Raw genomic sequence first — 55124 nt, 5'->3', positions numbered from 1 at the left:
GCTGGCGACGATCGAGAGCACGCCCTCCTTCACCTTGAACGGATCGAGCCCGAGCGGAGCCGCGGCGCGGCCGGCATAGCGCGGATCGACGTAGATCTGCTGCTCGCCATTGGCGCTGGTCTTGCGCTTGAAGTCCGAGCCGTCGCCGCCCCAATAGCGCGCTTCAGGCCACGCCGCGCCGCCGGCGTAGTGCGACACCCAGCGCCCGCTCGACAGCGGATGCTCGTCAAAATCCTCGTTAAAAGTCCGCCGCAACGGCAGAAACATCAGCGAAGTGGGATTGACCGTCTCCAGCTTGCGGCACTCGACCATGGAAGGATCGGTCGTCACCTGCAGCGACATCGTGCCGGGCGCGCCACCGAGATCGTCCTGCGCGGCAACAGACGCAAGCACGGCAGACAGACCGATCGCAGCCAGAGCGCCCTTCGTCCAACGGTCGATCATCACCGCACATCGAACATGCCAGGAAATCACCGCAGCGTAGCGCCTCCGCATTCCGGCAGGCAAGCAGAGCTGCGCCATGCCATCGGGCGATTTTGAATGCCGCCTCTGTCGCGGCAGCCGCAAGCCGCGGAATAGCGCCTCCAGGCGCACCGCAACATGCGGGCCATCGCGGAGTTGGGAACCCGAAGCGCGGGGTGCCCGTTCACAGTGGAGGCCCCGACGCGTCGAGTGCACCGCCTGCGCCGTATCCGGGCCCGCCACAGCACAAGGGAGGCACACCATGCCCACAGCCGAGAAGGATCACGTCTACAAGATCCTGGAACTGGTCGGATCGTCCGAAACTTCGATCGAGGATGCGATCAAGAACGCGATCAGCCGCGCCGCCAAGACCGTCCGCGAGATGAAATGGTTCGAGGTGGTGCAGACGCGCGGCCACATCGAGAACAACGCCGTGCGCCACTACCAGGTGACGCTGCGCGTCGGCTTCACACTGGACGGGTGAGGCAGGGACGCCAGGCGGAGCCGGCGCTTGGGGTCAGCGTGGTTAACGTCATCCGACGATAACCCGTCGAAACAGTGAGGCCCGGTTCCGGCCAAATACGGGTTCGCACAATCAGCGCAAAAGACGCAACAGGCCGTTAAGGCCAAAGTGAGAGGTTTGCGCCGAAACGGAGCAAGCCTGATGAATACGGGCCGCGAACTCGGCAAGACGCGTCTTCCGCTGTGGGCGGCGAGCTTCGTCATGCTGGCTTGCTTCGCCATCCTCGGCCTCAGCGGCTGGCGCGAATGGGAAACGCGCAACGCCGAGCTCAGAAACGCCGAAGTCGATGTCGCCAATCTCGCGCACTCGCTGGTGCAGCATGCGGACGACACGTTCGAGCTCGTCGACACGATCCTGGTCGGGCTGGTCCATCGGCTCGAGATCGATGGAACGGGTCCGGACACGATCGCAAAGCTCCAGGCCTATCTGCCGACCCGCAAGTCTTCGGACCGCATCCGCGGCATCTTCGTCTATGACGCGACCGGCCAGTGGCTTGCCACGACCGAGCATGTCGACTTCTCCAGGCTCAACAACGGCGACCGCGAATATTTCCAGCACCATCGGAACTCGACGGAGCCGGGCACGCTGATCGGCCTCCCCGTCAAGAGCCGCGCCGGCGGCCAATGGATCATCACCGCGTCCCGCCGGATCAACGATCCCGACGGCGGCTTCGCCGGCGTCGCCCTGCTCACGATCGACGTCGGCTACTTCGTCAAGTTCTACGAGCGCTTCGATGTCGGCCCGAATGGCTCGGCGTCGCTGCTCAACAATACCGGCATCATGCTGGCACGCAGCCGCGACGAGAGCGGCGCCTTCGTCGGCCGCGACTTGTCCAACACGCCGCTGTTCAGGGATTGGGACAGCCGTCCGGCCGCGGCCGTCTACTATTTCAAATCACCGCTCGATGCCGTGCAGCGGCTCAGCTACTACCAGCGCAGCAGCCGCTATCCCCTGATGGTGCTCGCCAGCAAGTCGCAGGACGACGTGCTGGCTCCCTGGCGACGCGCGGCGGCCATGCGCATGACCTTCGTCTTCGGCCTCGTCCTGCTGATCGCCGTGATCGGCTACTACCTGGTCCGTCAGCTCTCGCAGCGACAGCGCATGGCGCACGCCCTGGTCGCCAAGGAAGCTCATTTCCGCCTGTTGGCCGAGCAATCCAGCGACATGGTGACCCGGATCGGATTGGACAACCGGCTGCTCTACGCTTCGCCGTCATGCGCGCGCATCATCGGCTGGTCTCCCGACGAACTGCTGGGCACGTCGGCGGTAGCAGGCATTCACGCCGAGGACATGGAGCGGGTCGAGCAGGCCATTGCTGCGCTGAAGAACGGCGAAGCCGAGGAGGCGAGGTTCGTTTATCGCCAGCGCCATCGCGACAAGGGCGAGATCTGGGCCGAGGCAGCCTTGCACGTGACGCGAGCCTCCGACAGCGGTGAGATCGACGGCGTCGTCGCGGTCGTGCGCGACATGACCGAGCAGAAGGATCTCCAGGACAGGCTCGCCTCGCTTGCAACGACCGATGGCCTCACCGGGCTCGCCAACCGGCGCGCCTTCGACGAGCGCCTCGCGGACGAATGGGCGCGTGCCCGGCGCGATGGCGCGCAGCTCTCGCTGCTGCTGATCGACGTCGATCATTTCAAGGCGTTCAACGACCATTACGGACATCTGGCCGGCGACGGCTGCTTGCGCGCGCTGGGGCGGATCCTGTCCGCTCATGCCCGGCGGCCGGCCGACGTTGCAGCGCGCTACGGCGGCGAGGAGTTCGCCGTGCTGTTGCCGAACACCGACGCGGACGGCTGCGCCAGGGTCGGCGAGGAAATTCGCGGCGCCTTGCGCGAGCTAGCCATGCTGCATGCGCAGAATCCGCCCTCACGGCTCGTCACGGTGAGCGTGGGCGCCGCGACCGGGTTTCCCTCCCAGACGACGACCGACTCCAGCGCGCTGGTGGCAGCGGCCGACCGCGCGCTCTATGCCGCCAAGGACAGCGGCCGCGACCGCCTGGTGATATCGGGACAGGTCGTGCCCTGGCCCGCGAAGAGTGCGTGACGCAACCGCCAGCCTACCAGGCTCATCGCCATGAGGTCGCTACGCTCGACACTGACACCGCAGTGTTGGGCGTTTGCCCCAGGGATTTGTCGCCCACGTTCCAGCGGGATAAGACTGTGATCACGGCCGGATGTTCGGCTGGTCTGCGAGTGTTGCTGTGCCTAACGGAATCAAGCTCGTCCTCTTCGACATGGACAATGTCCTCTGCGACTACGACAGGGAAAAGCGTGTCGCATGTCTGGCGGAGCTTGCGGGGACGACCAGCGAGTTCGTCCACAAGGCGATCTGGGAGAGCGGCTTCGAGCTGCTCGGCGATTCGGGCGCCCTCGATGCCGCGGACTATTTGCGGGGCTTTGGCGAACGCATCGGCTATTCGCTGTCGCGCGACGAGTGGGTGGAGGCACGGCGCCGTTCGATGCGGGCCGATCAGGCGATGCTGGAGATTGCCGGCCGTCTGCGCAAGACCGTCGACATTGCCGTCCTGACCAACAACACCACGCTGGTCACCGACCATATCGACACGCTGCTACCGGACTTGCGACCGCTGTTCGGCGCCAAAATCTACACCTCGGCCCAGTTCAAGACGGCGAAACCGGACCCGCGCTGCTATCGCCTCTGCCTGTCGGAGCTGCGCGCGGCACCGGAGACCGTCCTGTTCGTCGACGATCTCGCGGAAAACGTCGCCGGCGCGCGCGAGGCAGGACTGTTCGCGCATCACCACAATTCGGTGGAGGCTTTCAGGCTGGCCCTTTCAGAGCATGGCCTGCCTCACGACGAATGAACCGCGCTCCGCCTGACTCGGTCTCAGGCGAGATGACAGGCGACAAAGTGTCCGCCCGCCCCCTCCTTCAGCTCCGGCGCACTCTCCGAGCAGCGCGGCTGGGCGATCGGGCAGCGGGTGTGGAAATGGCAGCCGGATGGCGGCTTCATCGGGCTCGGCACGTCGCCCTTGAGGCGGATGCGCTCACGCTTGAGTTTCGGATCGGGCACCGGCACCGCCGACAACAGCGCCCTGGTGTAGGGATGCTGCGGGTTGCGGTAGAGGTCGTTGGCTTTCGCCAGCTCGACGATGCGGCCGAGATACATCACCGCGACCCGGTCGGAGATGTGCTCGACCACCGAGAGGTCGTGCGCGACGAAGAGATAAGTGAGATTCAGCTCGGCCTGGAGATCTTCCAGCAGGTTGATGACCTGGGCCTGGATCGACACGTCGAGCGCCGAGACCGGCTCGTCGCAGACGATCAGCTTCGGCTCGACCGCGAGCGCGCGCGCGATCACGATGCGCTGGCGCTGGCCGCCGGAGAATTCGTGCGGGTAGCGGCGCATGTGCTCGGCCTTGAGGCCGACCTTCACGAGCAGGCTGGCGACGCGCTCCTCTCGTTCCTTGGCCGACGACCCGAGGTTATGGATGATCAGGGCCTCGCCGAGGATGGCCCCGACCGTCATGCGCGGATTGAGCGAGGCGAACGGATCCTGGAACACGAGCTGCATGTTCCGCCGCATCGCACGCAGATCGTTTCCACTGAGCTTGCGAACATCCTGGCCGTCGAAGGTGACCTCGCCGTCGGTCGGTTCGATCAAACGCAGCACGCAGCGCCCCGTCGTCGACTTGCCACAGCCGGATTCGCCGACGAGACCGAGTGTCTCGCCGCGATTGACCGAGAACGACACGCCGTCGACCGCATAGACGCTGCCGACCTGGCGCGACAGCAGGCCGCCGAGCACGGGGAAATGTTTCTTCAGGCCGCTGACGCGGAGCAAGGGCTCGCTCATGATGCGACTCCCAACTGCGTATCTCCCAGATGACAGGCCATGCGATGACCGGGTGCGATCTCGCGCAACAGCGGCTCCTTCTCGGTGCAGATGCCCATGGCAAACTTGCAGCGCGGCGCAAAACGACAGCCGACCGGCGGATTGATCAGGATCGGCACCGAGCCGCCGATCGCCTCGAGCCGCACCTTGTGCTCGCTGTCGAGGTCGATGCGCGGGATCGAGCGGATCAGGCCCTGCGTATAGGGATGACCGGGAGCCCCGAACAGGTCGTCGACCAGCGCCTCTTCCACCACCTTGCCGGCATACATCACAACCACGCGCTGCGCGGTCTCTGCGACGACGCCCATGGCGTGGGTGATCAGCATCACCGCCATGCCGAAGCGCTCCTTCATGTCCTGGAGGAGGTCGAGGATCTGCGCCTGGATGGTGACGTCGAGCGCGGTGGTGGGCTCGTCGGCGATGATCAGCTTCGGCTTGCAGGCGAGCGCCATCGCGATCATCACGCGCTGACGCATGCCGCCGGAGAACTGGTGCGGATAATTGTGCACGCGGCCTTCGGCGTTGGGGATCTGCACCAGCTTCAGCATCTCGATGGTGCGCTCGAGCGCCTGCTTCCTGGTGACGTTCTCGTGACGCCGCAGGCTCTCGGCGATCTGTTCGCCGATGGTGAGCACCGGGTTGAGCGAGGTCATCGGCTCCTGGAAGATGAAGCCGATCTCCTTGGCGCGGATCTCGTCGAGCTGATTGCTCGTCAGCGGCACGAGATCGCGGCCCTCGAAGATGATCTGACCGGCCGCGATGCGGCCGGGCGGCATCGCGATCAGCTTGAGAATCGACATCGCGGTCACGGTCTTGCCGCAGCCGGATTCGCCGACGACGCAGAGCGTCTCGCCTCTGTTGATGGAGATATCGACCCCATCGACGGCCTGCAAAATGCCGTCGTCGGTGGAGAAATGGGTTTTCAGCCCTTTGATTTCGAGCAGCGGCGCCATCAGATCACCCGTCGCGCATCGAGCGCGTCACGCAAGCCGTCGCCGATGAAGTTGATGGCGACCACCGCGATGAAGATCGCGCCGCCCGGAAACAGCGCCCAGTGCGGGCCGATATCGAGAAAATCCTTGGCGTCGAACAGCAGCCGGCCCCAGGTCGGCGTATCCGGCGGGAAGCCGAGGCCGAGAAAGGACAGCGTGGACTCGGCGATGATCGCGGCAGCAACGTCGATGGTGCCGGCGATGATCACCGGACCGAGCGCATTGGGCAGGATGTGCCGCACAACCTGACGCACCGGGCTTGCGCCGAGCGCGCGGGCGGCCTCGACGAACTCCTTCTCGCGGATCGACAGGAACTGCGCGCGCACGAGACGGGCGACGGGCATCCAGCGCAAGCCCCCGATAACGAGCACGATCAGAATGAAGATGCCGCCTTCCGGGCCAAACGCCTGCTTCAGCCCATCGCGGAACAGATAGATCAGCAACAGCAGCAGCGGCAGTTGCGGCAGCGACAAAAAGAGGTCGGTGAGCCACATCAGGCCGTGGCCGAGCGCGCCCCGTGACATGCCGGCGAGCGCGCCGATCAGCGTGCCGATGAAGACGGAGACCAGCATCGCTGCCAGCCCGACCGCGAGCGAGATACGGCCGCCATAGATCATGCGAGCCAGAATGTCCTGGCCGAGATCGTCGGTACCGAAGGGATGGGAGAGCGACGGCCCCTGCATGCCTGCGACGATGTCGATCTCGTTTATCTTCACGCGCCACACGAAGGGGCCCAGCACCACGGCCAGCACCAGGATGAGCAGCAGGAATGCGCTGACCACGGCGAGCTTGTGGCGGCTGTAGCGCCGCCACGTCTCGCGCCAGGGCGAGTAGGTGCGCCGCTCAGCGGAGGGAGATGCGAGGGTCAAGCCAGCCATACAGGACATCCGCGATGAGATTGAACAGCACGACCAGGCACGCAAACACGAAGGTCACGGCCATCACGACCGGCGTGTCGTTGGACAGGATCGAAGAGATCAGCAGTGAGCCGATACCGGGGATACGGAAGATCTGCTCCGTGACGATGGCGCCGCCGAACACGGCCGGCATCTGCAACGCGATCAGCGTCACGACCGGGATCATGGCGTTGCGCATCACGTGCTTGATGATGACCTTGGCCTGGCCGAGCCCCTTGGCGCGCGCCGTGGTGACGTAGTCGAGCCGGATCACGTCCAGCATCGCCGAGCGCACGAAGCGCGTCATCGAGGCCGCCTGGAACAGGCCGAGCACCGCCACCGGCATGATCGCCTGCCGGATCATCTCGAGCACCCAGCGGATGCCGGTGCCTTTGATGTCGGTGGTATAGACGAAGGGCAGCCAGTCCAGTGTCACCGAGAAGATCAGGATGAACAGGAGGCCGGTGAAGAAGGTCGGCAGCGAGAAGCCGATGAAGGCGAGCGTGTTCGCGATCTGGTCGAACAGCGAATAGGGCTTTGTGGCGGCATAAACGCCGACCGGAATCGCGATCAGCAGCGCCAGGATCTGCGCCGAGCCGATCACGTAGAGTGTCGCCGGCAGGCGCTGGAGGATCAGCGTGTCGACGTTCATGCGGCTGACGAAGGAGAAACCCCAGTCGCCGTGCACCATGGCGTTAAGCCAGTGCAGGTAACGGAGATAGATCGGATCGTCGAGGCCGAACTTGGCCCGAAGTGCGGCCTGCACTTCGGGTGGGACGTTCGGATTGGTCGCCAGTTCCGAGAAGGGATCGCCCGGCGCGAGCGCCAGCACGAAGAACAGGACAGCCGAGATCCCGAGCAAGCTCGGAATCGCGATCATCAGGCGACGCAGGATATACTGACTCATAGGGAAAGATCCCGTCTAGGATTGGGGGATCATTCCTCGCGGTACCAGTCGAACAGATTGTCGGTTTCGTTGGCCCAGCCCGAGATCACCGGACGCAGCGTGTTCGCGGACGCTTCCACCTTCAGGCGATGCATCGCCGGGATGAAGACGGTCTCCTCCCACAGCAGGTCGTTGCACTTGACGTACAGGGCGGCGCGCTTGATCGGATCCATTTCCTTGTCCGCCGCATTGATCGCGGCGTCATAGTCCTTGTTGACCCAGCGCGGGAAGTTGGTGCCCTGCCACTTGTTCTCCTTGGTCGCGACGTTGCTCGAGAGGTAGCGACGCATGTGCTGCGACGGATCCGGCTGGCTCAGCGGGATCTGGAACATCTCGATGTCGGCGTAGAACTTGGGGTAAGTGTCGGGATTGGCGACGTCGGAGGAGAAGAACACCGAGGCGACGACCGACTTCAGCTCGACGTCGATGCCGGCCTTCTGGCAGGCCTGCTTGACGATCGCCTGCGTCTTCTGGCGCGGACCATTGATCGAGGTCTGGTACAGCAGCTTCAGCTTCTTGCCGTCCTTCTCGCGGATGCCGTCGGCGCCGGGCTTCCAGCCGGCGTCGTCAAGCAGCTTCGAGGCCTTCTCGATGCTGAATTCCCAGGTGGTGTTCTTGGAGACGAACTTCTCCGGGCCGTTGAGGAAGTTGGCGGTGGTGCGGCCGGCGCGGCCGTAGATCGCCTTCTTGATGGACTCGCGGTCGACCAGCATCGACAGCGCCTTGCGCACCGCGGGATCGGAGAACAGCGGATGCTTGGTCTTCATCGAAGAGCGCTCGCCGTCGACCTCGACGTTCGGATCGGTGAAGTTCAGCGCGATGAACTCGGTGTCGCCGCCCACGGCGTAAATGGTCTTGCCCTTGCCGCCCTTCTCCAGGCGCAGCAGCACGTCGTCCTCGACCTGGATGTTCCATCCGAAATCATATTCGCCGGTCTGGATCACCGCGCGCGCCGCCGAGACGGCATCGCCGCCACCCTTCATCTCGATCGTATCGAAATAGGGACGGTTCGCCATGTGATAGTCGGGATTGATCACGCCGCGGATGAGATCGCCGGGCTTGAACTCGACGAACTTGTAGGGACCGGTGCCCACGGGGGCGAGATTGGTCGGGGCTTCGCGGGATTTCGAGCCGATAAAATCGGCGAACAGATGCTTCGGCAGGATCTGGCCGGCGCCGGCGCCGACGAACGCATCGGCCCAGAACGGTGTCGGCTGCGCGAAGGTGATCTTGACCGTGAGATCGTCGATCTTCTCGACCTTCAGGTCGCGATAAGTCGCGATAGTCACGGTCGCTGTGGCCGGATCCTTGACGTATTCCCAGGTAAAGACGACGTCGTCAGCCGAGAACGGCTTGCCGTCGTGCCATTTCACGCCGGGCTTCAATTTCCACGTCACCGAGGTGCCGTCGGCGGCGAGCAGGCCGTTCTGGACCGAGGGGATTTCGGCCGCCAGAACCAGCTTCATGTTGCCGTCCGGATCCCAGCAGGCGAGCGGTTCATAGAACAGACGCGAGCCGTCCTGGTCCTTGGTGCCGGTGGCGAAATGCGGATTGAGCAAGGTCGGGCCCTGCCACCAGAGCAGCTTCAACGCACCGCCACCACCGCGCTTGGTCGGCTTGTAGGTCTGAGCACCTTCCGCCATGGCGACGCCGCCAAGCGCGAGAATCTGGTTGGCCAGGGGAGCGGTGAGGCCGACGGCAGCCAGGCGCTGGATGAAGGCACGGCGATTCATCCGCCCGTCCTTCACGTCGCCGATCATCGAACGCAGTTCTTTATCCAGCATGGTTGTCCCCCGTCTGGTTCCCGTATGGATGCAGGCGGCCGCCAGGCGGCCGCCGAGTTTTGTTCGGCAGTAGATGGCACACTGAATAGGCCGCCCGTCAACTGCGACCGTGTGTATGCAAACGGTGTTCTGGCTGTCCGTTGGGCAAAACGACGTTCCGCAGCCCAAGCGTTCGGCAATCCGGCGTCAAAACGTGCCGAAATCCAAGTTGCACTGCGGAAAATTTGTTCGCCGGATCAGACGAAGTATCGAGACGGAATTCTATGCCACGGACATATTCAGCGGCGGCGCGACGTGGTCCGGCAGCGGACAGACATAAGGTGTCTTGGCGGTCCGCTTCTTCAGGTCCGCTTTCGCAGCCTCAATCAACGCCGGTTCCGTGAGCGCCTTGATGCCGAGCCCGGCCATCGCCTTGGCCGCCTGCACCATCGCCTTGTGGGCGTGTCCGCTCTTGCCCTGCGCCACCACCTGCCAGGTGTGGAAGGGTGTGCCGATTGCAACCGTCGGTGCGTGAACCTGCACGGTCGGCACCACCCAGCTTACGTCACCAACGTCGGTCGAGCCAACCAGCGGGTTGCGCTTGGCATCGAGCGGGACCAGGAAGTCGGCCAGCGGCCGATCGGTCGGCTCCATGCCGATCGCGTAATAGATGGACGAAATGTCCTTCTCGGTCAGGGTCGCGCGGATTTGGCTTGCGAAGCTCTTGTCGGCCTCGTCGAAATGCGGCGGTCCGAGCTCTTCCATGACCCGGTGCAGCGCCTGCTCCAGCGGTGTATTCGGCAGGATGTTGGAGACCGCGGAGATGATCTTCATCTCGACCTTGGTCTCGGTCATCAGCGCCGCGCCGTCTGCGATCTTGCTTACGCGTCCGACCAGCTCATTCATGCCGGGGAGATCACGCGCACGGATCGAATAGCGCACGCGCGCATGCGCCTGCACGACGTTGGGCGCGATGCCGCCGGTATCAAGCAGCGCATAATGCACGCGGGCATCGCTCGGCATGTGCTCGCGCATGTAGTTCACGCCGACATTCATCAGTTCCACCGCGTCGAGCGCGGAGCGGCCGAGATGCGGCGAGGCCGCCGCATGCGAGGTGCGGCCGGTGAAGATGAAGTCGGCGCGCGTGTTCGCGAGCGACGGCGTCACCGCCACTTCCCAAAAACTGTGCGGATGCCAGGTGATGGCGATGTCGGTATCTTCGAATGCGCCGGAGCGTACCATGAAGGCCTTTGCCGCGCCGCCTTCTTCAGCGGGGCAGCCGTAATAACGCACGCGGCCGGGCACCTTGTTCTCGGCAAGCCAGTCCTTCATCGCGGTCGCGGCGAGCAGCGCGGCAGAGCCAAGCAGATTGTGGCCGCAGCCATGGCCATGGCCACCGGTCTCGACCGGACGATGCTCGGCGACGCCCGCCTCCTGGCTGAGGCCCGGCAGCGCGTCATATTCGCCCATGAAGGCGATGACCGGACCGCCCTCGCCCCATTCGCCCATCAGCGCGGTCGGAATGCCGGCGACATTCTCGGTGATGCGGAAACCCTGGTGGCGCAGCTCGGCGAGATGCTCGGCGGCGGACCGCGCCTCGGTGTAGCACACCTCCGGCATGCCCCAGACCTTGTCGCTGAGGTCGATGAAACGCGCCTTGATCGTGTCGACGCCACGCCAGATGTCGCTGCGGTTATCCATTGCTTCGGTCCGTGATCCCTTGGTCAAACGAAGCGGCAATGGTTAGCAGCTTCATTGCAGCCCGCCTAGCACCTCGCCGGACAGCAGCCATGCGGCGGATGCCGGATTAAGCAGCCGCCTGCCTGCTGTGCACGTACCGGCCCTGCACCTTTCCTTGCGCCTTTCAAAGATTTCGCATGGCGCTCGCAGGAATAGTTGGGGAACGAGGCTTTCAAGACGGCCTTCTCCGGCCTAAATTATCAGTGCTTCGCGCGTCGTTCCGCTAGTCACGGCAGGGCGATGCACTCAGCCAGGAGAACTCCATGCCCGCCCTGACCGAATGGAGAGTGCCGCCGGCCAATCAGCCGCGTGCGAGCGATTACGGTTTCGATCTCGACCGCGCGCTCGCATCCGTCGTCGGCCTGCACGCCATCATCCCGCCGGACGCGTTCAGTGCCGAGACATTGGGCACCGAACGCGCCGGCAACGGCGTCGTGATCGACGATGGGCTGGTGCTGACCATCGGCTATCTCATCACCGAGGCGGAATCGGTGTGGCTGCACCTTGCCGATGGGCGCGTCGTCGAAGGACATGCCCTCGGCTTCGATTCCGTCACCGGCTTCGGCCTCGTGCAGGCACTGGGTGAGCTCGACGTCGAACCCTTGCCGCTCGGCAAGTCGGCGGACACCCGGCTCGGCGACCGCGTCGTGGTCGGCGGCGCCGGCGGCCGCACCCGCTCGGTCGCAAGCCAGATCGTGGCCAAGCAGGAATTTGCCGGCTATTGGGAATATCTGCTGGACGAAGCCGTCTTCACCTATCCCGCGCATCCGAACTGGGGCGGCACGGCCTTGCTCAACGAGCGCGGCGAGCTGATCGGCATCGGCTCGCTCCAGCTCGAGCGCGAACGCGACGGCAAGGCCGAGCACGTCAACATGATCGTGCCGATCGACCTGTTGAACCCGGTCCTCGACGATCTGCGTAAATTCGGCCGTGTCAACAAGCCATCGCGCCCGTGGCTCGGGCTTTATTCGACCGAGATCGACAACCGCGTGGTGGTGATCGGGATCTCCGCAAATGGTCCGGCCGCCCGCGCCGAGCTCAAGACCGGCGACGTCATCCTCGCGGTCGACGGCGACAAGGTCACCAGCCAGACCGGCTTCTACAAGAAGATGTGGGGGCTGGGCGCTGCCGGCGTCGACGTGCCGCTCACCGTGCATCATGAAGGCGTCACCTTCGACGTCACGGTGACCTCGACCGATCGCTTCAAGCTGCTCAAGGCGCCGAAGCTGCACTGACACCACCGAACCGACGCAAGGAAGCGGCGATGACCGAGGCCGTCGTTGACGACATCGTGACCGTGCTGCCGCCGCTGCTGAACGCACTGGAAGCGCTCGGCTTCTTCCAGCGGAATTTGCACCCGCCGGCCTTCGCCTCCGTGATGAACGAGATCGGGGCGCCGGACGAGACGCTGCAATCCGCACGCGCTGCGATCGGCGAGTGGCCGGAACAATTCGCCGGCTTGCGCAGCCGGCTCGATGCGGCCTGCAACGAGACGCTCGCCGCCTTTGCGGGGATTCGCGAGGTCGAGCGCGGCAACGGCGACCTCGTCGCCGTCTTCCGCGCGCTCCGTCATTTGCCGCGCGCGCAGGAGGCCCTCTATCCGCTGGCGGTGCAGTTTCCGCCGGTGAGCAGCTTCTTCCTCAACGCCGCCAATCGCGAGAACGCGGATCTGCTGAAACGGCTGGAGGCCGGCGCAAGCGAAGATACCGGCATCTTCCACGATCACAACGAACCCGGCAGCCGCGGCGGCTTCTCGGTCTATGTCCCCGAATATTACAGGCACGATCGCGCCATGCCGCTGGTGATGGCGCTGCATGGCGGCAGCGGCAACGGCCGCGGTTTTCTCTGGAGCTGGCTGCGCGATGCCCGCAGTTTTGGTGCAATCCTGGTTGCGCCGACCGCGACGGGCTCGACCTGGGCACTGATGGGGGACGATGCCGACACGCCGAATCTCATGCGCATCCTCGAGACCGTGCGCCGCCGCTGGACTATCGACGCTTCACGCATGCTGCTGACCGGCATGAGCGACGGCGGCACCTTCAGCTACGTCACCGGACTCGACGGCGCCTCGCCCTTTACGCATCTCGCGCCGGTGTCAGCGACCTTCCATCCGTTGATGGCCGAGATGGCGGATGCGGCACGCCTGCAAGGCCTGCCCATATTCATCACCCACGGCAAGCTCGACTGGATGTTTCCGGTGCAGACCGCGCGGCAGACGCAAGCAACGCTCTCCGCCGCCGGCGCCGACGTCAATTATCGCGAGATCGACGACCTCAGCCACACCTATCCGCGCGAGATCAATGCGGAGCTGCTGGCGTGGCTGAACGGAAAATGAACAACCTCTCCTTAGATGCGCCGCATGGCCGCGGAACCATCACCCCGGGCCGACGTTATCGCCCGTCACCGGAGGTTTGCTATGAGGACTTTTTTTGGAATGATCTTGGGCGCGCTGCTTCTTGCTGGCGGCGTCTATGTCTATGACTCCATGCAGACCTCGTCCGTCGCCAATGGCGAGGTCGCGACCAGCAGCCGCACCATCGTGAACTGGGACGTCGCCAAAGCCGACTGGGATGCACTGCGCGATCGCGCGCACAAGGACTGGGTCCGGATCTCGTCGAAGTAATTTCGACGAAATATTCTCGACCTGCCCGACATGAACAAGGCGCCGTCGCGGATCCGCGGCGGCGCCCTTGTGTTGGCTGTGATCTATTACGGCCAGCGTCAGTTCATCTTGGCCTTGCGGGCGTCAGCGATGACCTGCTCGAACTCGTTCATGCTGAGCACACCCGGCACGCGGTACTTGCCGACGATGAAGGCCGGGGTGCCGCGGAAGCCGAAGGCTTCAGCCTGCTCGTTGTTGCGCTTGAGGATGGCGTCGATGTCCTTGGCGTGATCGGCGAGATCGCGCTTGAGGCGATCCATGTCGACGCCGGCGGCCGCGAGCAGCTCGTTGATGCGCGGCTCGGTCAGGCGCGAGCTGACCCCCATCATGGCATCATGGGCCTGGTGATACTTGTCCTGGAATTTCGTCGCGAGCGCGATCCGCGCTGCCGTGACCGAGACCGGCCCCAGGATCGGCCAGTCCTTCATCACCAGCCTGACCTTGCCGTCGTCCTGGACGACCTGGCGCAGCTCGGGCTCGAGCTTGCGGCAATAGGGACAGTTGTAGTCCGACCATTCGACGATGGTGATATTGCCGTCGGGATTGCCGGCGACTGGCGTGTCGGGATCGCGCAGCACCTTGGTCTCGGTCAGCACCTCATCGTCGGCGGCGGCTGCCCGCACCGAGGTGATGCCGCCCATTGCGAGAGCGCCCGCCCCGATCAGCGTCAGCGCCGCGCGCCGGGTCGTCACAAGGCCCTTATTCCCAAATCCAGCCATATCTCGTCCCGTTTCGGTCCCATCTTCCGCAAAGACGGATCAGGACCGGGAATTGTTACCGACCATATAGAGTGTCGCCGCCGCAATGTCATCGCACCAGCAGCGTGGCCGCCAGCGGGACCAGGAACGAGGTCACCAAGGCGTTCAGGCTCATGGCGATACCGGAGAAAACGCCGGCAATCTCGTCGACCTGGAACGCGCGGGCGGTACCGATGCCGTGCGCCGCGAGGCCGGCGGCAAAGCCGCGCGCGCGGTAGTCGGTGACGCCGGTCCGGTTCATCAGCGGCGTCACGATGATGGCGCCCATGATACCGGTGAGGATGACCGCGACGGCCGCCAGCGAAGGATCTGCGTGTAGCGATTCGGCGATGCCCATGGCAACGCCGGCCGTGACCGATTTCGGCGCCAGCGACAGCACCACGTCGCGCGGGAGGCCGGCGAGCTCGGCCAGCAGCACCACAGATACCACGGCCGTGACCGAGCCGGCGACAAGGGCCACCAGCATCGGCACGATGGATGACACCACGCGCTTGCGGTTTTCGTAGAGCGGCACGGCAAGTGCGACGGTGGCAGGCCCGAGCAGGAAGTGCACGAACTGCGCGCCGGAAAAATAGGTCGTGTAGGACGTACCGGTCGCGAGCAGGAACGCGCCGATGATCCACATCGCATGCAGCACGGGATTGGCGAGCGGATGGCGCCGCGTCGCCAGCGACACCGCATCGGTGCTCGCATAGACCAGCAGCGTGACGGTCAGCCACAGCAGCGGCGACTGCGAGAGATAGACCCAGAGCGAAAACGGATTGTCCTTCATCGCGCATCCTGTTGCTTCAACAGGCGGCTGACGAGGCGGAAGGTGAGCACCGTTGCGAGCAGGGTGACGACTACCGAGAGCGCCAGCACCAGGACGATGGCGATGCCGTGCTCGGCGAGCAAATCGAGCTTCTGCACCACGCCGACGCCGGCCGGCACGAACAACAGCGACAGATGCGCGAGCAGGCCCTTGCTAGCCGTCTCGACGCCGTCATCGCGCAAGGGGCCGAACGCAAGCCGCGAAAAACGGTCGCGGGCAAGCAACAGGACCAGGAGGAGCAGCAGCCCAAGCACGGGTCCCGGCAGCGGCAGGCCGAGACCGCGCACGACCACTTCACCGATCAACTGGCAGAGTAGAATGAGACCGAGACTTCCGAGCATGACCGCCGCATCAAGGAATGCGCCGGTTGCCTTGTCAATCGCCGCGCACCACGGGGGACGCCCGCGGCGCTTGCGCAGCCTCACGTGGCAGCATCGCCATCAACGTTCCGGTCATGGTGGCGATCAGCCTGGTCTGGCCCTCGTGCTCGGCAAAGGCCCTGGCCTCGCAGAATGTGAGCGTACGGCCGGGCTTGACCACTTCGGTCTTGAACACGAAACGCTCGCCACGGGCGGGCGCGAGCAGCGTGGTCTTGAACTCCACGGTGAGAATATCGGCCTCGCGCGGCATCAGCGTGAAGGCGGCAACGCCACAGGCATTGTCGAGCCCGGCCGTGATGATGCCGGCATGGACAAAACCGTTCTGCTGTGTGAAGGCCGCCGAATGCAGCATGGCCAGCTCGACCTCGCCCGGCGCAAGGCGAACGATCACGATTCCGAGCGTATGCATCGCCGGCTGGCGGTCGAACATGGCGATGGCCGCGGCACGATAGCCCGGGTTTTTCGGCTCGAACGCAGCCATGGCTCAGGCCTCGGCCGGCTCGACAAGATGCCTCAGAGCAGCTTCGCGGATGGCATCCGCGAACGGCGCGGACTTTCGCAGCGCACGATCCATGTGCACACCCGTGATCTCGCAAATCGCGGCGATCTCGCCGGTCTCGGCATTCGCCATGTCGTGCCGGAAACGGATCGATTTGTCGCGAATCTCGAGCAGATGGCTGCGGATCTCGACGATGTCCCCGGCGAGCAGCTCGCGCTTGTAGGTGATGTTCTGCTGCACGGCGGCCATGCCGCGGCCGGAGGAGCGCAAATAGCTCGGCGTCAGCCCGAGGCGGGCTAACAGATTCCAGTTGGCCTCGTCGAATTTGCCGACATACCACATGATGTTCATGTGCCCGACATGGTCGCACTGCCACGGATAGACCGTGCCGCGATAGGTCGCCTCCTGCTCCATCGCAACTTCTCCCTGCCGTTTTCCGCCCCTTGATTTGTTGATACGGTAGCGTATCAGGCGCGAGACACGTTAGCAATACGGCACCGTATCAAGAACCGGTGAGGCTTCCTTCATGAGCGACGGCAAGGGCGATGTCTGGGTCGAGGCGGGGTTTACCGAGCTCGCCCGCTCGGGGGTGGAGGGCGTGCGGGTGGAGGTGCTCGCCAAAAATCTTGGCGTCACCAAAGGCGGCTTCTACCGCCGCTTCGCCGACCGTGCCGCGCTGCTCGAGGCCATGCTGGTACGCTGGCGCGAGGGGCGCGCGGCTTCAATCGCGCAGCAGACCAGCCTCGACGGCGAGGCGCCCCGCGAGCGGCTGAAGGCGGTGATCCAGCTGTATTCGGAGCGGCTGAACCCGGAAGGCATGGCGATCGAGCTTGCGATCCGGCAATGGGCCCGCTCGGACGAGAATGCCGCGGCGGCGGTGGCGAGCGTGGATGCGGCGCGGCTGAAGCACGTTGCCGAGCTCTATCGCGCGACCGGCCTCGAGGGCGAGGAGGCCGAGGCGCAGGCGTTCCTGTTCTACTGCTTCATCTTCGGCCAGAGCCTGTTGTTCGTCGAGCGCGGTCCGCGCAAGCGCTCGCAGCTCGTGGCGAAATCGGCCGAGAAGCTGTTGGGCTAGACGAAATGGCCGGAGCTTTGCTCCGGCCATCGCATCATGTCGAAGCTCAGGCGGCGCCCTTCAGCTTCTTATTGCATTCGCTGTAGTAGCCGCCGCCCTTCTCGATCCACTTCATGCCGCCATTGCCGTTGGTGGTCTTGTTGGCGTTGTACTGGTCGACGCAGGTGTGCAGGCGGCCCTTGCCGGCGCTTTCCTTGGCGTATTTCGGATCGACCGCGTTCGGATAGATCGCGGGGCCGGCCGGCAGGGTCGGGGCTGGAGCGGCAGCGGGAGCCGCCTCCTTCTTCGCCTGCTTCGGCTCGGCAGCCGGTGGAGGCGCAGCTGGAGCCGCCGCGGTTGGTGCAGCGGCAGGCGTCGCGTCCGCGCCGCACTGGGCCTTGCGGAAGTCATTCCACTTCGTGGTGCCGAGCGAGCCGTCCTTCTTGGCGGCCTGATATTTCGCGCTGCACTCCTGCGAGGTCAGCGCCTGGGCCGGGGCGCTCGCCACCAGCGCGGCAAAGCCGGACAGCGCAACAGCACACAACAATTTTGATTTGATGGTCATCGTAAGGTCTCCTCCTTGGTCTTCCCCGGGGGAAGTTGAAACAAGGATTGCTATCCTAGCGTGCCGGCGATTGGCGACAAGGAAGTGATGGTCTTCGCCGCCAAAATATAGTGATCGCGCCGTTCAGATTATTCATGTCGCGTTCAGCAAGGCGAGCCGACGTTGCCAGCCCTTCGCAATTCTCCCAAGAAGAGTGCAACACCATGACCCTCGCCTCTCGCCTCGCCGCCGTCGCTCTCGCCTCCCTGCTCGCCACCGGTGCCGCCTTCGCGCAGACTGCGGCGCCCGCCGCCAAGACCGACGCCGCGGCCACCGCCGACAAGAAAGCGCCGAAGGAGCATTCGGCCGAGTCGCTCGAATGCTCCAAGCAGGCGGATGCCAAGGCGCTGAAGGGCAAGGAGCGCAAGAAATTTCGCCGCGAGTGCATGAAGGAAGCGAAGGCCGGCACGGCCGCGCCTGCCGCCGACAAGAAGTAAATCCGTCACACTACGGCTCACGCCCCTCAGTGAGAGGCGCGCATTGCGGCATGACCTGGCTGCAATTGTGCGCCTCTCGCTGATTTGCAATAAGGTGGTGTGAAGCAAATCACCGCCTCGTTGCCGTTCGAATGGCCGAGCCGTGCCAAGATCTTGAGCACGGTGGAGACGCTTGTCATCGGCTCGGCCGGCGGCCTGGCATTTCTCCTCGCGGGCCTTCCCGGCGGACTGATCTCGGGCTCGATGATCGCGGTCGGCATCGCCGCGATTGCCGGCCGCCAGCTGACGCTGCCCCCGATCCTGACCCAGACCGTGCTGGTGCTGCTCGGCATCTCGCTGGGCTCGGTCGTCTCGCGCCATCTGCTACAGCAGGTCAGCGCCTATCCGCTCACCATCGGACTACTCGCACTCGCCACCTTCTGCTCGACCTTCGGCTCGAGCTATTATCTCCAGCGCGTCCATGGCTGGGACCGCACCTCGGCCTTCCTCGCCGGCAGCCCCGGCGCGCTGTCGCAGATCACCATCCTGGCAGTCGAGCGCGGCGCCGACCTGCCCGGGATCGCGGTGGTGCAGACCATGCGCGTCATCATCCTCACCGCGGCGCTGCCGATGGTGCTGGCCATCGCGGGCGTGGCGCCTTCCGCGGCACCATCGCTGACCACGGCGATCGCCTCGCCGCTCGACCTCGTCGAGCTGGTCGCGGCCTCGCTCGCAGCGGCCCTCGTCCTGCGGCTGATCAAGTTTCCGGCGAGCTGGATGTTCGGCGCGATGATCGGCTCCAGCGTGCTGCATGGTGCAGGCTGGGTCGAGGGCGGCCTGCCGAACTGGGTACGCGGCGTGGCGCTGATCGGCATCGGCGCCCTGATCGGCAGTCGCTTCGCGCGGATGCGGATCAAGACGCTGGCCGGCCACATCAATGCAGCGCTGGGTTCGTTCGCGATCGCAATCGCCATTTCCGCGATCTTCGTCGGCATCGTGGCGCTCACCACGCAGGTGAAATTCTCCGACGTCGTGGTCGCCTTCGCTCCGGGCGCGATGGACGCGATGCTGGCGCTGGCCCTGACGCTGCACATCGACCCGATCTTCGTCGGCGCCCATCATCTGTCGCGTTTCGTGTTCGTGACGATCGCAACGCCGGGAATCGTGCACCTGTTCGGGCGTACGCAGGACGATGTAGACGATTAGAGGGGCGCGGCTCCCACGGCGAACTCCGCTCTTGCAGGATGGGCAAAGGCGCATAGCGCCGCGCCCACGTTCTCTTACGGTTTTATCACCAGGAGATGGTGGGCACGCTTCGCTTTGCCCGCCCTACGACGAGGTCGTCTGCGCAAATCCCCAGGCGGCGATCGCGGCCATCAGCAGCGAGATCAGCACATTGTAGCCGGCGAGCGAGAGGCCGAGGAAGCGCCACTGCACCTCGTCGCAGCGGACCACCTTCACGGTATCGAGCTTCGACAGCAGATCGGCAGCATTGCCGAGATTGATGACGGGACCGGAGCAGTCGGTCGGGCCCTTCCAAAAACCCCATTCGACCCCGGAATGGTAGGTGCCAAGGCCGGCATTGGCGAGCGTCGCCAGCGCGAGGATCGCGAGCCCTGCAAGCAGCAGCGGCCGCGGCGCGCCGCTCTTCGCCGCAAGCGCGGTGAGCACGCCGAGCGGGATCGCGAGGTAATAGGCGTAGCGCTGCTCCAGGCAGAGCGGACAGGGCAGGATCTCCAGCACGAGCTGGAAGAACCAGGCGCCCGCGATCGTGGCAGCCGCAACCAGGGTCACCGCAAGCGAGGCGGTCAGAGCCGGGCTGGTGGCCGCCGGTTTGAATGCAGGTATTGCGGCACTCTGGGTCGTCACGGCAGCCTCTTTTCGATGGGTCGCTTTGTTAGGCTCTAACTCCGGCCCATGCGGCTGTCGAGAACGGCCGGGATCACTTTGGCGCGGGTTGACCCCGCTTTGTCCATGGTTATAGTCCGCCGGCTTCGCGACGCCCGCTTTGGGGGGCCGACCGAGGGCCCCTGTGGCGGAACTGGTAGACGCGCTCGACTCAAAATCGAGTTCCGCAAGGAGTGCTGGTTCGATTCCGGCCAGGGGCACCAGCCTTCGCTGCTTCGCAGCTATGGCTGGGCGAGCCAGGCGCGAGTCTATCCAAGCGAAGCAGCGAAGGCTGTCCCGCCGGAGCCTTGGCGAAGGCGGACTGGATCAGCAAACCGAATTCCCCCTCCCTTCCAATCGTCACATCCCGCCTGTATAAACCGGTAGCTTCTTCCATCATTCGAAGAGGCTCATATGAACGACCTGCACGCGTGGCTTTCGCATCAGCACCACGGCCTGCGCACCTTCCGGACTTTCCAGCAAAAGCTCGAGACGCTCGGCCGGGACGATCCCGCCCAGCTCGGCCTGTGCCGCCTGCTCAGCGGTCTCGTCGGCAGCTATGTCGAGGCCTTTGACGAGGCCCCGCTGCCGGTCGAGATCGCCGAGGGCGCCTATCAGCGCCTGCTCACGCTGGTGGCGAGCATCGATCCAAACGCCGTCGGAAACTAACGCTTCTTTCCTCGTCCTGCCACAGGTCATCCTCGAAATGCCTGTCACTGTAATTATCGTGTCTCACTTCAGGGGTGCAGTCCAGCACTGTCACTGTAATTTCTAATCGCAGCCGCTGATATGTGCACATGCGCCGTGCTTGGAGGGCTGACTGTTGTACTGCTCATCATCGGAGGCAACGAGCAACAGGAGTTCAACTCCCTGTGCGGTGCAAGTCCGCTTTTTCATGTCCGGTGGCTTGCTCGGGACGGCCGCAGTTCAACTCTGCGCAATTTCTAAATCAGCCCAAAGAAGCGAAGTGCAATCGCTCCGCAGATTGCGATGACGAACAGAAGTCCCAATACGGCAAGCTGTCCACGCGCGACAGCTTCCATCTTGCCGTATCGTAGCGACAATTCGGGGACAAGGGGCTTTTTCTCGGGCATATAGACTTCTCTCCAAAAGAAATTTGAGAGAAGCCCTAAGAGGTTTGGAGTACGAATCTCTGGGCGACGCAAGAGTGTTTCGCGACCCTCAATTTTCGATTCTGCGCGACGTGCCAATTCGATGGTGATCGCCGTCGCCGCCGACGACGGTCATTCTTGATGCACGCGATGCCCTTGACACTCGTAAAGTACCGGAACTACCGTAGGAATCGACAATTTGGTGCGCGAAACTGCACCGACCCACGGTCTGGGCGGGATTTGGTTTTGGCCTTGCGGCACAACTTGCACAATCGCGTGATGAGCTTTTGCTAGAGTGAGCCCAGCGCTCACTGCCGCATCACAGGGCGACCACCCGGCGAATCCGAGCTCGTAGCGCATGCTTCGTTGGGCATGGGCAAGCCCCCGACTGTTTTGCATTTGACCGGTACTTTTATGTACCAGCGCCCATTCTCTTGAAATGCACCCTTCGGCCGCTCTTTGGTGCAATGGTTTGAGTTCGGTGCGACGCGGGCTTGGCAGGCGATCAGGCTTCGATATCGCCACCGAGAAACGCACGTTCACGATCGTGATGAGTGATATTGCGGAAGCTGTGATTCTTCCTCATCTTCTCAATGCGTGTCGAGACAGTGCTCCCGGCATCTTTTTCAGCACGATACAACTGCCCATGGACCAGACGCTCCCTACATTGCGTACGGGAGCAGTCGATTTGGCCGTTGGATACATCCCGGACCTTCGCTCCGGCGTGAGGCAACAGCTTCTGTTCGAAAGCGACTATGTCGCCCTGGCCCGGCGTGGCCATCCCGGCGTGAAGCAATCAGCAATGTCCAAGGCGATTTTTCTGAGAGAGCGACACGCGCTTGCGAAAGTCGAAGGAACCGGCCACGCGATCGTCGAGAGGACACTGCGCAGGCATGGGCGCGATTCACGCATCGCGGTACGTGTGCCACATTTTCTCGCGCTTCCAGCGATCGTGGGATCCTCCGATCTAGTCGCGACGGTACCGCGGCCTCTAGGCGTGCTGATGGCGGATGCGGCCCCAATCGAGATTCTGCCTCATCCGCTCAGGCTTCCGAAGCTGGTAATCAGGCAGTTCTGGCACGAGCGTTTCGATGCGGAGCCCGCACTGATGTGGTTGCGAAGCACGTTGAAAGTGGCGGTCGCAAATGCCCGTCAGTTAAGGCCGACCCGCAGCAACTGATCGCGGCGCTTCCCGGAATTCGCGATAACACACGGTTATGATGATATCGGCTTCGACAGCTTCGTCGACCCGACTTGACGCTCGCACCAAATTCGGCGGTCAACTCGCCGAGGGTTTCGAGGCCGCGCGAATTCGCGATGAGGACGGAGATTGTCTTCGTCGCGAGGGAGCGGGCGAGTGTCGCGCCCGCCTGTCCCCGTAATGGCGTGCGTTATGTTGATCTCCATGGCCGAAGCAACCTGCGGCAATACCGAGACATGCCAGACCTTGACACGTCGCCTCCTCCGGGGGGCCGACTCCGAGACCGCGTTGCTCTCTCAGAGAGGTGCCATGCGAGGCACTTCCAGCAGCATTGATTTATCGAAAAAACTGAAGGATTATTACAAACGTCTATCTAATGTATGGATGGCAACGATGTTGGACGGCGTGACACTCAATCAACTTCGAACGTTCGTGGCGGTATGCGATGAGGAGAGCTTTTCGGGAGCGGCCCGCAAACTCCGGCGAGCTCAATCGGCCGTAAGTCATGCTGTGGCGGCCCTTGAGGCGGTGTTGGACGTGCGGCTTTTTGAGCGCGATGCTCACCGTCCCGAACTCAGCTCCGCAGGACGCAGTCTGCTCCCCGACGCCCGCGCCGTCATTGCTCGCACCGAAGAAATGAAAACGCGCGCGCGCTCTATAGCGGATGCGGGAGCGCCGCAGCTTTCGATTGCCGTGGACGTCTACTTTCCGAGAAAGCGTCTCATCGGCTGCCTGCAGGCGCTCCAACGCGGTTCGCCAAATGCCGTCGTAAATCTCAGGATGACGACGATGCAGGGCGGCGAGGTCCTTTTGCTGGACGGAGCCTGTTCCCTGGCCGTGACGGTTGCGGACGTCCCCGAGTTGAAAGCGAGCGCTATCGAGAGGCATTGGCTCTGCGATGCAGAGATGGTGACGGTCTGCGCGCCTTCACATCCACTGGCTGCCGCGGGTCGCCCGATTCCCCTCGACGAGTTCAGCCGCCATGCCCAGCTGGTCGTGACCGACAATCAGCCGAACACCGAGAAGACGCAAATGGAGGTCGCCGGCGAACGGCATTGGCTGGTAAACGATTTGAGCGCGAAGCATGATTTCCTGCGCGCCGGCCTCGGCTGGGGTCACATGCCTGCGGACCTTGTCGCCGACGATCTGGCCGCCGGGACTCTGACGAAGATCAAGCGCCGGGCCTGGCATGTGCGTCCCATAGCCTTCATGGTTTCGCGGCGCCGCGGGCACGAACTCTCCGCATGCGAGGGGCAGCTGGTCGACCTGCTTGCGGACATTGGGGCCGATGTCGCGCTACCTATAAAGCGACCAAAGGTGTCGGCGCGCAAATCCAAATTGCGCTCTGAGACCGCATAATCAGCGGCTAAACATCACTGCAAGTACAGACACTGGCCGGTCACTTAACGTTGTCGGGCTAGTGAACACTCTGCCGCCTACCGGCATGGGTTTTCCTGATCCCCTATCGGGGGACTCCAACAGTTTAGATGGACATCAGAAAACTTTTGTCACTTCGGTCTATAGGCGCGCGCCACTAAGTTGAGCGCGTTGGCACTTGAGCCCGAACAGAGGTGGAAACATTCATGATTGCAAAATGGATCGGCCGTCATTCTTCGGCGATCGTCCTGATGCTCGCCGCAGCGACGTCCCCAGCCCGCTCGGACGACCTCATCACCACGCACAGGCTATCGGCGGCTCTGGCGGCGGAAGCCGTAACCGAGGCGGTCGCGAGTTGCGCAAAGCAGGGTTTCCGAGTGAGCGCGGCCGTTGTCACCGTCGATGGCTTGACGCAGGCAATGTTGCGCGGCGACGGGGCTCACGCGGCCTCATTCGACCTTGCCAGTGACAAGGCGTATACTGTCGTCACGCTCGGCGCCACACACAACGAGGATAGTATTAGCGCCATGGTGAAGCGGATGGGAACAAATCCGACTGCCTTCTGGGGCTTGGCCAATGCCGGGGGCCTGGGCAAGCTGCCGCGCGTCTCGCTCATTGTGGGTGGTCTTCGCATTAAGGTTGGCAATGAGGTTATTGGTGGCATCGGCGTCTCAGGCGGGCCCGGCGCCGACGATGACGAGGCTTGCGCCAAAGCCGGCATCGACAAGATCAGCGCGCGCCTGAAATAGTCGGCAGCCTCGGAACGGATCGATAGAAGCGGCCCGCCAATGTCGGGCCGCTTGGGGTTGTCCGGCCCCTAAACAACCTCGAATTTTCCAGTTGAGAAGCCCAATGTTACGGTCATGGTCCCTTCGTTGACCAACCAGGGGCGCACCCGATATTTGCGGGCGCCCCGGGCGTGCATGGGATCGCGCGCGGCAACGGCATTGGCCTCGTCCAGCGTCTTGGCGCGGATTACGATGAGGCCCTCACCCTCCCAGCGCTTTTCGTCGTCTGTCCAATGAGGCCCGGCTGCAAACATGATGCCGCTCCGCTCGAGTTCCTCCTGGAAGGCCAGATGATCCGGAAGGTTCTGCATGACAGCGTCCATGCCGTTTATCGGAGTCGTAAAAATCGCATAGAGCTGCTTGGCCAAGTAGCCGCGTTCGATGCACATCTCGGTAAGGTGCTTCGCCGACGTGCTATGCTCTTCCATTGTAACCTCCCATATTGCGCCGAATGGCGCTTCCGTCCAGGCGGCCGGCGAGTCAGTCGAACTTCAGCGCCGGACCGCTTGAAAATGATCCCTCTTGAAAATGATCCCCTCGCAGGATCAGGTTTCCCGTTCGTAGTTGCAGACGAAGTCCTGCGGTGGCTTCGGCCCCCACACATAGAAGGACTCGTCTGCCGGGTGATCACCGGCTTCCCAATCGCAATTGGCTGGAATGAAGTCGATGTCGGACGAATACTCTGCGTAGCTGCCCCAGGGATCGCGGACATAATGGAAGTAGTTGGAGCCAAGCGCATGACGCCCTAAACCCCATCCTTTCTCGAATCCCTTGTCGGCCATCAGCCTGGCGCCCAGTCCGACGTCGTTGATCGATCCGACGTCCCAGCTCAAATGGTGCAAACCGGGACCGTTGGATTTTGCAACCGCGATCATGTGATGGTCGGAGCCATGGATGCCGTGCATGAACGCGACGCCGTTCCCGGAGCGATCGGACAGCCGAAGGCCTAAAACGTTCGAATAGAAGCGAACGGACGCCGACACGTCGGCAGTGAAGATCAGAATATGCGCGAGGCGGCGCGGGTAAACTGGACGCGTCTCGGAGCGAAGATGCGAGCCCTGGACGCCGGGAGCTACGCTCGCCATCTCAAACGACGATTTCGCATTGGGCGAGGTCTTCTTGGCCACCTTGAGTTCCATGAGCAGGCCGTCTGGGTTTCGAAACCACAGCCCGTTCGACTCGCTTGCAGCGGGGGCATCGACCCGACGCACGCCGACGCTTTGCAGGCGCGTCTTGAACGACGGGAAATCCTCCTCGAACACGCCAAATGAGAGGTGCGAAAGCTGCTTGCGTTGGGCCTCGCCGACGGTCCCCCACCGATGCGGGCTTCCATGCGTATACATGTCGACGCGGTCGCCGACGGTTTTCACGTTCAGCCCAAAAGCGGAATAGAAGTCGTTTGCCTGCTCGAGATTCGGCACAACAAGGTGGAAGCTATCCACGGAGTGGATGCCAAGCTCTCCTGGACGGCGAGAAGCGACGAATTGACCACGAATCTGGGTCATGGCTTGCTCCTGTTTTTGTCGGATCCTGGTCTAAAGCGCTACGCAAAGCCGACCCCGGTTTCGGCTGGCGTAGAGCAGTTCGATGGCCTTGGGTGCGGCGTCCAGACCCTCAAGGATCTCCGCATGCGACTTCAATTTCCCGGAGACGTACAGGCCCTTCAGTTCCGAGAGGGCCTCGTCGAACTGATCGGCATGGTCGAAGACGACGAAGCCCATCCACGACAGCCTCTTGACCAGGACATCGCGCTCGCGGCGCGGACCGTCGGGGACGGGAATCCAGCTCGCCACGGAGGCGGTGCCGCACTGGGCAATGCGGGCCCCCTTGTTCAAATTCGGAAAGACGGCATCGGATATCTTGCCGGCGACGTTGTCGAAATAGACATCTATTCCGTGCGGGCTCGCCGCCCCGATCGACTTCGCAAGGTCATCGGCGCTTCGATAGTCGATCGCAACTGCGTATCCATAGTCTTCGACCGCCAACGCGACCTTGTCGGGATTGCTGGCGAGCCCCACGGCGCGCACGCCTTCAGCTTTGGCGAGTTGCCCGACGACGCTCCCTACCCCGCCGGCCGCAGTCGATACCAGCAACGTCTCACCGGCTTTCGGTCGTCCGAACTTTCGAAATCCCAACCAGGCCGTCAGCCCGTTCAACCCCAATGGTCCGAGCCATGCGGGAAGCGGCGCCACCGCCTGGTCAACTTTCCACATGATCTGATCGACGGCCGTCAAATGGTATTCTTGCCAACCGAAGAAGCCATAAACCAGATCGCCGGTGCTCCAATCAGAGCAGCCGCTCTCGACGATTTCACCCACGCCGTGAGCCCGCATCACCGTGCCGGTCGGAACGGAAAGATAGTTCGGCTCCGAGCTCACCCACCCCCGCATGGCCGGATCGACGGATGCGTAGCGGACCCGCACCACTACCGTGCCGTCAGTTGCTCGCGGTCGGTCGAGATCGACGATCGCGAAGTTATCAGGACCGGGAATTCCCGAGGCTCGCTTCGTCACCACGACGGACAGATTGCGGAAGTTCGTCATGGCGCTCACCGGATCGCTCAGCGAAGCCGCCGAACGAAGTGGAGATCAAGGCCGGACAGGGGAGCGCCGACCTGATGCAGCACGCCGTTGGCAAGGGGCCCGAGGTCGATCGTCACGAAGCCGATGCTGTTGATCAGGTCGATCACCAGCTTCTTTGCCTCGGCATCGTCGCCGGAGGCGAAGATGACTGTCTTGGGCTTCTGGGGCGAAAAATCCTGTATCCATGCCATCGGCATGTTGCAGATCGACTTGACGAGCCTCGCACCCGCTGCCATTTCGGCCACCATCTCGCTCGAGTTCCGGCCCTTCAAGGCGGCGATCGATCTGGTCACGCCGTCGAGACTAATATCGGGCTTGGCGTCCATATGGGCGTTGGTTGCGTCGATCAGAATCCGCCCGCGCCAATCGATATTCTTCAGCGCCTCCGGCACGCTCACCCAGTTCGTGGCGAGGATGGCGATATCGCAATCAGCCGCTTGTTGTTTCGTACCCGCCTTTGCGCCTGGACCGAGATCGCCGACGATTTCCGCCAGCGTTGCCGGTTCTCTCGAGTTGGACACGAGAATCTCGTGACCGGCGTTGATCAAGTGACGACCGAAGGTCTTGGTTACTTTCCCGGCGCCGATGAAGCCCACTTTCATAGCACAATCCTTCTGACTTGTTCAAAACGCAAAAGCCTCGATCTGCCTTTACTGAGTCTCAGGAGCCGCGACATTTTCGATGGCGCCGATTCGTTCCACCTCGCATCGCACGGTGTCGCCGACACGCAAGAAGGAGGGAGGGTTCATCGCAACCCCCACTCCCTCGGGCGTCCCTGTCGCAATCAAATCGCCAGGCAACAGAGTAAACGCCGTCGAAAGGTACTCGATCATCTGATAGCAGTTGAAGATGAGCTCGGAGGTCGACGATTGCTGACGAACGGCACCGTTGACCTCGCAACGAAGCGAAAGGTTGTGCGGGTCAGGGATTTCGTCCGCGGTGACCACCCAGGGTCCGATCGGGCCATGGGTATCGAACGACTTGCCGATCGTCATCGTCGGACAATGCGACTGCCAATCGCGCACCGAAACGTCGTTACAAACGGTATAACCGAAGATGTGCTCTGGCGCGCGGGCTGCGCTGACGTGTCTTGCCGGCTTCCCGATCACCATCGCAAGCTCAACTTCATAGTCAAGCATGTCAGAAACCCGCGGCTTCACGATCGGATCGTATGGGCCGTTCAGGCACGAGGTCTGCTTGTTGAACCAATATTGATATTTGGGGGGCTCAATTCCAAACCTCTTCGCTTCTTCGGCATGCTTCCTGTAGTTCATGCCGATGGCCAGGAACTTCTGTGGCCGCGCCAACGGCGCCAGCAGTCGCACGGTCGATAAGGCAGTCGTGGGAGACTCGATCTCCGCGATCCGTCGTGTCTTCTCGAGCAACGCCGGGCCCCCTTCCAGGAGCGCCTCCAACGAGGTGAGCTCCGGCAGATGGTCCGCAACCTCGATGAGGGCTTCGCCTGTGACGATTCCAAGCCGTCGTCCCTGAGGGCCGGCAAACGTTGCGAGTTTCACACGTGGCTCCCAGGGTCGTGTCTATCTTTGCGCCGCGTGGCTTCGGCCTGCGAGGTTTGATAAGCGACGCGTCCTCTTCGCAGAAGTGACAAAACATCTCTGGTCTCCATCTACTCATTGGATGATCCAGGTGGCGCGCGGCCGAGCCTGAGCCGCGCACACGGCAACCAAGACGCGACGCTGATTGGTGGCGCCGTCCAGCCCATCCAATGAGTAGATGGAAATGAGCGAAATTCCGTCAGCTCCCCTCATGTGTCGGTGCTGCTAGAGGTCGACCCAGAGCTCCAAACAAAAGGAGCGGTGAAGTTTTTCAATCAAACCCTCAAGAGGTCCGACATGCCCAAGCTGCTCGCAATCGAGGTAAGTCCGCGCTTCGATCACTCGACTTCCCGCAAGCTGACCGCTGTATTCATCGAGCAATGGAAAGCCGCCAACCCGGGAGGATCGGTGATCGTCAGGGATCTCGTCAAAACCAACCTTCCGTTCGTTGATCTGCCCTGGATCGGCGGCGCCTTCACGCCACCACAATCGCACTCGCCCGAAAGCGCGGCGGCCATCAAAGTGTCGGACGAGCTCGTCGCCGAGCTCAAGTCGGCCGATCGTATCGTCATCGGCACACCGATGTACAACTTCTCCATTCCGGCCAGGCTGAAAGCTTATATCGACCACATCGTCCGGGCCGGTGTCACGTTCGAGCCCGGCAACCAGGTTTTTGTCACGACGGGCGATGCGGCTTCCGTGGGTTTACTGAAAGGCAAATCCGCTGACATCATCCTCGCCAGCGGTGGCGGCCACGCTCCCGGCTCTCCGACCGAAGAGCATGACCAGGCGAGCGCCTATCTTCGCCAGATATTGTTCTGGATCGGGATCTCCGACGTCAATATCGTCATTGCTCCTCGTGCGATTGCCGGAGTCAACGGAGAGACCGCGGTGGAACGCCTTGGCGGAGCTGTTCGGGTAGCTGCTGTGCGCAAGCCACTCGTCCCCTCCATGGCAACTGCGTAGTGCGGACCCTGATCGGATGTTCTCCACCGGATGACGGCTGGGCGTGGCGTTTTCCGCGAGGACAACGCGCTGCTGCCTGATGCGATTGCCGATACACTGCAGCTTTGGGTGGCCTGGTGAGTCGGGTGCGCGGCCACGATTGGCTATCTCTCGCTTCTGCGATTACCCTTCACTCGGAGACGCGCAGCATCGCGAGCTAGACGCGCATCCCTTAGTGACACGTCCTTTAGCGAGCCTAGGCCCAGCGAGCGCTGCTTACCGTTCTTCTAATAACGGTAGCTCCAGTTTTTCGATGGGGCGCCGGCAACGATGAGATAAAGACCGTCGCCGTCAGGGTATTTGCCGGCCGAACTTTGCGTTCGATGTCGAGCGGCTTGAGCTTGCCGGACATCTGTTCGCCCTCGCGAAATCCGTCCGAGCCCGGTCAAAAAAGCTACGGTTTGCGCGGCGACAAGCCGTAACATCGCGGAACTAGCCGCAACAGCCTTCGTCGCGCTACTCGTTGTTTTTGCTGTCGATTGGAACAGTTGGATACAGAGGAGTACTGTGGCGTGGCGGAGAGAGTGGGAGTCAAACCCACGATTTTCAATCATTCCACTTCGAAGAAGACGGAAAGCTGCTGAGTAAGCGGTCGCCTGCCTCCTCCAAAGATTTCGAGCCTGAGCCGGGTTCGATTCCGGTCGGCCGATTGTGGAGACAAAAAACCGCGTGGACCGTGCCTGCTGCCGAGGAGCCCGCAGCTTATTTTTGCAAGTGAATACCGCACGTCATCCTGCTGGTATTTGTGCTGGTATCGGCAGCAATCGACGATAAAAGTGGTTTCAAATTCAAATGGTTATAGCTCTGGGCAATTGTCGGCCAGGGGCACCACGCTTCGCCCTTTCGGGCTTCGCGTGGCGCAGCCGTGCCGAAAAGGCGAAGCGTGTCCGGCGAAGCCTCTTGGCGAAGACGGACTGTCTCAGCAATCCCCTCCCTTCCAATCGTCACATTCCGCCTGTATAAACCGGTAGCTTCTTCCATCATTCGAAGGAGCTCATATGAACGACCTGCACGCGTGGCTTTCGCATCAGCACCACGGCCTGCGCACCTTCCGGACATTCCAGCAAAAGCTTGAGACCCTCGGCCGGGACGATCCCGCCCAGCTCGGCCTGTGTCGCCTGCTCAGCGGTCTCGTCGGCAGCTATGTCGAGGCCTTTGACGAGGCCCCGCTGCCGGTCGAGATCGCCGAGGGCGCCTATCAGCGCCTGCTCACGCTGGTGGCGAGCATCGATCCAAACGCCGACGCAAATCGCCGGCTCGCCGACATCAACCGCGTAGCGGCGAGCGAGCTCTGGCAGTGAGTGGCAAGACGAGCAGGCTCAACTCAATTTTCAAACAGCAGGAAAACATGCGGATATAGCCTCGCGGCGCATGACGCCCGAGCTGTGAGCTTCTCTTGACGCCCCTTGCTTGGAAAGGGCGCAGGGAAGACCGGGCGCCGGCTGGCGCCCGCGGTCCACTGTGCGAAGGTTGCGCTACAAGAGGCTGCACAGCGGCATACAGGGCAGCCTGGGACATCCCGGCCTTCCCTGCGCAGTGGGTTGACGGCTTATGACGTGCTCTCCCCAGGGAGCGTTGCACTATTGCCCCCGTCGCCTTGCGGATGGCTGACGCGCGGACCCGGTCGGGCCGCCGCATCACCGCAAGGCTTGGCGCACAGACCCCGGGCGCCAGGACGACACGCTTTTGCCGTACGCGGACCGCACCGGTCGTTCGCGCGCCGCTCAACCGCTCACGGGAAACCCGCCCTGCGATTGCTTGCGCGCCGATGCCTCCGCGTCCACCGCCACCCCGCCCGCGTATCGTGACGATCGCGAAACGCCCCTTATCCTTGGGCCGGGATGGCGGATCATATACGCCATTTCCGAATTTCGGTCAATCGGAATCTTTTGAGCGAAACTCCCGACATTTGCCGTACGGCGAAGAAAGGGGGATGGACGCTCCGGGATACGCCGCTTCCGGTCGGGCCGCCTCCGCCGGCTTGTCGCTTGGGCACCCGTCTTGCGATGAACCTTTCGTTCTGCGTTCGAATGATCGCGCGATCGGAAGCGCCCTCGCATCAGTCATCCCACCAGAAATTGGGTACATACAACATGGAACGAAGGCCGAGCCGCATCTGTAATTCTCGTAATTCTGAACGACGGGGGTGCACGCGTGATCGGGCAAGTTTGGTGGACTGCCCCCTCAAGTGAGACACGATAGTCTCGGCGGCACGGCAGTATCGCGATTTGTCTGGAGGATCGCACCGTCGCACTTGATATGGGCAGAAGCGGTGCGAGAATCAGCTAGATCTATTGACAAGAGTCTTGGGCAGGATTGGGCAAATGCAAAAGCCAGAATGGCCAGGTATCGCGACCGCCGTAGGCATTGGATTGATCGCAACAATTGCAATTGCCATACAGGCGGATCCGAATTTTAGATTGAAGGACTGGCAGCCGCTTATGGCCGCAGTCGTTGCGCTATCCGCGGCGGGTCTAGCCTATGGGAGCGCTTTGGCGAAGCTTGATTTTGATCGCCAGCAAGCCAACGTCGCGAAGTCGTCCAAAAGGCTGGCTTTGCTCCTGAAGTTAAAGCTGACGGTGCAAGAGATTCGAGGTCTAATCGGAAGGTTTCAGGCTTTTAGAGCACAAACCGATTCAGACACCATTGCAGTCGATAAGCTAAGAACGCGGCCCTTCATGTCAGATTTCGACGACGTTTGGGCAAATCTCGATATCTTCCCCCAAAGCGCAATTCCCTATATCGGCGCGCTTCGGTCAACCTTGAGCGAGTATGACGCTCTACTTGCCGGGCTGACCATAAAGAATTTGAGCAAAGATAGCACTGAGATCGAAGCGCTTTGGCCGGTCGCGCGAAGATTGCGAAACATTTGCGGAGACGCAGAAGGTATCCTCGATCAAGAGGCATCAAGCCAGAGACATGAACCGTAGACGCCGTGGCCCATCGATACGAACCAATAATCGTGTGAGTAACCGCGTGAGTACACGGAGGAGAGGGTCCAGGATATTTGACTGAAATCAATTATCTATACTGTCGGTTCGATTCCGGGCCACGGCCAAGCGCGAGTCTATCCATGCGAAGCAACGAAGGCTGTCCCGCCGGAGCCTTGGCGAAGGCGGACTGGATCAACGAGTCCGATATTCCCTCGCTAGCAATCGTCACAGCCCGCCTGTATAAACCGGCAGCTTCTTCCATAATTCGAAGAGGCTCACATGAACGACCTGCATACGTGGCTTTCGCAACAGCACCACGGTCTGCGCACCTTCCGGACATTCCAGCAAAAGCTCGAGACGCTCGGCCGGGACGATCCAGACCAGCGCGGCCTGTGCCGGCTGTCGAGCGGACTAGTTGGCAGCTATGTCGTCGAGGCCTTTGACGAGGCCCGCTGCCGGTCGAAGTCGCCAAGGGCGCCTATCGGCGCCTGCTGACGCTGGTTGAAAGCATCGACCTCCGCGCTAACGCCGAACGGCGGCTCGCCTACATCAAGCGCGTGGCGGAGGTTCAACTCTGGCGGTAAAACGCGGCACGACCGGCACCATCGCGCCGGCTCGGTTCCGGCAGACGCGTATAGGTCGTGTTCATCGTGTAGTCCTTGCTCGGACCCGACACGACATGACGGACGACGAACGTGCCATCCGGCAGGAACATATAGGCCGACTGATAGTCGTCGCGCTTGCAAAGATGGTGCGCGCGCCCGCTCAGCGCTCCTCCTGACGATGCGGACAGCGAAATCTCGTGAAACAGCCGCGGTGGATCTTCCCTGAAGAAGACCTTGAATCCCCCGTCGCTGTTGCTGAAGAGGTATTCGCGTTCGGCCTGCACCTCTGTGCCGTTCGCAAGCTTCAGATATCCCTGCTCGCGATAGGCCAGCCGCGCCCCGTCCAGGGGCGTGAAGATAGCGATGCCCTGCATCGTGGCCTGGCTTTCGATGACCCGGTTGAGGGACCACGAGCCGATCAACTTTTTCGTGACGTCCGAGGCGTTACCCCAGCCATCGATCGCGGTTTCGTTCATATCTTCAGACCTGCGCATTGACCAACCGGTCAAGCCTCCCAGGACCCGCAGCCGGGAGTTCGACTTCAGCGAGCCAATACCTATATCCTACCGCAACGGATGGTGATGCAGCGAGCAGCTTCGATGGCCAGGAGACGCACGACGGAAGCCGACGCCGACGACCTCCCCCGCTATTTCGTCTGGGTCCGGGGCCTCGAAGGCCCCGAGCCGCAGAAATGGACGGCGATGGATTTCGGCATCGGTGACAGGAAGCGGCCGCTGGTGCTGGCCTTCCTGGAGCTGCCGGAGGGCGAGCGGCATCTACCGCTGTCGGCGCTGGCGCGGCGCTATCCGCCGCCGCGGGTAGATGTTTCGTCTTGATCCCTCACTTCCCTCGCGCTGCGGTCGGCGTCAGCCCGAACCGTCGGCGAAAGCAGCGGTTGAAATAAGAGAGGTCGTTGAAGCCGCAGGCAAAGGCGATGTCGCTGATGCGGCCTTCGCGGTGCGCGAGCAGGTCGGCGGCCTTGCGCAGGCGGAGCTCGTTGAGGCGCGTGGTGAAGCTGGCGCCGGCCTCGAACAGCAGCTCGTTGACGTAGCGTTCGGACAGGCCGGCGGCGGCGGCGAGCTTCTGCGCCGAAAAATCCGGTTCGTGGAAACGCAGCTCCAGGATCGACAACACGGCCTTGAGCCGCACGGTGCGCAAGCCCCGACGCCGTGCCGCGGCGGCGATATCGCTGCGGGCGCCGAGACCGATCGTGGCGAGATCGAGCAGATGGGCGGCGATCGCCATGCCGGCTTCATCGGCAGCGGCGGGATGGCGCAACAGGAGATCGCTGTAGTCCATCGCCAGCGACAGCGCGCCGCCGGGCTCGAGCTCGCAGCCGACGAGATCGTCGACACCGGGGACCATCGCCCGCAGCGTATCGACCGGCAGGTGCACGTTGGTGAAGCGCTTGTGGCTGGCGCCGTCGGCGGCGAAGAAGGGTTCGTCGAGCTTGAGCAGCACCATCGAACCAGGCCGCATGGTGAATTCGCGGCCGCGATGGATCACTTGCGAGGGGAGATCACCGGTATTGCGAGCGAGGCAAAAGCGATCGTCGCCGGTCTCGATCACCTGGCGCTTCTCCCGCCGCACCGTGACGAAGCTGCCATCGCAGCGACCGAGCATGGTGGTGCCGACATGGATCGAATTCATCGTGGCGCGGAACGGCACGTCGGACGCCGGATCGAGCTCGCCTGTGTTGGAGAAATGCTCGAACAGTTCGGCGAAGCGGATGAAGCGCTGCCGGTCGGACAGATCCTGCGGCAGCATATCGGTCGAGAGCGCTTTCCTGATGACGGACATCGCAAGGAATTCCAAGAAAGACTTTTTCGAAAAAGAAATCGCGCGCGAAACCTGCCGAACCTCGCAGGCAAGAGATGACCCTCATGCTGAAGGCTGGCCACCACAGGCTATCAGCACGCCAACGTGAATCAAGCTGCGCCGGTCAGTCCAAGTCGCGACGCCGCCAGCGCCGGACAGTCCAAGACGCTTCGCGCAGGAACGCCCTATTCAGGCGTCGGATGCTGCATCCCGCACAGAGGAGACTGCATCCGGGCAACCGGGCGGCCCCAGCCTGACGCCCGCTGGAGGAGACAATCACATGCGAACCTCTCTACCCCGCAGCCTCGTGCTCGGCGGCGTCATCGCGACCAGCCTCTGCATCGGTTATGCGCTGGGTGCGCAGCCGCACATGGACGAATCGATCGCGATCCTGCAATCGGCGCGCGCCGAGCTCGGCAAGGCCGAGCCGAACAAAGGCGGCCATCGCGAGAAGGCCATCGGGTTGATCGACCAGGCCATCGCCGAAGTGCGCGCCGGCATCGCATTCGCCGCCGGTCATTGAGGCAACGGCATTTGGGAGGACAAGACATGATGCGCACCCTGTTTGCCGCAGCCTTCGCGCTCGGCGCGATCACGGGCGTTGCCGAGGCCATGCCGCTCACCCTGCTCAACGCGACCGCGAATGGCGACGTCATCGCAATTGCCGGCGGCTGCGGCCCCGGCTGGCACCGCGGTCCCTATGGCGGCTGCCTGCGAAACTACGCCAACCCCGCCGCGCATGCCTGCCCGCGCGGTTACCACATCGGCCCTGGCGGCGCGTGCCGCGGCAATGGCAAATAAGAGCTGAAGACTCCGCCTCTCCCCGTTTGCCGGGGAGAGGCGTCCGCCGTCGCGGCTCCTCCAGCGCGTCGCCACGCCCACCTGCAAGACGATTGTCTTCCGCGACCCGTCATCCCGCGGCGACCGGCCACGGCGAACCGGCGCGGTCCCCGCTTGCTACCTCAGCGGGTTTGTGCACAATCTGCATCTGCATTTTCATCACGCAACCATTGATTGACCCCGGAGAGTGCTGCCCGGCTCAGGCCTGAAGCGCTTCCCGGTCGAATTGCCGGAGGGGCCCATGCCGCACCATGATGGCGCGCCGAACGTGGATGCGCGGAACCTGGATGCGCGGAACGAGGATGCGCATGTCGATGCGCCCCCCGGCGGGACAACAGCCGCAGTGCCGTTGGGACGCAAGCTGGTGCTGTTCGCCGACGGTACGGGCAACGCATTCACCACCCAGGAATCCAGCGTCTGGCGTCTCTACGAGGCGCTCGACCATACCCAGCCGGACCAGATCGCACATTACATCAAGGGTGTCGGCACCGCCGGCTGGGCGCCGCTCGCCGCGCTCGACGGCGCCACCGGCATCGGCGTCCCTTCCAACGTCCGCAAGCTCTATCGCTTCCTGTGCTGGAATTGGCGTCCCGGCGACGAGATCTACATCTTCGGCTTCAGCCGCGGCGCCTTCACCGCGCGCACGCTCGCGGCGTTGATCTCGAACCAGGGCCTCGTGCCTGCGGTGATCGACAACACGCCGGTGTCGCATGCGGAGATGGAACGCAATGTCATGGCCGCCTGGCGCGAATACCGCCGCCACACCGTGCCATGGTCCAAGAGCCTGCCGACGATCTGGATCACGCGCTGGATCCGCGACTTCCTGCTCTTCGTCTATCACTGGCGCCACCGCCCCTATGCCGAAGTGCGCCGCCACATGGGCGAGCGCCAGGACGTCGAGATCGAATTCCTCGGACTGTTCGACACCGTCGAGGCGTTCGGCGTTCCGATCGAGGAGCTCCGTCGTGCCATCGACCTCGCGATCTGGCCGATCTCGTTCCGCAATCACCGGCTGTCGCCCAAGGTGAAGCAGGCCTATCACGCGCTCGCGCTGGACGACGAGCGCACCACCTTCCATCCGCTGCGGATCGACCAGAGCGACCTGGCCGAAGACCAGGTCGTCAAGGAAGTGTGGTTCACGGGCGTTCATTCCGACATTGGTGGCGGCTATCCGGAATCCACACTGTCCTTCGTGCCGCTGGCCTGGATGGTGGAGCAGCTCGGCGGCAGGCTGCGCTTCCAGGACGGCGAGATCGACCACTTCAACAAGTATCAGTCGGCCATCGGACCGAGGCACGATTCACGCAGCGGCGCGGCGGTGCTGTACCGCTACGGACCGCGCCCGATCCTTTCGAACGCGGAGGATGGTGGCCGGCCCGTCGTCCACTTCGCCGTCATCGAGCGCATGCTGTTCGGCTGCGACGACTATGCACCGATCATGCTTCCGGCGGACTGCCTCGTGCTGCTGCCGAACGGAACGACGCTTCCGGACGAAACGGTGCTGCCGGAGGGAACGGTGCTGCCCGACGGAACGACGCTTCCCGACGGAACAGTGCTGCCCGGCGGAACGGTGCTGCCCGACGGAGCGACGCTTCCCCGCGGAACGGTGCTGCCCGGCGGAACGCAACTGCCGCTGCAATCGAAGGCGAAGGACAAATATCAGAGAGAGCTCGAGGAGCAGGCCACTCGCGCAATGATGAACGCGGCCTATCTGTCAAGGTCTCCCGGGAGCACGCGGGAAGCCGCCCTCTTCAACCGCATGGGAACGCCTGACCCCGCGATGTCGAGCTTGACGCGTGACACCGTGTGGTGGCGGCGCGTTGCGTATTTCCTTCTCCTGATCATGGTCGGCGTCATCGCCTTGTGGCCGTGGATCGCACGCGCCTTGGTCCGATGGTTTGAGGAGCACGGCTTCGAAGGCACGAGCACGCTCTCGATCATCACCAATCTCGACTGGCTTCTGGGTGCAATCGCGGCGCCGATCGCCGACATGATCAAGAGCGTCCTGCCGTCCTACGCCCTGCCCTGGCTGCGCATCGCGGTCTATTATCCAATCCTGACCTCAGCCGTCGGCGTGACCACATACTTGCTGTGGCGCTGGAACAGCATCCTGCGCGACACAATCCAGGAGCGCGCGCGGCTCGCCTGGAAAACAGACCGCAAGGCCAGCCGGCCGCGGATCGCCGAAGCTGCCTTCCCGCACCAGATTGCTTACTTCATGCGGCACCGAATGACGTGGGTGAGCACGGTGTTCGCGAGGTGGCTGATGCCCGGCGCCTTCCTGTTCGCGATCTTCAGCCTGGTGATGGTGATCACCTCCAGCAGTTTCTTCACCGGACGCGTCGCGCTTGGAAAGGTCTGCTCGTCGCCCGAGATCAAGAGCGCGAATTCCGTGGCGTTCGCGAGCGGCAAGCCGGTATCCGACGATCCGACCGAGGCCGGCAGCGTGTTCGAGACGCGGAAGCTCTGCTGGTGGAGCGGCCTTGCGGTCGAGAAAGGCCGCAAATACCGCGTCTGGCTCGACATGGAGGAGCCCTGGTTCGACCGCACCATCATGACCGGCGTCAACGGATTCGAGACCTATTCCTGGGCCCACTACTTCGCCCTGCCGATGCGCCGCCTGTCCGGTGCGGACTGGTTCCAGCCGGTGGTACGCGTCGGAGCGAAGGGCATGAACGACATTCCGCTCCAAGCCGTCAACGTGACGCCGGCCGACGAACAACCTCGGCGTATGAGTCCGACTCTGCCGGCGGAGGACGACCTCAACAGGAACAAGGGCAGGTACCCGATACATGTTGAAGATGATCCCAGGGCTGACGCCGAGTTCAGGGCTAACCTTGGGAAGCTCGGCGATTTCCAGCCGATCCAGGTCACCGACCTCCCGGCCGCGGCTCAGATCTGGAAGGGACAGAATCTGACCGGCCATCTGGTCGCCGAGTTCGTTGCGCCCGATTCCGGCGAGCTGTTCTTCTACGTCAACGACGCCGTCCAGATCTTTCCGACCGTGCTGCCCTGCTGCATAACTCCGCGGTGGCTCGCTCCCTTCCAGGGACGGACCGAAAAATTCTACGACAACAACAGCGGCACGGCGCGGATCAAGGTGCAGCGGCTCCCGGTGCCCGAGGCGCCGCCGAAGCCGGTGGAAGCACAGAAGGCTGCAGGGGCAAAATAATAGTTGATGGCGAGTCGGGCGGGTCGGTACGATCCGTCCCGGCCGACGGATTTTTCTGCCCCATGATTATGGGTGTCGCGGCGTTCGCGCCGCGGCTAAACTTGGCCTCGCGCCGCGGGGGACACGCGGTGCGGGACGATGCACATGAGCGAACAGGGCGAGACGGGTGAAACCATCACCATCCTCCTCGTCGAGGACGATGCGCCGACCTGCTGGCGGCTGCAGGACGCGCTGGTCAAGGCCGGCTACGAGGTCCGCAGCGCCGGCACACTGGCGGAAGCCCGCTCCGCGCTGGGCGAGGCGGCGCCGCGCGTGCTGCTCACCGATCTCAGGCTGCCCGACGGCCACGGCATCGAGCTGATCCGCGAGATGAGGCAACGCTTTCCTGACACCGAGATCATGGTGATCTCGGCGCTCGGCGACGAGGAGAGCGTGATCTCGGCGATCACGGTCGGCGCCACCGGCTATCTGCTCAAGGACGCCTTCCCGACCGACATCGCCACCACCGTGCGCGACCTGGTCGCCGGCCATTCGCCGATCTCGGCCTCGATCGCCCGCTTCATCGTGCGCAGGACACAGGGCGCGGCACAGAACGCGGCGGAGCCACCGCCGGGTCCCGCGCTCAACACCGCAAGACTGACGCCGCGCGAGATCGACATCCTCTGGGGCATCGCAAAAGGCTTCAGCTATGCCGAGATCGCGAGCCATCTCGGCCTGTCCAAACAGACCGTGCCCGGGCACATCAAGAACATCTATCGCAAGCTCGAGGTGCACACGCGCAGCGAAGCGGTGTTCGAGGCGGTGCAGCAGGGCCTGATCAAGCTGTGAGCGAGATCGCGGCGAAGGCACCGGTCAAACCCGCGCGGCGTCGGCTGCTGGCCTCGCGCCTCGTGCCCTACCTGCTGCTCCAGGCGTTGATCGTGATCGCCACCATTCTCGGGCTGCGGCTGCTCCAGCCGAGCGATCCCGAAGATTTTGCGTTGAGCGGATTTTCGCTGCGCGAGGACGGCGCGACACGCCCGGTGACGCTGCCTCATTTCACGTCGTCCCGCTACTCGCTGACCGACCCGCCACTCTACACAGGCACCTTCGTCTTCCGGCGCGACGGTGCAGCGTCGGGATGGTCGGTGTTCCTGCCGCGCTTCAGCAACGCCGTGGAGGTCGCCGTCAACGGCGTCATCGTGCTCGACTCCCGCCGCGATTTCAATGCCAACCGGCCGGACCGCAACACGCCGCAGATCGCGCTGATTCCCGCCTCGCTGCTGCACGACGGCAGCAACGAGATCACGGTACGGCTGTTCGTATGGGGCCCGCTGAAGGGTTTCCTCGACACCGTCTATGTCGGGCCCGATGCAGCCCTGCGTCCGGCCTTTGAGACGCGCACGCTGCTGTTCGTCACGCTGCCCGTGGTGTTCTCCGCCTGGCAGTCGATCCTCGCCGTCATCCTCGCCATCATGTGGCTGATGCGGCGACGCGAGCCGGTTTACGGCGTATTGGCGGCGGCGATGGTGCTGGGCGTGATGCAGGCGTTCGTGCCGCCACCGGTGCCGCCGGCCACCACGTCGCGCCTTGCCACGGTGCTGCTGGCATCGGCGCCGACCGAGAGCGCGCTGATCGTCATGTTCGCCGTGCTGTTCTTCGGATGGCGCTGGCCGCGCTACGGCACGCTGCTGTTCGCACCGGGCCTCGTCGTGTTCCTGGTCGGGCTGATCGCGGGCCCGCCGCTGCCGCGCATCCTGTTTCTTGTTCTCGGGATCCCCACGGTCGGGATCTGCCTGGGCCTGATGGCCTGCATCACCGCGGGCGCAGTGGTGCGGCGGCAGGATGCCGCGAGTTTCACGATCGGCTGCGCCGTGACCATCGTGCTGACCTGCTGGGTTCATGACATGCTGGCGGCGTTCGAGATCATGACCAATGAGCGCATCTTCGTTTCGCGCCTGTCCTATTCGGCGATGCTGGTCGCGATCGGTGCCGGGCTGACCTGGCGCTTTGCCCGCGCGCTGAACCAGGTCGACAGCTTTGCCGGACAGCTGGTGGCGCGCGTGCGCGAGGCCGAGGAGCGGCTGAAGGCGAGCTTTGCCCGCGAGGAGGCGCGCGCCCGTGCCGCCGCGCTCGCCAACGAACGCACGCGGTTGATGCGCGATCTGCATGACGGCCTCGGCGGCCAGCTCGTCAGCATCGTCGCACTTTCCGAGCGCGGCCATGAGGGAGCGACCATCACGGACGCCGCTCGCGCGGCCTTGAAGGACCTGCGTCTCGTCATCGACTCCATGGACGACATCGGCGGCGACCTCATGCTCGCGCTCGGCTCCTGGCGCGAACGCGCGGCAATGCAATTGCGGCCGCACGACATCGCGCTCGACTGGCGCGTGGCGACGCCGCAGGGCCTGCCGCTGCATCCGGAATTGCGGCCATGGCATGTGATCCAGATCGTGCGCATCCTCGACGAAGCCGTGACCAATGCCGTCAAGCACGCGCAGGCCCGCAATATCGCGGTCACCATCGAAACGCTCGATGGCGGCCGGGAGCCGTATGGCGTGATCAGCGTCACCGACGACGGCCGCGGTTTTGCACTGGCCGGCAACGGCGAGGCCGGCAGCGCGGGCCAGACCGCACGGGGCTTGCGCAACATGAGAAGTCGCGCCGCGCGCTGTGGCGCGGTGCTCGATCTAAACTCGGATGCCTCCGGCACGCGGGTGCGGCTGCAATTGCCGCAGATCTTTCCCGACAGCGACGCGGCTGCGGGCTGAAAAGCCCCCTCCCCGAACGTGTGGGGCGTACGGAGAGAGGGAACGGGCCGGATTGTTTGCCTGCGGAGGACGGGGGGTTCGTCCGCACGGCTTCCTAGCCCGAAGCGATGCAATCAAATCAATCGAACGAATTCGTCAGCGCACGCCGACGCGATTGACCGGACCGCCGCGATTCATCGGCGTGCCTGCGCGCACACCGACGCCGGGCGCACCGACACCGGGTGTCGCAACCGCGGCCGCCGCGACCGGCGCTCCCGGCGCGACCACCACCGCTGCGGTCGGCCGCACCACGCAGCCCTTGGGTATTCCGATGGTCTTGCAATAGACCACCGCCTGTGCCGGGCTCGTACCCAGCGACACCGTCGCCGCGCCCGCCAGCACCATGATCGTCAGCCCGGCGCTCAGCGCTCCCGCTTTATTCGACATCTTGCTCTCCTGCTTCCCGTTCGGCGTCCCGATGCAATCACCGAGTTTCGCTGCCGACGTGCCGCCTGAATGCCAAAAGACGATGCGCGGATACATGCCATGAAGATGGGGGTGCAGCAGCCGGGGCCGCGAGCCGATGCCATGAACATGGCATGGACCGGCACCAGGCCGCGCGAGAAGGTCCGGCCCGCTCGATCCCAAACGGGACCGCCGACAATCCCAAAGAGGTGCTTTATGAAGATTTCGGTTCTTGCCGCGCTGCTGCTCGCCGCCACCGCCCTGCCCGCCGCAGCGCAATCCGGTCCGACGCTGCAGGAGCAGATGGCCTGCCGCGGCGACGCCAGCAAATTCTGCGCCGAGCACGTCGGCAAGCCGCCGCAGATGAACGCCTGCCTGCGCGAGAACAAGTCGAAGCTTTCGGACGCCTGCCGCAAGGTCGTGGAGTCGCACGGGGGCTGATCCAACTGCGATTCCGGGGCTGCGTACTGCGCACGCATCCCGGAATGACGAGGTCGCGCCCAAAGCACAAATCTTGCAAGCGCTCCGCTGCGTAATTTCTTGGCGGAGCGCTCTTCAATGTACGACACCATCTTCGTAGGCGCCGGCTCGGCCGGCTGCGTGCTGGCCAACCGCCTGTCGGCCGATCCGCACCGCAAGGTGCTGGTGCTGGAAGCGGGCCGAGCCGCGCCGCGTGCTTCCGACATCCCGTCGGATTGGCCGACGATGTTCAATACCGCGGTCGACTGGGGCTATTACACCGAGCCGCAAGCCGGCTGCCGCGGACGGCGGATCTTCTGGCCGCGCGGCAAGATGGTCGGCGGCTCCGGCGCGATCAATGCGATGATCTATATCCGCGGCCTTCCTTCCGATTACGACGGCTGGGAGAAGGCGGGATGCGCGGGCTGGGCGTGGCGCGACGTGCTGCCGAAATTCATCGCCTTCGAGAACAATGCGCGCTTCATCGACGATCCCTTGCACGGCACCAGCGGCCCGCTGCACGTCGCCGACGTGCCCCATGTCGATCCGAACGAGCTGAAATGGCTGGAGGCAGCGCAAGCCGCCGGGCTCCCGCACAACCCCGATTTCAACGGCGCCACCCAGGAAGGCGCAGGCCTCTTCCAGTTCGTCATCAAGGACGGCGAGCGTTTCGGCACCGGCAAGGCCTATTTGCGCCCGGCGCTGACGCGCGCCAATCTCACGCTCAAGACGGGCGTGCGCGTGACCCGCGTCATCATCGAGCGCGGTCGTGCGATCGGCGTCGAATATCTCGACAACGGGCAACCGAAGAGCGCCTTCGCCACCAGCGAGGTGGTGCTTGCCTCCGGCGCCATCGGTTCGGCGCAGCAACTCCTGCTGTCAGGCGTGGGCCCCGCCGACGAATTGAAGGTGGCCGGCGTGGACGTCGTGCACGATCTGCCGGGCGTCGGCAGCGATCTCCAGGACCACATCAACATTCCCGTCACCTTCTATACCAGGGAGAAGATCGGCGTCGGCGCCTGGACCGAGGAGAGTCTGGCTGCGAGCCTTGCCGAGTGGGAAACCAGCCGCAGCGGTCCGCGCACCTCGCCCTGGGTCGCGGCCGGCGCGCATGTCCGCAGCCGCAGCGATGTCGAGCCGGACCTCCAGCTCTACGGCGCGATCAGCCCGCACCGCGACTATGTCCGCTTCCTGTCGTCCAGGCCGGGCATCACCCTGCATGCGACGTTGCAGCGGCCGAACAGCCGCGGCCGGATCACGCTGCGCTCGGCCGACCCGATCGAGCATCCCGCCATAGACCCCTGCTATTTTACCTCGGATGCGAGCGGCAGCGACATCGCAACCATGATCGAGGGCGTGCGCATCAACCGCCGCATCGCCGCGCAGTCGCCGCTGAAGGAGATGATCGAGGGCGAGATCACGCCGAGCGCGGAAGCCGCGAGCGACGCCGAGATCGCCGATTATATTCGGGGACATTGCACCACGCTCTACCACGCGGCTTCGACCTGCCGGATGGGCACGGACGATCTGGCCGTCGTCGATCCGCAGCAATTGCAGGTGCGCGGCATCGATGGCTTGCATGTCGCCGACGCCTCGGTGATCCCGATCATGATCTCGGGCAACATTCAGACGCCGACGATCCTGATTGCCGAGCGCGCAGCGGCCGCGATCCTGGGCTAGGCGCTAGTCGTCGTCACGCCCGAACAGCATGATCCGCGGGGAGCCACCGCGCGGACGGCTGGCAACATCGCGAGGATCTGAATCCTCGCGGACGTTGCGTGCGACATCGTCCCAATCGATGCGGTCGCGCGTGCCGCGTTGCTCGCGGGAATCGTAACGACGGCGTTCGGCCCAGCGCTCGCGGCGATCCAGTCGGCGCCGTTCGGACGCAGCACGCTGCACGTCAGCATCCCTGGCCTTGGCATACGCGTTGTCAGGTGAGGACGGCTCTGTCGAAGCCTGTTGCTCGGCCGGTTTTGCAACTTGCGGAGGCGATGCAGGTGCCGCCTTCGGCGGCTCGACTGAGGCCGCTTGCGACGGCTGCGGCGCCGGCGATTCAGCCTTCGCCTGAGTTGTCTGCGTGTCGGGCTTTGCCTCTAGCTTCGCTTCGCCCTCAGCCTGTGCGGGCGTCGCGACCGCCGCACCAAAGGTTTGCGATCCGGTGAGATACCGCACGCGCTCGGATGGTGCGTTGGTCGTCACTGGCGTGGCAGCGGCTTCAGCGCGCTGCGCCATCTTGCCGGTGTCCGGGCCCTGCTTGGGCGCGATCGGATTCATGATGTTGCCGGCGACGATGCCGCCGCCGAGACCAATGGCGATGGCCGCGACGATGGTTCCAGCACCGACAAAATAAGCTGTCGAGGCGCGCATTGATCCACTCCCTCTTTCGGAGCGGGCAACGCGCGGGGATTGCCGGATGTTCCTGATCGAGGTGGTTCCCTAAAGCACGACGAGAAGTCATCCCGCTTTAGCTTATTGTGAGCGCATGATCTCTACGGAAAACCGCTGCACACTTTTCCGGATCATGCGCGCGGGAACCGCACGTCAGATCTGCTGCGCGACCTTCTCGAGCCCGATGAGCCGGGCGAGCTTGCGCACTTCTTCCTTCTGGTCGTCACGCAGCTGGAACAGGAGCGGCATCGCGGCCGACTTCAACTGCTGGACCTCGTCGCAGTTCGGATCGATCTGCGCGCTGGGCGGTGCGTTCGGATTTGAGAGTTTGTTGGCCGAGATCTTGCGGACAACATTGCGCAGCGCGGTCTCGACCGAGGGCCAGTAATATTCCTGCGATGACGACAGTTTCAGGCGATCCCTGATGCCCGAAATCTGGGCGTCGGAGAGCAGCGAATAGTTTTTCTGCGGCTGCGGCTTGGCAACGACTTTTGGCTTGGCGGGAACGTCCGCTGCGGCCGGCGCCTCGTTGACACTCGCCGATGTGCTCGTCCTGGGCATCGGGAAATCGGCCGGCGTTGCGGCGGCAAAGGCCTGGCGCAGCGGCTCGGTCAGCACCGGCGCCTGCGAAAGGCTGTCGGCGGGCACCTGCACCGGGTCGATCGCGGCCGAGGCGAGCGCCAGAGTCGGAACCAGACGGTCAGCCTTGGCGGCGCGGTTGGTGGCAAGCGGCTTCGCCGGCGGGGTCTGCGTGATCATCTCGGCGCTGAGGCTTGGCACGCTGTCACGGCCGAGAATGGCGGTGGTGGCGGCGCCGAGGACGAGGAAACAGGTCAGCACGACGATGGTGATGGCTTTGGACAAACGTCTCTCCGCGCCCAACTTCAAGTCCACGTGATCACTGCCCGGAAACTGGGCGAAAATTAAGGCTTAACCGTGCCATCGCGGCGGCAATCGCGCGGACTGCCGCGACATGTCCAGAAAAAGCCAATCAAATCAGGCAGCTGCCGCCAGATCGTAGGCATCCTGGATGTCGGCGACGATCTCGGAAGCCTCCCAGACCGCACGCGGTTCGACCGATTGCAACGTCACCGTCCAGTTGCCGCCCCGGCGGGTGCGGGGGACGCTGACGATGTCGAAGCGCACATTGCGGCACAGCGGGTGGCGGGCCAGCGCATGGGCCACGCGGACGCGGATTTCGTCCAGCGATGCTGCCGTCTTGGAGTTGAGAAAATCGAAGTCCATCGCCTGTCCCTCTCGGTCCTGATTGGCGGCCTTGAGGGGGATTTTGGGCGAACGATGGTTAATCTGCCGTTAAGTGAGGGGCTGCGGAGCTATGCGAGATTAACTGTGATCGATGCGGCGGCGTCTCCTCCCCCCGTTCTTACGGGGAGAAATGCTGGCGCCACCTACCGCCCACCTGCTTGACGGTATTCAGCGACGGTCCGTGCAACGAGATCGTCAACCGCGAGCACGTCGGTCACGCCCGATGTCGAGTGCCCGCCGCTCCAGATATCGCGCCAGCGCTTTGGCCGGTTCTCCCGCGCGGCGACGTCGATATCCTCAGCGATGTCGATCGCCCCGCGCGCCGGCAGGTCGTCGGGATCGAGGCCCGCAGCCACGATCGATGGCTTCAGCATGCTGGTCTGCAAACCCGTGAATGCGGTGGTGAGCAGAATGTCGTCGGCACTGCTCTCGACCAGCATGCGCTTGTGGCGTTCGTCTGCCATGCTCTCGCGCGTCGCGATGAACTTCGTGCCCATGTAGGCGAGATCACAGCCAAGCACTTCGGCCGCGCGCAGCCCGCGACCATCGCTGATACCGCCGGCCAGCACGATGATGCCGTCGTAGAACGCGCGCACCGCGCGGACGAAGGCAAACGGATTGAGCCAGCCGGTCTGCCCGCCCGCGCCTGCGGTGAGCAGCACCAGCCCGTCGGCACCAGCTTCCGCCGCGCGTTCGGCATGGCGGATCGAGGCGACATCCGCCAGCACCAGCGCACCCGCATCGTGCAACGGCTTCACGACCGGCGCGGGCGAGCCGACCGAGGTGATGACGATCTCCGGTCTGTGCCGCAACAGCACATTGAGATCATCCTCCAACCGCGCGTTGGAGCGGTGGACGATCAGGTTCGGGCAGAGCGGCGCGGCCTTGCGACCCGATTGATCTTCGTGCTGCCGCAGCCGCGTTTCAAATTCGGTGAGCCACGCCTCGAGTTGTTCCGTGCTGCGGCAATTTACGGTGGGGAAGCTGCCGATCACACCATTGAGGCAGGCCGCGACCATGAGCTCGACGCCTGACACCAGAAACATCGGCGCCGCGATCAGAGGCAGAGCGAGACGATCACGGAAGTGATGCAGTCGATCGGATGTCACACAAGCCTCCCCGTCACGCTTGCCTCCCTGCGCGGGCTTTGTCGTTCCATCCCGCCTTCCCTGTGCTAGCGTCGCGCGCAAACATTGGCACGACACAAGCCGATGACAAAGCAACGAGGAAACATATGTCCGATCCGCTCCACGCATCGTCCCCGAGTTGCGCGCAGACGCTACGGGCGCTGTCGCGCTATCCCGGCCGCACCGCGTTTGCATGGCCCGGCGGATCGCTGAGCTATCAAGGCACCATCGACCTGATCGGCCGCATCCAGGGCGTGTTCATGCGGCTTGGATTGCAGCCCGGCGTGCGCGTCGCCTTCCTTACCGCGAACCGCGCCGACACCTGGTGCGCCGGCGTCGCCGCGCAATTGTCGCGGCTCTGCGTCACCTGGCTGCATCCGCTGGGATCGCGGGGAGACCAGCTGTTCCAGCTCGAGGATTCCGAGGCCGAGGTGCTGGTAGTGGATGCGGCCGCGTTCCGCGATCGCGGCGGCGAGCTCGCCGCGCAGGCGGGCCAGCTCAAGGCTGTTTTCACCATGGGACCTGCCGACTATGGCGCCGACCTCCTGCAGGCGATCGAGATCGAAGGCCACACCAACCCGTTATGCCTCGCCGGCCCTGACGATCTCTCCACGCTGAATTACACCGGCGGCACCACCGGCAAATCCAAGGGCGCGCTGCGCTATCACCGCGAAAATGCCGGAGCCGCCGCCGCGATTCTCGCCGACTTCGAAATTCCTGACGCTGCGCGGTATCTCGCGGTCGCGCCGATCAGCCATGTCGCCGGCACCAAGGTGCTGCCGACGCTGATGCGCGGCGGGACCGTGCACATGCTGAAAGGTTTCGATCCCCAGGCCGTGCTGGCGACGATCGCGCGCGAGCGCATCAATTTCACGCTGTTCGTGCCGACCATGATCTATGTGCTGCTCGACCATCCCGCGCTGGGCAGGACCGACCTGTCCTCGCTCGAGCTGGTGCTCTATGGCGCCTCCGCGATGTCGCCGAGCCGGCTGGTCGAGGGCATCGAGCGCATCGGGCCGGTATTCTCGCAGCTCTACGGCCAGACCGAATGCTATCCGGTCTCGGTGCTGCGCAAGGCCGATCACGATCCCAGGACGCCGGAGCTGTTCCTGTCCTGCGGCTTCCCGATCGCGGCCTGCGAGGTCAAGATCCTCGACGACAACGACCAGGAGGTGAAGACGGGCGACGCCGGCGAGATCTGCGTGCGCGCCCCGCATGTGATGGCGGAATACTGGAGGCGGCCGGACATCACCGCCGAGACGCTCAGGAACGGCTGGGTCCACACCGGTGACATCGCACGCAAGGACGAGCGCGGCTACATGTTCATCCTCGACCGCAAGAAGGACATGATTGTCACCGGTGGCTTCAACATCTTTCCGCGCGAGATCGAGGACGTGCTGTCGCAGCACGCCGACGTGGCAATGGTCGCGGTCGTCGGCATCCCCGACGAGAAATGGGGCGAAGCCGTCACCGCCATCGTCGTACCGCGCGAGGGTGCAAAGCCCGATGCCGACGAGCTAATCAACCTGGTGAAGACGCGAAAAGGCTCGGCGCATGCGCCGAAGCAGATCCAGTTCGTCAAGCAGCTGCCGATGACCGGCGTCGGCAAGGTCGACAAGAAGGTGCTGCGCGCAGGGTTTTGGAACGGGCGAGACCGGATGGTGGGTTAGGTGTTGAGCAGCGCCCGCCTCAGCGAAGCATCTGATCAAGGCGATCGCGGAGCTGGTCCTGATGGTAGGGCTTGGCCAGCCTCGGCAGATCGAGTTGAGCTCCCTCAGGCAATTCGGCATATCCGGTGGCAAGCAAGATTGGCAGTGACGGGCGCAATTGACGCGAGGCAGCGGCCAACTCGACCCCGGTCATGCTCGGCATCATATGGTCTGTCACCAAGAGGTCGATCGGTTGCTCGCTTCTAATGATATCGAGGGCGTGCAGGGCCGAGCTGACTCCGATGACGCGATGTCCGAGATCTTCGAGCATTTCCGTGGTCGACATGGCGATCAGCGGATCGTCATCGACAAAAAGTATGATCGCCGATCGACCAGCCTGCGGCACCACCGGGCCCGACGCCGCGGCTTCCGGAGCCTGGGTTGCAACCGGAAGAACCAAGGTCGCCGTGGTGCCAGTTCCCACTGTGCTGGAGAGCCGAAGCGCGCCGCCGAGCTGCTCGGCAAGGCCATGCACCATCGACAAGCCAAGACCGGTTCCTTTCCCCAGCGGCTTTGACGAGAAGAACGGCTCTACCGCCCGCTTCAATGTCTCAGGAGACATGCCTTCGCCAGTATCGATCACGGACAGCTCCAGGTACTGCCCGGGCGGCAGGACGTGATCGCCATTTGCCTTATAGTCGCGGATGCGAATGTCGATCGCGCCGCCGTCCGTCATCGCGTCGCGTGCGTTGATGACGAGGTTCAAGATCGCGAGTTCGAGCTGGTTGGAATCGGCGCGAGCGGGCCGCAATTGATCTGGAACATCCAGCCGCAATTCGACGCGGGGGCCCAGCGAACGTTCGAGCAGGTCGATCATGCCTTTGACGAGAGCGCCCAGATCGATCGCCACTGCCCGCAGATCCTGCTGCCGCGCGAACGCAAGCAGGCGCTGCGTCAAAGACGCGCCCCGTTCCGCTCCTTGCAGCGCACCATCGATCAGCCGACGCAGACGCGGGTCGTCCGGTATGCGCTTGCGCAGCAGATCGAGATTGCCCATGACGGCCATCAACAGGTTGTTGAAGTCATGGGCGACGCCGCCGGTCAACTGCCCGATGGTCTCCATTTTCTGCGCCTGCCGCAGTTGATCCTGCGCTCTTTCACGAGCCGCGACCTCCTTCATCAGGTCTGCGGTGCGCTGCTCGACGCGCTGTTCGAGCGTCGCGGTCAATTCGGCGAGCGCAGTGCGTTCTGCCGCAAGCTGCGCCAGCAATGCTTCACGCTCGATCTCCGCAACCTTGCGCGAAGTGATATCGGAGCACACCCCGACCATCGATCGGACCGTGCCGTCGGGCCGGAGAACCGCGCGAGCACGCACATCGACCCAGTGCTGGGACCCGTCAGGCCAGATGTTTCGGTATTCGATGTTGTAATCCCCGCCACTGGCGACGGCCCGGTCGAACACACCCTGTCGTCTGGCGCGGTCATCCGGATGCACGGAAGCGAGCAAGTCCTCATATGAGAGTTCCTGCTCCGGCCGACGCCCGAAAGATAGCTTGCAGGCATTCGAGGCGTCGAGCATCAACGACGGCAGGTGCAGCTCGAGCGCTCCGAGCCGCCCCGCCCTCAAGGCTGTTTGCAGCAGGCCCTCGCTCTCCGTGAGATTCTCCAGAATGGCGCGCGACTGATATTGACGCCGGCGACCCCTGATGGCGGATCCCACGACGCTGACCAACGTGGTTGGATGAAACGGGCGCTCGATGAACGTTACATTTCCCAGCGCCAGAGCGAGCCGCATGGCGTCGGGATTTCGTTCCGGTCCGCCGCCCTGGCGGGTCAACAGGACAATCGGAAAATCGGACCATGAGGGCTGCTCGTTCAACCATCGTACCAGGCTGCGCAGGTTGGCGGTTTTCACGGCCTCGTTGGCTATGATGGCGAGCCCCGCGCCGGCCGCCATCTCGCGCACGAGCGCATCGAGGTCGGCACAAACGTCGGCGGCAAAGCCTGCTTCCGTAATCAAGCCGGCGGCAACGGACGCATCGCGCCCCGTCGGGGCAAGGACGATGGCCCGCTCGGACGATTCGGCCGGTCTCACGCACCGGGCTCCCGCAAGAGAGGCCGTCCTTCACCGACATAGACGGGCACGCCGCGCAACACACCCTGAAACTCCTCCAGGGGCTCGCCGATGGAGAGACCGCGATTGCTGATGCGGTACTCCCGGATCGTCGATTCGTGCAGGCCCATCCGCTTTTTTATGACGGAAACGGCACGCCGTACGCTGCCCTGCGCCTCGAAATAGCGCAGCAGGATCACGGTATCAGCCAGATAGGTGACGTCGACTGGCGCTTTCATGTCACCAACGAGACCGTGCTGGGCGACCGTCATGAATGTCGCAGCACCGCGGCGGTTCAGGTATTGCAACAGCTCGTGCATGTGGAGGATGAGGGAGTTTTCCTCGGGCATCGCCGCCTGATAACCATTGAGGCTGTCGATCACGACAGTCTGAATCCCCCGCTCGTCCACATGCTCGCGTACCATGTGAGCGAATTCCCCGGGCGAGAGCTCGGCTGCATCCACCTGCTCGACCACGAGGCTGCCGTCGCTGCACATCGCGTCGAGATCTATTCCAATACCCTTCATGCGCGCGAAGAGCAGGCCCAGTTCTTCATCGAACACAAACAGCGCGGCCTTCTCGCCCCGCGCCACGGCCGCGGCAGCAAACACGATTGCGATGAGAGATTTGCCGGTTCCCGAGGGGCCGAGAACGAGAGTGCTCGAACCCGTTTCCACGCCGCCGCCCAGCAGCTGGTCCAGTTCGACGATGCCGCTCGAAAACCTGCGACGGATGAAATCGGCGCGGTGCTCCGAAGCCACCAGCCTTGGAAACACGTTCAGGCCACCCGTGGTGATGGTGGCGTCGTGATAACCACCGCGGAATTTCGTGCCTCGATACTTGATGACGCGCACGCGGCGGCGCTCTGCGCCGTAGGCGGGAGCAAGCTCCTCCAACCGAAAAACCGCATGCGCCACGCTGTGCACAGTCTTGTCGGCAACATCGGCCGTGAGATCGTCTAGCAGCATTACGGTGGTGTTGAACCTGGAGAAATAGTGCTTGATGGCCAGGATTTGCCGGCGGTATCGCAACGAACTCTGCGCCAGAAGCCGGATTTCGGAAAGACTGTCGAGCACGACCCGGTGCGGCTTGATGCGATCGACCGCCTCGAAAATCTGCTTGGTCGTCTCACCGAGTTCGAGATCGGACGAGTACAGCAGGCTCTGCTGTTGCTCGGAATCGAGTAGGCTCTCCGGCGGCAGCAATTCGAAAATCGTCAATCCATCGTCGAGCACCCAGCCATGCGAGGCGGCGCCATCCCGCAATTCGCGTTCCGTCTCCGACAGGGTGATATACAGGCATCTTTCACCCGCCTTGATACCTTCAAGCAGGAACTGCAAGGCCACCGTCGTCTTGCCGGTGCCCGGCGCGCCTTCCACGAGGAACACGTGTCCGCGCGACAATCCCCCGGACAGGATGTTGTCCAGACCCCAAATTCCGGTTTGGGCTTTCCCTGCGAGTTTCTCGATCGAAGTCATTTTTTCCCTCTGCAGGGATAAAACCGGGAATGGAACAATCGGTTCCGCGCTCGGCCGTCGCGACCTATGCAGCGCGGGCAGTGGGACTCTGCCGAAGATAGCCAGGAAAGGCGGAACGATCCCGCAACCAGGCGAATCTGGAAGGCTCGTGGGCCGGTCCTAGCGCTTCTCGATGACGAGACTCTGCACCGCGCGGCCGAAATAGCCCTGCCGGTCAGCCAGCCGGGACATCGCAAGCCCCGCGCCATCCGGGCCGATCCAGGATTCGCCGTCGAGCAAAATCCATTCACCGACCGGCTGACGCGCAAAGCTCACGGTGAGGTCGGCGTTGATGTAGGTCCAGGCGCGAAAATCGAGTGTCGAGGCGGTGCCATTGGAGAAGTCGGCCGCGACCATCGCACGCATGGCCTGCGAGACTGCTTCGCCTTCGATCAGGGGATGATCGACGCGAAACCAGATCGCACCGGCTCCGGCCCGGCCGAAGCGGCCACGCGCCGCGCGCATCGAGACCATTCGCACGAAGGGACTGGTGGCGGCGTGGCCGTCTTCGACCAGCGAATCCTCGGGCGCGGGCAGCGTGACCGGCAGCTCCCTGACGTCATCCGGCAGCGTCTGCGCCTGAGCCTTGATCTTGAGCACGGTCGCGCCGACGACCTGTACGCCGTCGGCCAGCAGCTTGATTTCGCAGAGCTGGATCTTGCGGCCCTCGCGCAAAACCTCGGTCGCAATCGCAAGCGGCGCCACCGGAACGGGCCGCATCAGATCGATGGTGACACGCGCAATGTTCATCGGCACCGGCGTCGCAATGCGCTCGGCTGCCCACGTCACCAGCGACGCCGGCGCCGAGCCGTGCTGCATGCGCCGGTCCCAGGGACCCGCGGCATCAGGGCTGGTGACGACGCTGTTGCCGTCGACGCGGTAGATGGCCGTCATCACAGAGCCATCACAACGGCGGATCGATCGCTTCGTCGTATTCCTTCTTGAAGCGTGCGATCAGCTCGGCGGCCGGCACGACGCCGTCGATGCTGCCGATGCCCTGGCCGGAGCCCCAGATCTCCTTCCAGGCCTTCGGCTTGGCGCGCTCGCCGGAGGCGTCGGTGCCGAAATTCATCTTGGAAGAATCGGAGGTCGGCAGGTTTTCCGGATCCATGCCGGCGGCAAGGATCGAGGGCTTCAGATAATTGCCGTGCACGCCGGTAAAGAGGTTGGAATAGACGATGTCGTCGGCCGTCGAGCCCGCGATCATCTCTTTGTACTTCTCGACCGCGTTGGCTTCCTTCGTCGCAATGAAGGCCGAGCCGATATAGGCGAAGTCGGCACCGAGGATGCGCGCCGCGCGGATCGCCTTGCCGTTGCCGATCGCGCCCGACAGTGCGATCGGACCGTCGAACCATTTTCGCGTCTCGGCGACGAAGGCGAGCGGCGAGACGGTGCCGGCATGGCCGCCGGCGCCGGCTGCGACCAGGATCAGGCCGTCGGCGCCCTTCTCGATCGCCTTGTGGGCGAATTTCTGGTTGATCACGTCGTGGAAGACGATGCCGCCCCAGCCGTGCACCGCCTGATTGAGTTCCTCGCGCGCGCCGAGCGAGGAGATGATCATCGGCACCTTGTACTTGGCGCAGAGCTGCATGTCGTGGTCGAGCCTGTTGTTCGACTTGTGCACGATCTGGTTGACCGCGAACGGCGCCGACGGCTTGTCGGGATGGGCGCGGTCATAGGCCGCGAGCTCTTCGGTGATCCGCGCCAGCCACTCGTCGAGCAGCTCCGGCGGCCGCGCGTTCAGCGACGGAAACGAGCCGACTACACCCGCCTTGCACTGCGCGATCACGAGATCGGGCACCGAGATGATGAAGAGCGGCGAGCCGATCACGGGGATCGACAGACGCCCTTTGAACAAGGCAGGCATGGACATTGCGGAGCGATCCTCTTCTGGCGGTCAAATTGACGTTGGGAGCCATACCAACAAGGCAATCTTTCCACTGTCAAGTATTGCGTTGTGTCGCCGTGGCGGATGCCGTTACTGCAATTCCAAACCGCGGAATTCCGATCGCGCCCAGTCATTGCGAGCGCAGCGAAGCAATCCAGATTGTCTCCGCGGAGGGATGCTGGATTGCTTCGTCGCAAGAGCTCCTCGCAATTGTGCATGTTCACTAATTCGCTGATCGAATTCATCCTGTTCAGGGAGGATTCCGATGCGAGACAACACC

General features: G+C 63.6%; 56 protein-coding genes, 1 tRNA gene and 1 pseudogene (1 of these 58 running past the window's edge). 27 read left to right on the top strand and 31 right to left on the bottom strand.

The annotated features are described in order from the left end of the window. On the bottom strand, positions 1–444 hold the 5' end (the start) of the coding sequence (locus AC1RR3_RS37985; RefSeq protein WP_492830357.1) for a glycoside hydrolase family 16 protein. It extends 558 nt beyond the left edge of the window; 444 of the gene's 1002 nt are visible here — the first part of the coding sequence; it begins with the start codon at positions 442–444; its stop codon lies beyond the left edge, outside the window. Between the two features lie 280 nt (positions 445–724). Between AC1RR3_RS37985 and AC1RR3_RS37980 the strand changes: the two genes are divergently transcribed. From AC1RR3_RS37980 to AC1RR3_RS37970, 3 genes are all read left to right on the top strand, one after another. Then, a complete protein-coding gene (locus tag AC1RR3_RS37980) occupies positions 725–946 on the top strand; it encodes a dodecin (RefSeq protein ID WP_492830356.1) in 222 nt (73 codons plus the stop codon). Positions 947–1126: 180 nt separating this feature from the next. Further along, on the top strand, positions 1127–3031 hold the full coding sequence (locus tag AC1RR3_RS37975; protein WP_492830354.1) for a sensor domain-containing diguanylate cyclase: 1905 nt from the start codon (positions 1127–1129) through the stop codon (positions 3029–3031). 130 nt (positions 3032–3161) lie between these two features. Continuing rightward, positions 3162–3812 (top strand): HAD family hydrolase, encoded by a 651-nt coding sequence (locus AC1RR3_RS37970; RefSeq protein ID WP_492830353.1) that lies wholly within the window; start codon positions 3162–3164, stop codon positions 3810–3812. Positions 3813–3835: 23 nt separating this feature from the next. On the opposite strand, the gene AC1RR3_RS37965 is transcribed toward AC1RR3_RS37970, so the two are convergent. The 6 genes from AC1RR3_RS37965 to AC1RR3_RS37940 form a co-directional block, all read right to left on the bottom strand. After that, positions 3836–4804 (bottom strand): ABC transporter ATP-binding protein, encoded by a 969-nt coding sequence (locus AC1RR3_RS37965; RefSeq protein ID WP_492830351.1) that lies wholly within the window; start codon positions 4802–4804, stop codon positions 3836–3838. Continuing rightward, positions 4801–5796 (bottom strand): ABC transporter ATP-binding protein, encoded by a 996-nt coding sequence (locus AC1RR3_RS37960; protein ID WP_492830349.1) that lies wholly within the window; start codon positions 5794–5796, stop codon positions 4801–4803. Before AC1RR3_RS37960 ends, AC1RR3_RS37965 begins: the two co-directional genes overlap by 4 nt. Then, a complete protein-coding gene (locus tag AC1RR3_RS37955; RefSeq protein WP_492830347.1) occupies positions 5796–6713 on the bottom strand; it encodes an ABC transporter permease in 918 nt (305 codons plus the stop codon). Before AC1RR3_RS37955 ends, AC1RR3_RS37960 begins: the two co-directional genes overlap by 1 nt. Continuing rightward, positions 6679–7638 carry an ABC transporter permease gene (locus tag AC1RR3_RS37950; protein ID WP_492830345.1) on the bottom strand — a complete coding sequence of 320 codons (960 nt, stop codon included), beginning with the start codon at positions 7636–7638 and terminating at the stop codon, positions 6679–6681. The genes AC1RR3_RS37955 and AC1RR3_RS37950 overlap by 35 nt, the downstream gene beginning before the upstream one ends. A gap of 29 nt (positions 7639–7667) precedes the next feature. Beyond that, the gene (locus AC1RR3_RS37945) at positions 7668–9461 is read right to left on the bottom strand and encodes a peptide ABC transporter substrate-binding protein (protein ID WP_492830344.1); all 1794 of its coding nucleotides are present in this window, start codon (positions 9459–9461) and stop codon (positions 7668–7670) included. A gap of 261 nt (positions 9462–9722) precedes the next feature. Next, a complete protein-coding gene (locus tag AC1RR3_RS37940) occupies positions 9723–11141 on the bottom strand; it encodes a M20 family metallopeptidase (RefSeq protein WP_492830342.1) in 1419 nt (472 codons plus the stop codon). A 302-nt stretch (positions 11142–11443) separates the two neighbouring features. On the opposite strand from AC1RR3_RS37940, the gene AC1RR3_RS37935 reads away from it, so the two are divergent. The 3 genes from AC1RR3_RS37935 to AC1RR3_RS37925 all read left to right on the top strand — a co-directional run bounded on the left by AC1RR3_RS37935 (position 11444) and on the right by AC1RR3_RS37925 (position 13803). Next, positions 11444–12415 carry a S1C family serine protease gene (locus AC1RR3_RS37935; RefSeq protein ID WP_492830340.1) on the top strand — a complete coding sequence of 324 codons (972 nt, stop codon included), beginning with the start codon at positions 11444–11446 and terminating at the stop codon, positions 12413–12415. A gap of 29 nt (positions 12416–12444) precedes the next feature. Continuing rightward, complete coding sequence (locus tag AC1RR3_RS37930) at positions 12445–13515, top strand: carboxylesterase family protein (protein WP_492830338.1); 1071 nt, start codon at positions 12445–12447, stop codon at positions 13513–13515. Positions 13516–13596: 81 nt separating this feature from the next. Further along, positions 13597–13803 carry a hypothetical protein gene (locus tag AC1RR3_RS37925; RefSeq protein WP_492830336.1) on the top strand — a complete coding sequence of 69 codons (207 nt, stop codon included), beginning with the start codon at positions 13597–13599 and terminating at the stop codon, positions 13801–13803. Positions 13804–13901: 98 nt separating this feature from the next. Here AC1RR3_RS37925 and AC1RR3_RS37920 read toward each other — a convergent pair whose 3' ends face one another. The 5 genes from AC1RR3_RS37920 to AC1RR3_RS37900 all read right to left on the bottom strand — a co-directional run bounded on the left by AC1RR3_RS37920 (position 13902) and on the right by AC1RR3_RS37900 (position 16704). After that, on the bottom strand, positions 13902–14561 hold the full coding sequence (locus AC1RR3_RS37920; RefSeq protein ID WP_492830334.1) for a DsbA family protein: 660 nt from the start codon (positions 14559–14561) through the stop codon (positions 13902–13904). Positions 14562–14649: 88 nt separating this feature from the next. Further along, complete coding sequence (locus AC1RR3_RS37915) at positions 14650–15372, bottom strand: LrgB family protein (RefSeq protein ID WP_492830332.1); 723 nt, start codon at positions 15370–15372, stop codon at positions 14650–14652. Continuing rightward, positions 15369–15752 (bottom strand): CidA/LrgA family protein, encoded by a 384-nt coding sequence (locus AC1RR3_RS37910; protein WP_492830330.1) that lies wholly within the window; start codon positions 15750–15752, stop codon positions 15369–15371. The genes AC1RR3_RS37915 and AC1RR3_RS37910 overlap by 4 nt, the downstream gene beginning before the upstream one ends. A gap of 34 nt (positions 15753–15786) precedes the next feature. After that, entirely contained in the window at positions 15787–16272 is a 486-nt protein-coding gene (locus AC1RR3_RS37905) for a PaaI family thioesterase (protein ID WP_492830328.1), read from the bottom strand. A gap of 3 nt (positions 16273–16275) precedes the next feature. After that, complete coding sequence (locus AC1RR3_RS37900; protein ID WP_492830326.1) at positions 16276–16704, bottom strand: acyl-CoA thioesterase; 429 nt, start codon at positions 16702–16704, stop codon at positions 16276–16278. Positions 16705–16816: 112 nt separating this feature from the next. Here AC1RR3_RS37900 and AC1RR3_RS37895 point away from each other — a divergent pair, with 112 nt between their 5' ends. Then, positions 16817–17365, top strand: a complete 549-nt coding sequence (locus tag AC1RR3_RS37895) for a TetR/AcrR family transcriptional regulator (protein WP_492830324.1) — start codon at positions 16817–16819, stop codon at positions 17363–17365. A 46-nt stretch (positions 17366–17411) separates the two neighbouring features. On the opposite strand, the gene AC1RR3_RS37890 is transcribed toward AC1RR3_RS37895, so the two are convergent. After that, positions 17412–17909, bottom strand: coding sequence for a hypothetical protein (locus tag AC1RR3_RS37890; protein WP_492830323.1), 498 nt, complete (start codon positions 17907–17909; stop codon positions 17412–17414). A 203-nt stretch (positions 17910–18112) separates the two neighbouring features. On the opposite strand from AC1RR3_RS37890, the gene AC1RR3_RS37885 reads away from it, so the two are divergent. Together AC1RR3_RS37885 and AC1RR3_RS37880 are read left to right on the top strand one after the other, a co-directional pair. Beyond that, on the top strand, positions 18113–18385 hold the full coding sequence (locus AC1RR3_RS37885) for a PsiF family protein (RefSeq protein WP_492830322.1): 273 nt from the start codon (positions 18113–18115) through the stop codon (positions 18383–18385). 99 nt (positions 18386–18484) lie between these two features. Further along, positions 18485–19570, top strand: coding sequence for an AbrB family transcriptional regulator (locus tag AC1RR3_RS37880; protein WP_492830320.1), 1086 nt, complete (start codon positions 18485–18487; stop codon positions 19568–19570). Between the two features lie 123 nt (positions 19571–19693). Here the strand turns inward: AC1RR3_RS37880 and AC1RR3_RS37875 are convergent, their stop codons facing one another. Next, positions 19694–20233: a disulfide bond formation protein B gene (locus tag AC1RR3_RS37875; RefSeq protein WP_492830318.1), complete on the bottom strand. Its 540-nt coding sequence runs from the start codon at positions 20231–20233 to the stop codon at positions 19694–19696. A gap of 157 nt (positions 20234–20390) precedes the next feature. Between AC1RR3_RS37875 and AC1RR3_RS37870 the strand changes: the two genes are divergently transcribed. Beyond that, a tRNA-Leu gene (locus AC1RR3_RS37870) sits at positions 20391–20475 on the top strand. A gap of 190 nt (positions 20476–20665) precedes the next feature. After that, positions 20666–20920 carry a hypothetical protein gene (locus AC1RR3_RS37865; RefSeq protein WP_492830316.1) on the top strand — a complete coding sequence of 85 codons (255 nt, stop codon included), beginning with the start codon at positions 20666–20668 and terminating at the stop codon, positions 20918–20920. Positions 20921–21195: 275 nt separating this feature from the next. On the opposite strand, the gene AC1RR3_RS37860 is transcribed toward AC1RR3_RS37865, so the two are convergent. Further along, positions 21196–21345, bottom strand: a complete 150-nt coding sequence (locus AC1RR3_RS37860; protein WP_492830314.1) for a hypothetical protein — start codon at positions 21343–21345, stop codon at positions 21196–21198. Between the two features lie 499 nt (positions 21346–21844). On the opposite strand from AC1RR3_RS37860, the gene AC1RR3_RS37855 reads away from it, so the two are divergent. The 3 genes from AC1RR3_RS37855 to AC1RR3_RS37845 all read left to right on the top strand — a co-directional run bounded on the left by AC1RR3_RS37855 (position 21845) and on the right by AC1RR3_RS37845 (position 24690). Beyond that, positions 21845–22543, top strand: coding sequence for a LysR substrate-binding domain-containing protein (locus AC1RR3_RS37855; RefSeq protein ID WP_492830363.1), 699 nt, complete (start codon positions 21845–21847; stop codon positions 22541–22543). A gap of 330 nt (positions 22544–22873) precedes the next feature. Beyond that, entirely contained in the window at positions 22874–23923 is a 1050-nt protein-coding gene (locus AC1RR3_RS37850) for a LysR family transcriptional regulator (RefSeq protein ID WP_492830312.1), read from the top strand. 224 nt (positions 23924–24147) lie between these two features. Beyond that, complete coding sequence (locus AC1RR3_RS37845) at positions 24148–24690, top strand: heme-binding protein (RefSeq protein WP_492830311.1); 543 nt, start codon at positions 24148–24150, stop codon at positions 24688–24690. A gap of 68 nt (positions 24691–24758) precedes the next feature. Here the strand turns inward: AC1RR3_RS37845 and AC1RR3_RS37840 are convergent, their stop codons facing one another. The 5 genes from AC1RR3_RS37840 to AC1RR3_RS37820 form a co-directional block, all read right to left on the bottom strand. After that, complete coding sequence (locus tag AC1RR3_RS37840) at positions 24759–25157, bottom strand: YciI family protein (RefSeq protein WP_492830309.1); 399 nt, start codon at positions 25155–25157, stop codon at positions 24759–24761. Between the two features lie 117 nt (positions 25158–25274). After that, on the bottom strand, positions 25275–26234 hold the full coding sequence (locus AC1RR3_RS37835) for a VOC family protein (RefSeq protein ID WP_492830308.1): 960 nt from the start codon (positions 26232–26234) through the stop codon (positions 25275–25277). Between the two features lie 30 nt (positions 26235–26264). Beyond that, positions 26265–27272: an NADP-dependent oxidoreductase gene (locus tag AC1RR3_RS37830; protein ID WP_492830306.1), complete on the bottom strand. Its 1008-nt coding sequence runs from the start codon at positions 27270–27272 to the stop codon at positions 26265–26267. A 17-nt stretch (positions 27273–27289) separates the two neighbouring features. Continuing rightward, positions 27290–27913 (bottom strand): NADPH-dependent F420 reductase, encoded by a 624-nt coding sequence (locus AC1RR3_RS37825; RefSeq protein WP_492830304.1) that lies wholly within the window; start codon positions 27911–27913, stop codon positions 27290–27292. 48 nt (positions 27914–27961) lie between these two features. Further along, positions 27962–28828: a fumarylacetoacetate hydrolase family protein gene (locus AC1RR3_RS37820; RefSeq protein WP_492830302.1), complete on the bottom strand. Its 867-nt coding sequence runs from the start codon at positions 28826–28828 to the stop codon at positions 27962–27964. A 336-nt stretch (positions 28829–29164) separates the two neighbouring features. Between AC1RR3_RS37820 and AC1RR3_RS37815 the strand changes: the two genes are divergently transcribed. The 4 genes and pseudogenes from AC1RR3_RS37815 (at position 29165) to AC1RR3_RS37800 (ending at position 33389) form a co-directional block, all read left to right on the top strand. After that, positions 29165–29833 (top strand): FMN-dependent NADH-azoreductase, encoded by a 669-nt coding sequence (locus AC1RR3_RS37815; protein WP_492830300.1) that lies wholly within the window; start codon positions 29165–29167, stop codon positions 29831–29833. Positions 29834–30870: 1037 nt separating this feature from the next. Further along, positions 30871–31173 carry a hypothetical protein gene (locus AC1RR3_RS37810; protein WP_492830298.1) on the top strand — a complete coding sequence of 101 codons (303 nt, stop codon included), beginning with the start codon at positions 30871–30873 and terminating at the stop codon, positions 31171–31173. Between the two features lie 1023 nt (positions 31174–32196). Further along, entirely contained in the window at positions 32197–32802 is a 606-nt protein-coding gene (locus tag AC1RR3_RS37805) for a hypothetical protein (RefSeq protein ID WP_492830296.1), read from the top strand. Between the two features lie 282 nt (positions 32803–33084). Continuing rightward, positions 33085–33389, top strand: a pseudogene (locus AC1RR3_RS37800) (hypothetical protein). Here AC1RR3_RS37800 and AC1RR3_RS37795 read toward each other — a convergent pair. Beyond that, on the bottom strand, positions 33374–33886 hold the full coding sequence (locus AC1RR3_RS37795) for a DUF6314 family protein (RefSeq protein ID WP_492830294.1): 513 nt from the start codon (positions 33884–33886) through the stop codon (positions 33374–33376). The pseudogene AC1RR3_RS37800 and the gene AC1RR3_RS37795 overlap by 16 nt on opposite strands. 123 nt (positions 33887–34009) lie before the next feature. On the opposite strand from AC1RR3_RS37795, the gene AC1RR3_RS37790 reads away from it, so the two are divergent. After that, entirely contained in the window at positions 34010–34246 is a 237-nt protein-coding gene (locus tag AC1RR3_RS37790; protein ID WP_492830292.1) for a hypothetical protein, read from the top strand. A gap of 4 nt (positions 34247–34250) precedes the next feature. Here AC1RR3_RS37790 and AC1RR3_RS37785 read toward each other — a convergent pair whose 3' ends face one another. Next, positions 34251–35210, bottom strand: a complete 960-nt coding sequence (locus AC1RR3_RS37785; protein ID WP_492830290.1) for an AraC family transcriptional regulator — start codon at positions 35208–35210, stop codon at positions 34251–34253. Between the two features lie 298 nt (positions 35211–35508). Here AC1RR3_RS37785 and AC1RR3_RS37780 point away from each other — a divergent pair, with 298 nt between their 5' ends. From AC1RR3_RS37780 to AC1RR3_RS37760, 5 genes are all read left to right on the top strand, one after another. Beyond that, positions 35509–35751: a hypothetical protein gene (locus AC1RR3_RS37780; protein WP_492830288.1), complete on the top strand. Its 243-nt coding sequence runs from the start codon at positions 35509–35511 to the stop codon at positions 35749–35751. Between the two features lie 26 nt (positions 35752–35777). Beyond that, positions 35778–36029 (top strand): GCG_CRPN prefix-to-repeats domain-containing protein, encoded by a 252-nt coding sequence (locus AC1RR3_RS37775; protein ID WP_492830286.1) that lies wholly within the window; start codon positions 35778–35780, stop codon positions 36027–36029. A gap of 280 nt (positions 36030–36309) precedes the next feature. After that, positions 36310–39240, top strand: a complete 2931-nt coding sequence (locus AC1RR3_RS37770) for a T6SS phospholipase effector Tle1-like catalytic domain-containing protein (RefSeq protein ID WP_492830284.1) — start codon at positions 36310–36312, stop codon at positions 39238–39240. A gap of 144 nt (positions 39241–39384) precedes the next feature. Next, a complete protein-coding gene (locus AC1RR3_RS37765; protein WP_492830282.1) occupies positions 39385–40068 on the top strand; it encodes a response regulator in 684 nt (227 codons plus the stop codon). Then, positions 40065–41990 carry a sensor histidine kinase gene (locus AC1RR3_RS37760; protein ID WP_492830280.1) on the top strand — a complete coding sequence of 642 codons (1926 nt, stop codon included), beginning with the start codon at positions 40065–40067 and terminating at the stop codon, positions 41988–41990. The genes AC1RR3_RS37765 and AC1RR3_RS37760 overlap by 4 nt, the downstream gene beginning before the upstream one ends. A gap of 135 nt (positions 41991–42125) precedes the next feature. On the opposite strand, the gene AC1RR3_RS37755 is transcribed toward AC1RR3_RS37760, so the two are convergent. Continuing rightward, on the bottom strand, positions 42126–42416 hold the full coding sequence (locus AC1RR3_RS37755; RefSeq protein WP_492830278.1) for a hypothetical protein: 291 nt from the start codon (positions 42414–42416) through the stop codon (positions 42126–42128). Between the two features lie 99 nt (positions 42417–42515). Here AC1RR3_RS37755 and AC1RR3_RS37750 point away from each other — a divergent pair, with 99 nt between their 5' ends. Both AC1RR3_RS37750 and AC1RR3_RS37745 read left to right on the top strand, forming a co-directional pair. Then, complete coding sequence (locus tag AC1RR3_RS37750) at positions 42516–42875, top strand: cysteine rich repeat-containing protein (protein ID WP_492830277.1); 360 nt, start codon at positions 42516–42518, stop codon at positions 42873–42875. A gap of 117 nt (positions 42876–42992) precedes the next feature. Continuing rightward, positions 42993–44573 carry a GMC family oxidoreductase gene (locus tag AC1RR3_RS37745; RefSeq protein WP_492830275.1) on the top strand — a complete coding sequence of 527 codons (1581 nt, stop codon included), beginning with the start codon at positions 42993–42995 and terminating at the stop codon, positions 44571–44573. Between the two features lie 3 nt (positions 44574–44576). On the opposite strand, the gene AC1RR3_RS37740 is transcribed toward AC1RR3_RS37745, so the two are convergent. The 4 genes from AC1RR3_RS37740 to AC1RR3_RS37725 all read right to left on the bottom strand — a co-directional run bounded on the left by AC1RR3_RS37740 (position 44577) and on the right by AC1RR3_RS37725 (position 47659). Beyond that, on the bottom strand, positions 44577–45263 hold the full coding sequence (locus tag AC1RR3_RS37740) for a hypothetical protein (protein ID WP_492830273.1): 687 nt from the start codon (positions 45261–45263) through the stop codon (positions 44577–44579). Positions 45264–45437: 174 nt separating this feature from the next. Then, a complete protein-coding gene (locus tag AC1RR3_RS37735; RefSeq protein WP_492830271.1) occupies positions 45438–46148 on the bottom strand; it encodes a hypothetical protein in 711 nt (236 codons plus the stop codon). Between the two features lie 132 nt (positions 46149–46280). Next, on the bottom strand, positions 46281–46529 hold the full coding sequence (locus AC1RR3_RS37730) for a hypothetical protein (RefSeq protein ID WP_271567644.1): 249 nt from the start codon (positions 46527–46529) through the stop codon (positions 46281–46283). 164 nt (positions 46530–46693) lie between these two features. Then, positions 46694–47659, bottom strand: a complete 966-nt coding sequence (locus tag AC1RR3_RS37725) for an NAD(P)H-dependent flavin oxidoreductase (protein ID WP_492830269.1) — start codon at positions 47657–47659, stop codon at positions 46694–46696. Positions 47660–47784: 125 nt separating this feature from the next. Between AC1RR3_RS37725 and AC1RR3_RS37720 the strand changes: the two genes are divergently transcribed. Beyond that, positions 47785–49347, top strand: a complete 1563-nt coding sequence (locus AC1RR3_RS37720) for an AMP-binding protein (protein WP_492830267.1) — start codon at positions 47785–47787, stop codon at positions 49345–49347. A gap of 19 nt (positions 49348–49366) precedes the next feature. On the opposite strand, the gene AC1RR3_RS37715 is transcribed toward AC1RR3_RS37720, so the two are convergent. From AC1RR3_RS37715 to AC1RR3_RS37700, 4 genes are all read right to left on the bottom strand, one after another. Next, positions 49367–51421, bottom strand: coding sequence for an ATP-binding protein (locus AC1RR3_RS37715; RefSeq protein ID WP_492830265.1), 2055 nt, complete (start codon positions 51419–51421; stop codon positions 49367–49369). Then, positions 51418–52917, bottom strand: coding sequence for an ATPase domain-containing protein (locus tag AC1RR3_RS37710; RefSeq protein ID WP_492830263.1), 1500 nt, complete (start codon positions 52915–52917; stop codon positions 51418–51420). Before AC1RR3_RS37710 ends, AC1RR3_RS37715 begins: the two co-directional genes overlap by 4 nt. Positions 52918–53076: 159 nt before the next feature. After that, on the bottom strand, positions 53077–53850 hold the full coding sequence (locus AC1RR3_RS37705; protein ID WP_492830261.1) for a thioesterase family protein: 774 nt from the start codon (positions 53848–53850) through the stop codon (positions 53077–53079). Positions 53851–53860: 10 nt separating this feature from the next. After that, positions 53861–54829, bottom strand: a complete 969-nt coding sequence (locus AC1RR3_RS37700; RefSeq protein ID WP_492830259.1) for an NAD(P)H-dependent flavin oxidoreductase — start codon at positions 54827–54829, stop codon at positions 53861–53863. Positions 54830–55124 lie beyond the last annotated feature (295 nt).

Source organism: Bradyrhizobium sp. GW821-FHT13H05, from assembly GCF_058804065.1.
This window is presented reverse-complemented; position numbering and strand designations above follow the sequence as displayed.

Bases quoted from the DNA above. Each gene is read 5' to 3' on its own strand.
- AC1RR3_RS37785 (WP_492830290.1), bottom strand. From the start codon at position 35,210: ATGTCCGTCATCAGGAAAGCGCTCTCGACCGATATGCTGCCGCAGGAT.
- AC1RR3_RS37775 (WP_492830286.1), top strand. From the start codon at position 35,778: ATGATGCGCACCCTGTTTGCCGCAGCCTTCGCGCTCGGCGCGATCACG.
- AC1RR3_RS37740 (WP_492830273.1), bottom strand. From the start codon at position 45,263: ATGCGCGCCTCGACAGCTTATTTTGTCGGTGCTGGAACCATCGTCGCG.
- AC1RR3_RS37965 (WP_492830351.1), bottom strand. From the start codon at position 4,804: ATGAGCGAGCCCTTGCTCCGCGTCAGCGGCCTGAAGAAACATTTCCCC.
- AC1RR3_RS37975 (WP_492830354.1), top strand. From the start codon at position 1,127: ATGAATACGGGCCGCGAACTCGGCAAGACGCGTCTTCCGCTGTGGGCG.
- AC1RR3_RS37905 (WP_492830328.1), bottom strand. From the start codon at position 16,272: ATGGCTGCGTTCGAGCCGAAAAACCCGGGCTATCGTGCCGCGGCCATC.
- AC1RR3_RS37900 (WP_492830326.1), bottom strand. From the start codon at position 16,704: ATGGAGCAGGAGGCGACCTATCGCGGCACGGTCTATCCGTGGCAGTGC.
- AC1RR3_RS37745 (WP_492830275.1), top strand. From the start codon at position 42,993: ATGTACGACACCATCTTCGTAGGCGCCGGCTCGGCCGGCTGCGTGCTG.
- AC1RR3_RS37970 (WP_492830353.1), top strand. From the start codon at position 3,162: ATGTTCGGCTGGTCTGCGAGTGTTGCTGTGCCTAACGGAATCAAGCTC.
- AC1RR3_RS37830 (WP_492830306.1), bottom strand. From the start codon at position 27,272: ATGACGAACTTCCGCAATCTGTCCGTCGTGGTGACGAAGCGAGCCTCG.
- AC1RR3_RS37955 (WP_492830347.1), bottom strand. From the start codon at position 6,713: ATGGCTGGCTTGACCCTCGCATCTCCCTCCGCTGAGCGGCGCACCTAC.
- AC1RR3_RS37835 (WP_492830308.1), bottom strand. From the start codon at position 26,234: ATGACCCAGATTCGTGGTCAATTCGTCGCTTCTCGCCGTCCAGGAGAG.
- AC1RR3_RS37860 (WP_492830314.1), bottom strand. From the start codon at position 21,345: ATGCCCGAGAAAAAGCCCCTTGTCCCCGAATTGTCGCTACGATACGGC.
- AC1RR3_RS37950 (WP_492830345.1), bottom strand. From the start codon at position 7,638: ATGAGTCAGTATATCCTGCGTCGCCTGATGATCGCGATTCCGAGCTTG.
- AC1RR3_RS37710 (WP_492830263.1), bottom strand. From the start codon at position 52,917: ATGACTTCGATCGAGAAACTCGCAGGGAAAGCCCAAACCGGAATTTGG.
- AC1RR3_RS37790 (WP_492830292.1), top strand. From the start codon at position 34,010: ATGGCCAGGAGACGCACGACGGAAGCCGACGCCGACGACCTCCCCCGC.
- AC1RR3_RS37940 (WP_492830342.1), bottom strand. From the start codon at position 11,141: ATGGATAACCGCAGCGACATCTGGCGTGGCGTCGACACGATCAAGGCG.
- AC1RR3_RS37960 (WP_492830349.1), bottom strand. From the start codon at position 5,796: ATGGCGCCGCTGCTCGAAATCAAAGGGCTGAAAACCCATTTCTCCACC.
- AC1RR3_RS37920 (WP_492830334.1), bottom strand. From the start codon at position 14,561: ATGGCTGGATTTGGGAATAAGGGCCTTGTGACGACCCGGCGCGCGGCG.
- AC1RR3_RS37915 (WP_492830332.1), bottom strand. From the start codon at position 15,372: ATGAAGGACAATCCGTTTTCGCTCTGGGTCTATCTCTCGCAGTCGCCG.
- AC1RR3_RS37805 (WP_492830296.1), top strand. From the start codon at position 32,197: ATGCAAAAGCCAGAATGGCCAGGTATCGCGACCGCCGTAGGCATTGGA.
- AC1RR3_RS37850 (WP_492830312.1), top strand. From the start codon at position 22,874: ATGCGAGGCACTTCCAGCAGCATTGATTTATCGAAAAAACTGAAGGAT.
- AC1RR3_RS37840 (WP_492830309.1), bottom strand. From the start codon at position 25,157: ATGGAAGAGCATAGCACGTCGGCGAAGCACCTTACCGAGATGTGCATC.
- AC1RR3_RS37930 (WP_492830338.1), top strand. From the start codon at position 12,445: ATGACCGAGGCCGTCGTTGACGACATCGTGACCGTGCTGCCGCCGCTG.
- AC1RR3_RS37765 (WP_492830282.1), top strand. From the start codon at position 39,385: ATGAGCGAACAGGGCGAGACGGGTGAAACCATCACCATCCTCCTCGTC.
- AC1RR3_RS37720 (WP_492830267.1), top strand. From the start codon at position 47,785: ATGTCCGATCCGCTCCACGCATCGTCCCCGAGTTGCGCGCAGACGCTA.
- AC1RR3_RS37885 (WP_492830322.1), top strand. From the start codon at position 18,113: ATGACCCTCGCCTCTCGCCTCGCCGCCGTCGCTCTCGCCTCCCTGCTC.
- AC1RR3_RS37795 (WP_492830294.1), bottom strand. From the start codon at position 33,886: ATGAACGAAACCGCGATCGATGGCTGGGGTAACGCCTCGGACGTCACG.
- AC1RR3_RS37925 (WP_492830336.1), top strand. From the start codon at position 13,597: ATGAGGACTTTTTTTGGAATGATCTTGGGCGCGCTGCTTCTTGCTGGC.
- AC1RR3_RS37705 (WP_492830261.1), bottom strand. From the start codon at position 53,850: ATGACGGCCATCTACCGCGTCGACGGCAACAGCGTCGTCACCAGCCCT.
- AC1RR3_RS37945 (WP_492830344.1), bottom strand. From the start codon at position 9,461: ATGCTGGATAAAGAACTGCGTTCGATGATCGGCGACGTGAAGGACGGG.
- AC1RR3_RS37845 (WP_492830311.1), top strand. From the start codon at position 24,148: ATGATTGCAAAATGGATCGGCCGTCATTCTTCGGCGATCGTCCTGATG.
- AC1RR3_RS37770 (WP_492830284.1), top strand. From the start codon at position 36,310: ATGCCGCACCATGATGGCGCGCCGAACGTGGATGCGCGGAACCTGGAT.
- AC1RR3_RS37730 (WP_271567644.1), bottom strand. From the start codon at position 46,529: ATGGACTTCGATTTTCTCAACTCCAAGACGGCAGCATCGCTGGACGAA.
- AC1RR3_RS37780 (WP_492830288.1), top strand. From the start codon at position 35,509: ATGCGAACCTCTCTACCCCGCAGCCTCGTGCTCGGCGGCGTCATCGCG.
- AC1RR3_RS37910 (WP_492830330.1), bottom strand. From the start codon at position 15,752: ATGCTCGGAAGTCTCGGTCTCATTCTACTCTGCCAGTTGATCGGTGAA.
- AC1RR3_RS37935 (WP_492830340.1), top strand. From the start codon at position 11,444: ATGCCCGCCCTGACCGAATGGAGAGTGCCGCCGGCCAATCAGCCGCGT.
- AC1RR3_RS37750 (WP_492830277.1), top strand. From the start codon at position 42,516: ATGAAGATGGGGGTGCAGCAGCCGGGGCCGCGAGCCGATGCCATGAAC.
- AC1RR3_RS37980 (WP_492830356.1), top strand. From the start codon at position 725: ATGCCCACAGCCGAGAAGGATCACGTCTACAAGATCCTGGAACTGGTC.
- AC1RR3_RS37755 (WP_492830278.1), bottom strand. From the start codon at position 42,416: ATGTCGAATAAAGCGGGAGCGCTGAGCGCCGGGCTGACGATCATGGTG.
- AC1RR3_RS37700 (WP_492830259.1), bottom strand. From the start codon at position 54,829: ATGTCCATGCCTGCCTTGTTCAAAGGGCGTCTGTCGATCCCCGTGATC.
- AC1RR3_RS37895 (WP_492830324.1), top strand. From the start codon at position 16,817: ATGAGCGACGGCAAGGGCGATGTCTGGGTCGAGGCGGGGTTTACCGAG.
- AC1RR3_RS37865 (WP_492830316.1), top strand. From the start codon at position 20,666: ATGAACGACCTGCACGCGTGGCTTTCGCATCAGCACCACGGCCTGCGC.
- AC1RR3_RS37815 (WP_492830300.1), top strand. From the start codon at position 29,165: ATGCCCAAGCTGCTCGCAATCGAGGTAAGTCCGCGCTTCGATCACTCG.
- AC1RR3_RS37810 (WP_492830298.1), top strand. From the start codon at position 30,871: ATGAACGACCTGCACGCGTGGCTTTCGCATCAGCACCACGGCCTGCGC.
- AC1RR3_RS37825 (WP_492830304.1), bottom strand. From the start codon at position 27,913: ATGAAAGTGGGCTTCATCGGCGCCGGGAAAGTAACCAAGACCTTCGGT.
- AC1RR3_RS37890 (WP_492830323.1), bottom strand. From the start codon at position 17,909: ATGACCATCAAATCAAAATTGTTGTGTGCTGTTGCGCTGTCCGGCTTT.